Origin of the sequence: Microbacterium sp. CH-015, assembly GCF_049707015.1 — a bacterium.
GTDB lineage: Bacteria > Actinomycetota > Actinomycetes > Actinomycetales > Microbacteriaceae > Microbacterium > Microbacterium aurum.
Genome location: NZ_JBNAFJ010000009.1, coordinates 1 through 56,070, shown reverse-complemented (window position 1 = coordinate 56,070; position 56,070 = coordinate 1). Strand labels below are relative to the sequence as shown.

The following is a 56,070-nucleotide window of genomic DNA, read 5'->3' as shown; positions in this document are numbered from 1 at the left end:
GGAGGTGTCGGAGTTCTCCACGATGTTCTCGGCACTCAGCGGCTTCGTGAAACTCGGCCAGCCGCATCCACTGTCGTACTTCTGGGTGGACGCGAACAGCGGCTCTCCTGACACGATGTCGACGTACAGGCCGGGCTCGTCGTTGTCCCAGAACTCGTTGGCGAATGGCGCCTCGGTGGCGTTGTGCTGTGTCACGGCGAACTGCTCAGGTGTGAGTGCAGCAAGAGTCTCGGCGCTTCTCGAATACTTGACCATGGTTGCTCCTTGTCGCATCGACGATCGTGACAACTCCGATCCTGGTGCCGATGCCGTCGCGTAGCTTCCGACTCCTGATGCAACGTCATGAGAGTGCTGTCGAGAGCCGAGGGGGTGACGCGTGCGTCGATGAGTTGAGGACGGCGCACGCGTCACTCGCCACCGGCCCGGAGGATTCAGCCTTCGAACGTGTCAGGATGAGGCCCGGTGCGCCCCTCCCGGTCCAGTGCATCGATGGCGTGGATTTCGTCGGCGCCGAGGTCGAAATCGAAGACGCCGAGGTTCTCCGCGATGCGTGCCGGAGTGACGGACTTCGGGATCACGACCCTGCCCTGTTGCAGATGCCAGCGCAAGACGACCTGAGCGGGCGTCTTCCCATGGCGGGCGGATGCCTGCAGCACGGGGCTCTCGGCGAGGATGGCGCCCTGCGCGAGCGGACTCCACGCTTCCGTGACGATGCCGAGCCGGGCATTCGCATCCTCGACAGCGCGGTTGCGCAGTGCGGGATGTAGCTCGATCTGGTTGATCGCGGGAGCAATGCTCGCGGCGGCGGTGAGAATGTCGAGGTGGGAGGGTTGGAAGTTCGACACACCGATGGCTCGGACCCGTCCGTCTCGATAGAGGCTCTCTAGAGCCCGCCATGAGTCGACGAACAGCGCTCGGGCCGGCGATGGCCAGTGGATGAGGTAGAGATCGAGATGGTCGACGCCGAGTCGTGCGACCGTCGCGTCGTACGCGCGGAGTGTGCTGTCGTATCCCTGATCGCTATTCCAGAGCTTCGACGTGAGGAAGAGCTCTTCGCGCGCGACGCCCGACTCAGCGACGGCACGGCCGACGCCGGACTCATTGCCGTAGATCGCCGCGGTGTCGATGCTGCGGTATCCGGCGTCGATCGCAGTGCGCACCGCCGCGGTGGTCTGCTCGTCGGGCACCTGGAAGACTCCGAAGCCGAGTTGTGGCATTCGGACGCCGTTGTTGAGGGTGATCGTGGGAATGGTGGACATGATCGGTGGCTCCATCGTTCGGGCGTGGATCAGTTGACGACTGCGGGCATCGCCGGCGCGTCCGTGGGTGTGGTGCGTGCGGCCTGGTGCGCGGCGACCACGACGACGATGAGGGCGAGGGCGGTGATCGCGGCGCCGATCCAGATGGGTGATGTGTAGCCGAGACCCGCGGCTATGCCGATGCCGCCGGCCCAGGCGCCGAGCGCGTTGCCGACGTTGAACGCACCGATGTTCGCGCCGGAAGCGAGAGTGGGGGCGTCGCCGGCGTATAGCATGATGCGGCTCTGCAGGCCGGGGACAGTGCCGAACCCGAACGCCCCCATGAGGATAAGCGCCGCGATGGTGACGATCGAGGAGCCGGCGAACGCCGCGAACAGGGCGAGGACGACCACAAGCGCGGCGATGAAGCCGATGAGCGTGCCGTCGATCGTGCGGTCGGCCAGGCGTCCGCCCCACCAGTTCCCGGCCACGAGGCCGAGACCGAAAAGGACGAGGAGCCAAGGCACCGTCGTGGTCGCGAAGCCGCTGACCTCGGTGAGGGTGTAGGCGATGTAAGTGAAGGCGCCGAACATGCCGCCATACGCGAGCACTGTGGTCAGCAGGGACAGCCAGACCTGTCCGGACCGGAACGCGTGCAGTTCGTCGCGCAGCCGCACCGTCACCTGCGGCCCAGATCCCACCGGAACGAGGGCGGCGATGCCGATGAACGCGATGACGCCGACGGCGGAGATCGCCCAGAATGTGGATCGCCATCCGGCCTGCTGACCGAGGAAGGTGCCGAACGGAACGCCGAACACATTCGCGGCGGTCAAGCCGGTGAACATGATCGCGATGGCGCGAGCCTTCTTGTCCGGTGCGACGAGCCCGGCGGCGACGACGGAGCCGATACCGAAGAAGGCGCCGTGGCACAGGGCAGCGATGATGCGACCCAGCATCGCGATCCCGTACCCGGAGGCGACGGCCGTGAGCACGTTGCCCGCGATGAACAGCACCAACAGGGAGAGCAGCACTGGCTTACGGGGGAGGCGGGTCGTGGCCGCAGTCAGCCCGAGCGCGCCGACGACAACGCTCAGGGCGTACCCGGAGATCAGCCAGCCGGCGGTAGCCTCGTCGACGCCGAAGTCGCCCGCGACTTCGGGTAGCAGCCCCATGATCACGAATTCCGTCAGTCCGATTCCGAAGGCGCCGACGGCGAGCGCGATGAGTCCGAGTGGCACGGGGTTCTCCTGTTACTCTTAGAGGGGATTAGTTGTAATCGCGGGATATTGCGATCGCGGGCATAATACTTGCACACGCAAATACAAAGCGCAAGCAAGTAAGTGGAAAGAGGGCCGTCATGGGCATTGCCGACGATGCCGTCGAGGTGCGTGCGCAAGGGTGGCGCACCTTGGCTGCGCTTCACGGGCTGATCGAGACGGAGCTCGAGCGAGCGCTGACGCGCGCCGTGGACCTTTCGGTGGTCGAGTACACGGTGCTCGACGCGCTCAGCCGCCAAGATGGCTGGCACATGCGGATGCAGCAGCTCGCCCGCGCCACCGCTCTCAGCCCGAGCGCGACCACGCGCCTGGTAACGAGGCTCGAGGACCGCGGCTTGCTGACCAGAATCCTCTGCGCGGACGATCGGCGTGGCATCTATACCGAGCCGACCACCGCTGGCCGCGAGCTCTACCACCGGGCAAAGCCCGTCCACGACGAGGCGCTGCAGGCTGCGCTGGAAGAGGCCCGCACGCGGCCGGAACTCGAGGGCGTCGTCGACGCCCTGGGATATGCAGCACTGCCGGCGGCGCGCGCCAGCAACTGAGTCCTTCTACGTCGCCACGGCCGGACGAGCGTCGAGGTATCTGTGCGGCAGCGCTTTCGCTTCTCGTCGCAACGTCCCTCGTCATGAGTCGAGCAACCCCTGCCACCGACGGCCGTCCTGGTGACGGTGCGGTACGACGTCGCTGCCGAGGACGCCGACATGTTTCTGCGCCTGATGGGCGAGGTCGAGCAGAGCCGCTACCGGACCGGTGCGCGGAAGTGGCGACTTCTGCAGCGAAGCGGTGCGCCGGAGGAGTACATTGAGGTGTTCCGCGTGGGGTCGTGGCGTGAGTATCGCGATCAGCTCCAGTCGCGCAACACCCGTTTCGACGCCGATCTCCTTCAGCGGGCGCGCGCCCTGAGCGCCCATCCGCCGATCGTCGAGCACCTCAGACCGATCGAGGTTCGACCGCCGCACGGTCGGCGACGCGAGCGGTGAGGCCGGGGCTCACGCGGTGTCGGCGCCGCGTCGCATCACGAGCGATGCGGACACTGTTGCGATCAGGGTGAGACTCGCGAACACGAGGAGCACGAGGGTCTGCGGCGCGAAGGTCAGCACCACGCCGATCGCGATGGCAGGCAGCGCGAGTCCGCAGTACGCAACGAGGAAGATCAGTGCGAGGGTCTCGCCGCGGCGGGTCGGTTCGGCGATGCTCGCGGCCGTCGCGATGGCGGACTTGAAGAGCACGCCGACCCCAACCCCGGCGACCACGCCGCCGATGAGGAAGACAGGGAGAACGGCGATGACCGCGCCCACAGCGATGCCCGTCAGCCCCAGCGCACAGCAGATCGTGGCGATCGTCAACTGCGTGCGCCGCGTGCGGCCCGCGAGCACCACTTGGCCGGTAGCCGCCGCGGCAAACACCGCAAAGGTCGTCGTCCCTGCCAGCAGATGATCGGGCGCAGCGAAGGTGCCGACGAGGATGGTCGGAGCCAGCGACGTGAACAGCCCGAAGACGGCGAAACCTGCGAACGCGCCGAAACCCGCGGCGACGAACACCGTGCGTGACGCGGCCGGGGCGGACAGGCGCTGCGGGCGGTAGGTGCGCGCGGCGGCGACGGTGTCGACCGTCTCGGGCACGGCGGTCACGGCGATCGCGCAGACGATGAGGACGACGAGGAAGACGGCGTGGGGGAGGACGAGGGGGTCCGGGAGGAACTCGGCGAACAGTCCGCCGATCAGAGGACCCAGCGCTAGGCCGCCGAGGTTCGCGGCGCCGGCGACGGAGGCGGCGACGATGCCGTCCTCGGTCGGCTTCGCCTTCGCGCGCAACTCCCCGAGGTGCGCGGTCGCGGTCGCGGTGAGGATGCCGACGCTGACGCCGTTGATCAGTCGTGCGGCGAGAAGCCCCGGAACGTCCGTCCACACCAAGAACATCACCGCCGACAGGGCTGAGACGAGCACGGCGATCGTCAGCATTCGGCGGCGTCCGGTCCAGTCGCTGATGTGCCCGACGAAGAAGAGGCTGATGACGACTCCGACCGCATATGCGGCGAAGATCAGGGTGATCATGGTCACGGGGAAGTGATCCAGGTCCTGGTACAGCGGATACAGCGGCGTGGGAACGGTCGAGTACGCCATCACGAGGAGGAACGTGGTCGCCACGATCCAGAACGCGACGCCGTGCGGGATCCGGGCGCGTGCTCCGGTGACGGTGGGACGGACGTCGGTCATCACAACAGCCTCCTGTTCCGGCGCGCGTCGAAGTGAACGCGCATCGCTCCCTGTCTATGCCCACGGCCAGTGCGCGGCGCACGACTCTCATCCAGAGTTCTCCCGACACCCGTCGAAAGCGGGCGTCTACCGTGGTTCGTAGAGTGAGACAGCGGACGCAGGTCGCGACCCGCGTGAAGGGATGATGAGGACGCATGGCACATGGAGCTTCCGAGGCATCCAGCAGGCGGGTGCCGCTGGACGCGCAGGCCATCGACGCGCCGTTGTCGCAGTCGGCGGTGTTCCTGGTGGTCACGGTGCGCGATGCGCCCGAGGCGATCGAGATCGTGCGGGACGTTCTCTCGGACGTGGCGGGCTTGATCAAGACGGTCGGGTTCCGCGACCTCGACGCGGCGCTCTCGTGCATCGTGGGGATCGGCGCCCAAGTGTGGCCGAAGCTCACCGCGCGCCCGTTGCCGCAGGAGCTGCATCCGTTCCGAGAGTTCCGGGGCGCGTCCCACACGGCTCCGAGCACTCCGGGCGATCTGCTGTTCCACATTCGGTCCGGGCGGCGGGACCTGACGTTCGAGTTCGAGCGCCTCCTCATGGATGCCCTCGGCGACGCGGTCTCCATCGAGGACGAGACGGAGGGGTTTCGGTACTTCGATGCCAGGGACCTGCTGGGCTTCGTCGACGGCACGGCGAACCCCGTCGGGCCCGATCTTCCCGCCTCGACGATCGTGGGGGAGGAAGACCCTGCGGGCGCGGGCGGCAGTTACGTCGTGGTGCAGAAGTACGTTCATCCGCTCGCGGCGTGGAACGCCCTCACCACCGAGCAGCAGGAGGCGATCATCGGCCGCCGAAAGGCCGACAACGTCGAGCTCGCCGACGCCGCTAGCGGGCAGAAGGCGCACAAGACCCTCGCCACGATCACCGGCGCTGACGGCGAGGAGCAGGACATCCTGCGTGACAACATGCCTTTCGGAAGTCCGGGCACCCAGATGGGCACCTACTTCATCGGATACGCGCGCTTCCTCGAGGTCATCGAGAAGATGCTCGAGCGCATGTTCATCGGAGATCCGCCGGGCCTGCACGATCGCATCCTCGACTTCTCGACAGCCGTGACGGGATCGACCTTCTTCGCGCCGAGCGCCGACGTCCTGGCAAGCCTCGGCGGGGACGCCGGCTGAGCTTCGCGCAGCGATCACCGAGAAAGCCCACACAACAGTACGGAGTATGAAATGGTCGACGACCACATCGCTGAGCCTCCTGAGCTGACCGGCACCGTCGATGAGCGCGTGCGAGCACTCGCTGCGCTCGAGGCCGCCGCGCCGCTTCCCGCCGATTGGCTGCTCCGCGAACTGAAGTCATCGCTGCGCGCCTGGGCCGAGGCGGCCACACGCGACGACATCGAGATCGAGGCACACGCCGACTATTAGGCCGTGTTGCTGGGCACGTGGCGCGGTCCGCACCGAGCCGACTCCAGTGGACGGAATGCGCGCAAATGCGCGACTTGTCACGGCTCCCTGTGGCTCAGATTGTCGGGACCGTCGTCCGTCGCTCGTTTCGGAGGAGTTCCGGCACATTCCCGGCACAATCGCCTCACGCGACCCGTGGCTGGTATCCGCGAGCGACGTTTCGTCTCGCTACGCTCGCTCAGTGACCGAGCAGAAAAAACCCACGCTGACCAGGTAAAAAGATGAACCCCCTCCGTGTAGAAGCCACCTCGGGGGTTCAGTGGCTCCGACGGGCGTCGATCCCGTGACCTCACGATTTTCAGTTGTATGCGCCGGGTTGGTGGGCGCTCACAAGTGCTCGTTTGCCGCGTGATTCCGCGGAAGTCGTGCTCGTTGGTGGTGGCTGATCGTGGGTGGTTTGATCTGGGTTTCCGGCCCGGGACCGGCCCATCGCTCGTGCACTCGTCGTCGAGTGCAGCATGATCGACCGCGGAGTCAACAGTCGCGGGAAAATCCAGCCGCGACGATTCATGTGAAGTATAGTGTGAAGTGTGATAAGTGAGTCTGATGGCCCGTTCGCCCGGAAGCACCAAGAAGTTCATCTTGAGCGAGCACCGCTTGTGCGAGTGCTATGTCAGGTCCAATGGCCCGAGCACACGCTACTGTCCACGCGCTTTTCGGCGGTCGCCGAAGAAATCGGCACCAGGCTATCGGACGAGTATCCCCTGAGCCCAGTGACACAGGGGATCTCGTTCGAGCTCGATACTCAGACTGGTCAGGTCCGACCCCAAGCGGTTCCGGCCGTGCGGCAGTGGGTATCAGTAGACGACACCTGGTGCGTCTACTTCGCGCCAACTTTTGTCACGCTCGAGAATCGCGGAGCGTACACCTCGCGGCAGGACATGACGCAACGCTTCGCCCGCGTCTTGAGCGTGGTCTCTGAGTTGACCAGCCTTCCGGCCGCCCAGCGGGTCGGCTGGCGATACGTCAACAGGATCCACGATCCCCTCGAGTATGCGGATCTCGGAGAGTTGGTGCATGCCACTGTCCTCGGGGCAGGTGCCGTGCCGGCTCCGTCAAACGTCGAATTAGTTCACTCGTTCACCGAGTCGCTATTTCGTTCTGACCGTGGAAACTTACTGGCGAAGTGGGGATTCATGCCGCCTAACGCGACCCATGATGCCAGCCTCGCCGCGGTTTCCAATCCGAGCTGGATCCTGGACATCGACGCTTTTGACGAGAGTCGAAGTGCTTTCGACCCCGCGCAACTGTTGGAACGGCTGGAGGAACTCACCACTCTCGCCTACGGCTTCTTCCGGTGGTCGGTGAAAGAATCATTCATAGACAGATTTGGGGGATAGGTCGTGCTGGCTACTCTTGACTCTCCGCCGCGCGCGCTGGGTGTGACCAGCGGCGACTACGCCCTCCATTCAGACCTCCCCAAGCACTCCCCAGTTCTCTTCTTCGTCGTGGGGGCTGCGACGGCGACCTCGGTTCTCCTTGGCGCGCCTGCTGCAATGCCTTCGGTGGTGAACGCGACATCGATCGTTCAGCGAACACAGGCGGCGACGACGCCGCGGGTTGTGGAATCGACCGCTGAAACAGTGAGACGCGTACGTGAAAGATCCGGACTGACTTGGGACCAGTTTGCGAAAGCGTTCAATGTCTCGCGTCGCGCGGCTCACCACTGGGCGTCGGGTGGAAATCTCAGTGCCTCGAACTCCGCGCTCCTCGTCGAGTTTGATCGACTGCTGACCGCCGTTGATTCAGCAGACCCGAGCGAAGTTCGGAGCCGTCTGATCAGCGCTGATAGCTCAGGTGAGAGTCCCTTGGAGGCATTCCGGAAGCTTGCGCTGAGCGCATTCGCTGAAGCTCAGCCGCGTGTGGTTGCACTGGAAGCGGCACTGGACCCGAGCTGAGTGTGGACGATGATGAGCGTCTCGACGCGTTTTGCCGCGAGCTGCGTCAGGGAGACGTCCTCGGGTTGCGGCAGATTTACGTGGGATCGGAGCTTGTTGAGTGCCCTGATGACGTGATCATCATTTCGCAGACCTGTGACCTCGTCCGTCCAAAGGACAGGCCGAACATCGTGGTAGCCAAAGCGGTCCGCTTAGATTCTGCAACAGCGAGGGATGCACTCCGCGGTAAGCGGCCGCGGTGGGTGGCTGTCGAGGAGAAGGTTGATGGTCTCTTCGCTGATCTAGAGATGGTGTCGTCGATCTCGAAGTCAGCCGCGATGGAGCTGTCAGTTGAGCGATCTATCCCAGACGAGCAGTGGGCAGCCCAACGGCGCTTTGCGCAGAGGGTCGGTCGCAGGTTCTCACGGCTCGCCTTGCCGGACAACATCGTCCCGTGGTTCGGCGGGCTCAGTGACTTGGTCCTGAGCAAGGCAGGGAAGCCGAACAGTCCGCTCGGTCGCGCGATCGAGATGATCGCCGAAATACGGGTTGCGGCTGATGACTGGACCAGGGACGGCGCGTCGGTAGAGCTGTACATCGTCCTGGAGCCTGGAGAGCTGCCCTTGCTGTCGGAGGAGCCAGCTGACTGGAACCCGTCTGAGGCTGACGAACTGCCCGCCGGAACGATCGCGAGCGTGGCCGAGCGACTGTTTCCCGACAAAGCGCCTCGGCCGACCGGTGAACGGCGCAACGCGCTGTGGTGGCAACTCGCAGACCTTCTCCAAGCCATCGTGGTTCCAACGGGGCCTTTGTCGGAGCTGTCAGCTGTGCGCAATGCGGTCAAGGCGGTGGCTGTTTCGATCGTTGATGAGACCGAATTTACGATGGCGCAGTACCGTCGGTCGGACGAGCTCGACCTGTCTCATCTCTCGCCACCTTTGCCGCGCATCAGCGACGGCGGTGCAGGAGAGCAGGAAGCGTGAGGAGCGCCCGGACCGCAGCGTAGCGAGGACCGGACGCACCGCAGCGCTTCCTGCTCGCCTTGCCGGCCGGAGGCCGGCCTTGAACGAGTAAAGAAAGTTCTCACACACGGCTTGACGGACCGCCGGTGTCTGGCGTCGACAGTAAAGTCGGACTGTGACCGATGAGCCGACCACGCCGCTGAGCGATGCCTATCTCGAAGACTACGTCTCGGGCCTCCAGGTCAGGAACACTCCCGAAGAGCGGGAAGCTGTCCAGCCGTTCTCGCGGCTCCTCGTTGAAGACTACGGCTACCCGAAGTCACGCGTTCAGACTCGTCCTCAGCATCGCGTGAAAGCACGGCCGAGCGACCGCGCGAAGGAGTATCCGGTCGACATCGCGGTCTTCACCTCCGATGCACGGACCGAAGAGAACTGCTACATCATCGTCGAGTGCAAACAGAAGAACCGTAAGGACGGACGTACCCAGCTCGAGGACTATCTGAGGTTCTCGCGGGCGCGCCTCGGGGTGTGGTTCAACGGCGCTCAGACTTTGTTCCTCTTGAAATCTGAGGCTAAGGGTCGGGTGACCTTCGAAGAGGTGCCCAACATCCCCAAGTTCGGCCAGCGAGTCGAGGATGTTGGCCAGTTCCGACGTGAAGACCTCAGACCGGCCTCGAACCTCAAAGCTGTCTTCAAGTCCATTCGCAACTATCTCGCCGCTAATGCCGTAGGCATCACGAGGGATGAAGTGTTCGCACAGCAGATCATCAACTTGATCTTCTGCAAGATTTACGACGAGCGATTCACAAAACCGAACGACATGGTCCAGTTCCGTGCCGGCCTCGACGAGGACACGCGCGAGGTCAAGAAGCGCGTGGAGGGCCTCTTCGACCGAGTGAAGGATCAGTACGAGGATGTGATCGCGAAGAGCGATCGGATCGAGCTAGACAGCAAGTCCTTGATGTACGTCGTCGGCGCTCTACAGCAGTTCTCGCTCAGCGAGAGCGAGCGTGACGCCGTGGGCGAGGCGTTCGAGACCTTCATCGGTCCGTCGCTCAAGGGGCCTCAGGGTCAGTTCTTTACGCCTAGGAACGTCGTGCAGATGGTCGTCGACATGATCGACCCTCGTCCCGGGGAGAAGATCATTGACCCCGCATGTGGCTCGGGTGGATTCCTCGTGGAAGCGCTTCGGCACGTATGGCGACACATCGATCAGCAGGCCGCTGACTACGGGTGGCCAGACAACGAGCTTTTTGCGGAGAAGCAGAAAGCAGCAATAAGCAACTTCCGCGGCATCGATAAGGACGACTTCCTTGCGAAGGTAGCGAAGGCTTACATGGTGCTGCTCGGTGACGGGCGCGGCGGCGTCTTTTGTGAGAACAGCTTGGACGCGCCGAGTTCCTGGTCATCGAAGACTCGCGATGGAATCCAGCTCGGAACGTTCGATGTCGTACTTAGCAACCCGCCCTACGGCAAGAAGCTCTCGATTGATGAAGTTGAGACACTGCAGCGATTTGAGTTAGGTCACCGCTGGACATCCGATCACGGATCGTTCAAGAAGGGCAAGGTCGCCGATAAGCAGGCGCCGCAGATCCTGTTTGTTGAGCGCTGTCTTGACCTGCTCAAAGACGGCGGCCGCCTCGGCATTGTCTTGCTCGAAAGCGTTTTCGGTATGCCCAAGTACCGTTACGTCATTGATTACATGCTCAAGCGCGCGGACATCAAGGCCGTCGTTACGATGCCCGAGGATCTATTCCAGCCCAATACGCACGCTAAGACCGTCGTCGTGATCCTGCAGAAGCGAGGGCCGCACGATACTCCCAGCAGTGCACCCATCTTTATGTGTGACGTCAAGTGGTGCGGGCATGACTCTCGAGGGAACCCCACCTACCGAGTCGAGAATGGCGAGCGCACGTTGCTCGACGATGTGCCACGGGTCGCAGCACTCTACAAGCAAGGTCCAGGCGCCGAGCCGGTGTTAGCGTGATCTCGTTCTGGTTGAGTCCGGCAGAGGTGCGGGACGTAACGTACATACCGAAGTATTACTCGCCTGAGGTCGATGCCCTACTGGACGACCTGGCGCGTGACTATGAAGTCTTCAGCGTCGCGGAGTTGGTTGAAGCTGGCGCGCTCGCACTTGCCACGGGCCACGAGATCGGCAAGCATGCCTACGGCACAGGCGACATCCCGTTCGTTCGCACCAGCGATATCCCGAACTGGGAGATCAAAGTCGCTTCGAAGCAGGGGGTGTCAGAGGACGTCTACCGGGAGTACAGCGCTCGACAGGACGTAAAGCCCGGCGATCTGCTGTTAGTTCGGGATGGCACCTACCTCGTCGGCAACTCGGCCGTGGTTATGCCTGAAGACGGAGACCTGATCTATCAGTCTCATCTCGTTCGTATGCGTGTGCTCCCCAACAGCATTGGACTCGATCCTTACCTACTTTTTGCCTCGATGAACTCTGCGATTACGCAGGCGCGCGTGCGCGCGCTGCAATTCACCGCGGACATCATCGACACGCTCGGCCAGCGCGTGGGGGAGTTGCCTGTACTAGTGCAGCGCGACGAAGCGAAGAGGCTAGAGACGAGTCGGATCGTGCGCCGGCTACTCGAGAGACGCGCTTCGTTCAAGCGGACTATTGCCGGGTTCGGTGCGGCTATGGAGCAAGTTCTGCTTGACGGCGACGACGCGGAGCTGAGCAAGCTGGTGTACGGCGACGACGATTCAAGCAAGAAACATCACAGAGCCCCGGCAGTTTCGTCAGAGATGGGACAGTTCCAGGCCTTCTGGAAGTCGCCGGACGGTATTCGAGGGGGTATCTACCTCCCGACCTATTACGACGTATCCATTGATCGCGAGCTCGATGCGATGAAGGACAACTGTGAGCTCATCACGATAAATGAGCTCGTGGAGCGAGGGGACCTGACTCTGTCTACGGGCCACGAGGTTGGCAAGATGGCTTACGGGACCGGAACCTATCCTTTCCTCCGAACGACCGACTTCTCCAACTGGGAAATCATCCACAATCCGAAGCAGGGTGTCTCAAAGGAGATCTTCGACGACTACCGACGGAAGCAAGACCTTCGTGAACTCGATGTGTTGCTTGTGCGGGATGGCACGTACCTCGTCGGCTCATCCTGCATCGTGCTTCAGGATGACGCGGCGAGCCTCTACTGCGGGGGCCTCATTCGCGTGCGAAGCACGAGCGAGGGTCTCGATCCCTTCCTGTTGTTCGGGCTTCTGAACTCGTACATCGTGAAGCGCCAATTCAGAACGAAGCAGTTCACCCGAGACGTTATCGACACGCTCGGCCAGCGAGTTCTCGAGGTCGTGCTGCCGGTACCGCGTTCGCCAGAGCTTCGCACCCTTATCTCCGGCTTGGTTGAGACCGTCGTGCGGGCGCGGGTTGGAGCGCGCGTCAGCCTTCGCGAAGTCTTCGACTCATACGGGCCAGCGGAGGATCGCACGCTCGCGAGTTGAATCAGCCCGTCGTTCGGGCCGGAGTCGGTCGCTTCCGTGTGACGTAGCCGTCACGTCGTGATCTATTTGGCTCGCGGGCGCCGTACGCGGGTTGTCTTCGCGTTGGAATCAACCGGCTTGATGTCACGCGCTTCGAACCGTCGCTGCCAGTCCTCGAAGACAGGCAAAAGGTCGGGCGCGCGGTTCTCCAGAGTCCGCGTCATGAAGCTGCCGAGATCGGCGATCGGTCGCGTGATCCGGGCATCCGCGGGGTTCCGAGGGAAGCCCAGCCTTCGTGACGCGTCAGACCCAAAGGAGGCGTCGAACTCTTCGGCAGCGAGCTCGCGCATTCGGTGGCGGAGGTTGAGCTGCTCGTCGAGTGCAGGCGTAACTCCGCTGAGGTCGTCGTCGATGACCGACACGAGCGGCTCGATCCGGGCGGAATGGGTTGATCGAGGTTCGGCCATGCAGCGACGCATCCCATGGGCAGCGTCCGTGCTCCGTGCAAGGGTGTGCAGTGGAAGGGAGGCCCATGGAGACTGCGATGGACATCGTTAGACGGGCCCAGCGGGGCGAGATCGATCACGACGAGCTTGTCCGCGTCCTCAAGACCTGGCACTACGAGCCGCAGTACAAGACAACAGGGCTCGCTGATGACTGGGAGTCGGTGCCGAACAGCTTCGACGCGGTCGAGTTCGCATACATCTCCGATCTGCTCACAGACGAGGACTACGCCGCCATCGTGAAGGTAGCGCCGGCTGCAGAATCGAGTGCGAACGGCTGAATGCGCCGATTGCGCCCTGTCCTCCAGGCGCCGCCGATAGCCTTCGGTCGTAGACGTTCAACGAGGTGACGATGATCAGACTGACCGACTTCCTGCCGGTACCCGAGCCCTCTTCGACCAAGCTGAAGTTCAACATGCGAGCAGGCGGCGGTGGCGGCGAAGCGTGGGACCTCCTCATGGACGACCACGAGGAGTGGCTCAACATGAGTCGTTGGCGGACCAAACAGACGAACAACAATCTCGGAAACTCCCGGTACCTCCTCGCTTGGGCGCAGTACTACCCCTACGGCCCGCAGTACTTCATCTTTGGCGGATTCTTCAAGGTCACACCGATCGTTCCGGCGGCGATCAACGCGTACGGGTACGACCTTGAAGCGCTGCCGTTGCATTCGGAGTTCATCAAGCGATTGATCATCAAACTCGAGCGTCCGATCGGCCGAAACGTCTATCTCCGCAAGTACGAGAGTGTTCAGGATCAACTTGGACCGGAGGTGTACGAGCTCGCACCAGATACGAAGCTCGGAACGTTCCCTGGCTACCAGAACGTCAGACTTCGGCATCACGAGCTCCAGCGGATCATCGCCAACGACGAGCCGAGCTGGCGTGACGCGCTCTCGAGCGTCAAGGGCGTGTACGTGATCACCGATCTCAGCGACGGGCGACTGTACGTTGGATCCGCGTCGGGCGAGGCGAACGGTCTGTGGCAGCGGTGGGCGGCTTACGCGCACCTGAAGAACCTCACGGGTGGGAATCGCGAACTCGAGAGGATGCGACACGATCTCGGAGACGGCCACATCGTCGGCAACTTCCAATACTCGATCCTTGAGATCTTCGATCCGAAGACGAAGGACGAGGTCATCCTCAAACGCGAGGCCTTCTGGAAGCAGGCGCTCGACTCACGCGCTCATGGCATGAACTTGAACTGACGTCCGCGAGAGCGGTGTTCGCTGAGACTGTGTCAGCGGGTCTGCTCGGTCAGCTCCTGCCAAGCTCGCTGAAACTCCTCGACGCGATCGAGCCCGCGGGCGGAAGCGGACCTCACTTGACCGACGCGCACCACGACGCCGTTCGTGTGGGCGCGATGCTTGCCAGCCTCCTGCACCTCACTGGCTGTCCACTCGCGTGCAGCGATGACCCCGTCGTTTTCGCCGTCTACGAGCAGGAAGATGCAGACGTCGAAGCCGAAGGAGCGAATCGGCGAGAACACCGCGGACGGGCTGGTGTCTGAACGAATCGCACGGACCTTCACCTGCACTTTTCGTCCATCATCGGCGACAAGGTCGTAGGACTTCTCGGAGTTGGGAGCAAGGAGCCCGTCGTAGACGATCGCGGCGCAGTACTCGGCCAGGTCTCCAATCGGCGCGTTGTTGGTTCGCACGAGCCCGCGGTAGCGAAGCTCCGCGAGGATGCCGGCATAGCGGCGGAGCAACTGACCGACGGTGATCTGGGCGAGCTCATCATCGACGCCCGTCGGAATCGCTATCGGTGACTGATCATCGCTGTGCGCGAAATGCTGGCGAACCAGCTCGGCCTGCTCGTCAGTCATGACCCAAGCCATGCCGGCTTCCGCAGGGTGCCGCCAGCTCTGTCGCCGCATCCACGCGCGAACGGCCTTCGGGTCGACGTCGAGTTCGTCGGCGAGCTGTCGAACAGTAAGCGATGAGGCGTCCATATCTGCACCGTATCTGAGCGCTAACCGGCCCCAGACCGGCCCAAGCCGCCGACGAGGCCAGCGAATCGGCATCCGTCTGAGCCGTTTCGACTCGCTGCGCTCGCTCAACGCCCGGGGGATGGAGCCATATGCGCCAGCGAGAAAACCACCCCTGACCAGGGAAAGCAAAACCCCCGCCATGTAGAAGCTAGGCGAGGGTTTCTGGGACCGTTGTAACGACGGTCCGTGTGGCTCCGACGGGCGTCGATCCCGTGACCTCACGATTTTCAGTCGTGCGCTCTACCAACTGAGCTACAGAGCCGCATGGCGAGAGCCATGTCCTAGACGAAAGGCCCTCTTCAAAGAAAGGGCCCGTCGCTTCAGAGCGACCCTGACGGGACTTGAACCCGCGACCTCCGCCGTGACAGGGCGGCACGCTAACCAACTGCGCTACAGGGCCATGCGTATTCAATTGTGTGTCGGAGAGTGACCCCAACGGGATTCGAACCCGTGCTACCGCCGTGAAAGGGCGGCGTCCTAGGCCGCTAAACGATGGGGCCGAGCGAACCCGGAGGCTCATTCTTACCGACGCTCAAGCATACGAGATAGTCCACTGATTCGGAAATCGAGGGCGTGGGATGCCGCTGGAGAGACAACCGGCGACGAGGATGGCCAGGCGGATGCCTCTCGCCGCCGCCCAAATCGACCCTGGGCGGATGTGACGAATGTTGTTAGTGTGGCGTGTGTTGTCCGTGTGACAAGTGCGACCCGACACCGCGACGAGAGGGAGCGACGACGTGCAGCTCGACGAGCAGATTTCGCCCGACGACTGCGGCTGCGCGCCCACCCCCCGCGAACGGCGCGCCCTCCGCAACCCGATGAGCCGCCGCATGGCGCTCGGCCTGGGTGGCGTCGGCATCCTGAGCCTCGGTGCGCTGGGACTCACCGTCGCGCCCACCGCCTTCGCCGCCGACTACCCCTCGTGGGACGACGTGCAGCGCGCCAAGAACAACGAGGCGGCGAAGGCCAGCGAGGTCTCCCGCATCGAGGGGCTCATCGCCTCGCTGCAGGCCGACGTCGCCGCCAAGCAGGCCGAAGCCGAGCGCCTCGCCGGCGAATACCTCGCCGCTCAGGAGGCGTACGAGACCGCCGCCGCCCAGGCCGAAGAACTCCAGGCCCAGGCCGACGCCGAAGACGCCCGCGCGAAGGAGACCGCCGGTAAGCTCGGCCGCCTCGCCGCGCAGCAGTACCGCTCCGGCGGCGACGACGCCGCCCTTGAGCTCTTCTTCTCCGGTTCCGCGGCGACCGCCGACGACCTCCTCGCCAAGCTCGGCACCATGGACCGCCTCGTCGCCGCCAACCAGGGCGTCTACGCCGACGCCGTCGGAGCCCGCGACAACGCCAAGAACCTCAGCAACCAGGCCCAGGTCGCCCGCGACGAGCGCGACCGGCTGCAGAAGGAAGCCGAGCAGAAGATGCTCGCCGCGCAGGATGCCGCGGTCGCAGCCCAAGCCGCACTTGACGCCCAGAACGCCAATCTCGACACCCTGCAGGCGCAGCTCGCGGCCCTGAAGGACACCACCGCCAAGACGATCGCCGACTACCAGACCGGCGTCGAGGTGCGTCGTCGCGAGGAAGAGGCGCGCAAGGCAGCCGCCGCAGCGGCCGCCAAGAAGGCCGCCGAAGAGGCCGCTGCCGCAGCCGCCGCGGCTGCCGCAGCCGGTGGTGGTGGCGGCGGAAGCAGCGGCGGTTCGGGCGGCCAGGCCGGCACCAGCGGCTGGGTCCGCCCGGCATCCGGGTACATCAGCTCCTGGTACGGCAACCGCGGCACCATCTGCGGCAACGGCTACTGCACCACCGGTCACCGCGGCATAGACTTCGCGACCAGCTGCTGGTCGCCGATCTATGCGGCCGCCTCGGGCCGGGTCATCGTGGCGCAGAAGCTCAGTTCGTGGGGCAACTACGTCAAGATCCAGCACGGCGACGGCACCGTCACCGCCTACGCGCACATCGCCGACGGCGGCTACAACGTCGGCGTCGGCCAGTCGGTCGGCGCGGGCCAGGTCATCGCCTACGTCGGCAACACCGGCGCCTCCAGCGGCTGCCACCTGCACTTCGAGGTGTGGATCGGCGCGGACCGCATCGACCCGGCGCCGTTCCTGCGCGCCCGCGGCATCTCCGTCTAGGCCTTGCGCCTGGGCGCATCCCCGCATCCCGCCCGAGAAACGACGAAGGGCGGATGCCGCGGCATCCGCCCTTCGCGTCGACGTGACGTCAGATGGTCTTCGGTGCGTGGCCCTCACCCTGCGTGGCGGTCTGCGCGCCCTCGGCCTGGAAGCGCTCGAACGCTTCCGACACGAGACGCTCCGCCTCGGCGGCGCCGGCCCACTGGTCGACCTTGACCCACTTGCCCGGCTCGAGGTCCTTGTAGTGCTCGAAGAAGTGGTTGATCTCGCCCTTCGTCCACTCGTCGAGGTCGTCGACGTCCTGGATGTGCGCCCACCGCGGGTCCTTCGCCAGCACCGCGACGACCTTGTCGTCGCCGCCGGCCTCATCGAGCATCTTCAGCACGGCGACTGGACGGACCTTCGCCATGACGCCCGGGTACAGGTCGCGGTCGAGCAGCAGCAGCACATCGAGCGGGTCGCCGTCCTCGCCCAGGGTGTCCTCGAAGAAGCCGTAGTTGGCGGGGTAGCCCATCGGCGTGAAGAGCACACGGTCCAGGAACACCCGTCCGGTGCCGTGGTCGACCTCGTACTTGACGCGGCTGCCGCGCGGAATCTCGATGACGGCGTCGTATGCGCCCATGCTGGTGCTCCTTAGGAAGAACGGGTGGATGCCGGGAATAGCCTAGTCGCGGCGCCCGCCCGGGCCGTATTCAGTCTGGCCGCGTGCGGGGGCGCGCGCCGGCCGCGTGGTTCCGGGGTCGCCGCGCCGCCGGGCCCGCGTCCAGACTGAGTTACGCCCGCCCGCCCCGCGGCACCCGCCGGTAGCCCACCCGCCGCCGGTACCGTGGAGGTGTGGACCATCGCCCGAGCCTCGATCCCGCCGTCGCTGCGATCCGCCGGGCGGTGCGCGCGGCTCTCGCCACCGTCGAGGGACCGGTCCTCGTGGGGCTGTCGGGGGGAGCGGACTCGCTCGCGCTCGCGGCGGCCGTCGCCTTCGAAGCGCCGAAGGTGGGGCTCCCGGCATCCGCCGCGGTTATCGACCACGCCCTGCAACCCGGGTCGCACCGTGTCGCCGAGCGGGCCGCCGAGGCGGCGGAGTCGCTGGGGCTTCCCGCCCGCATCATCCGCGTCGACGTCGGCACGGAGGGCGGACCCGAGGCCGCCGCCCGCGCCGCCCGCCGGGCCGCGCTTCTCGATGCGGCCCGTGACGCCGGCGCCGAGGCGGTGCTCCTCGCGCACACGCTCGACGACCAGGCCGAGACCGTCCTCATCGGCCTCGCGCGCGGATCCGGCGCCGCGAGCCTCGGCGGCATGGCCCCCGACCGCACCGAGGACGGCATCCGCATCCTCCGTCCCCTCCTCGACGTGCGTCGCGCCGCGACCCGCGCGGCCTGCCTCGCCCAGGGTCTGCCGCCGTGGAGCGATCCCCACAACCTCGACCGGCGGTTCCTCAGGGTGCGCGTCCGTCAGGACGTGCTGCCGGTCCTCGAGGCCGAGCTCGGCCCCGGCGTGGCGGAGGCGCTCGCGCGCACCGCGGACCAGCTGCGGGAGGATGCCGAGGCCTTCGCCGACATGATCGACGAGACCATCGAGGACATCGTCGAGCACGCCGAGGCCGGCATCGCCGTCTCCGTGCCCGCCCTCGCCGCCAACCCGCCGGCGCTGCGGCACCGCATCATCCGCCACGTCGTCGCCAGCGAGTTCGGCGAGAGTCTGAGCCGCGCGCAGACCCTCGAGGTCGCGCGCCTCGTGACCGACTGGCACGGCCAGGGACCGATCGACCTGCCCGGATGCCGCGCGCACCGTGCCGGCGCTCGCATCGTCTTCGCGGCTCGCTGACGGCGTCGGGCAGGCGACGCGCTCGCCTAGACTCGACCCATGCGCGCCGCCGAGATCTCGGACCAGCTGACCACCGTCCTCGTCACCGAGGAGCAGATCCACGCGAAGCTCGAGGCGCTCGCCCGCCAGGTCGAGAGCGACTACGACGGCAAGGAGCTGCTGCTGGTCGGGGTGCTCAAGGGGGCGGTCATGGTCATGGCCGACTTCGCCCGGCAGCTCAAGCGCGAGGTCACCATGGACTGGATGGCTGTCTCGTCCTACGGCGCCGGCACGAAGTCGAGCGGCGTCGTGCAGATCCGCAAGGACCTCGACACCGACCTCACCGGCAAGCACGTCCTGATCGTCGAGGACATCATCGACTCCGGCCTCACGCTCTCGTGGCTGCTCGAGAACTTCGCCTCCCGCGGTGCGGAGTCGATCGAGATCCTGGCGCTGCTGCGCAAGCCCGAGGCCGCCAAGGTCGAGATCGACTGCCGCTACGTCGGCTTCGACATCCCCACCGACTTCGTCGTCGGCTACGGGCTCGACTACAACGAGCGCTACCGCAACCTGCGCGATGTCGCGGTGCTCGCCCCGCACATTTACAGCTGACGCGGGGCGGTCCCTGAGCTTGTCGAAGGGCGGTCCCTGAGCCTGTCGAAGGGTTCGCCTGTGGCGAATGCACAGACCCCACATAGTCGCGCCGCGATAGCCTGAGCGGATCATGGACTTCAAGAAGCTCACGCGCAACCCGTTCCTGTACGTGTTGCTCATCGGCGCCCTCCTGCTGATCGGCATGTCGCTGATCTCGACGCTCACCGGCGCGAAGCAGATCACGACGCAGGAGGGTCTCACGCTCCTCAAGGGCGGGACCGTCACCGAGGTCACCAACACCGACGGCGATCAGCGCGTGGACATGACGCTCTCCGACGCGTACGAGGGCGCGACGCAGGTGCAGTTCTACTACGTCGGCGCCCGCGCCGACGAGGTGCTCACCGCGATCGACGCGGCGGCGCCCAAGGATGGCTTCAACGACGTCGTGCCGCGCACGACGTTCTTCGAGAGCCTGCTGTCGCTGCTCATCCCGATCCTGCTGCTGGGCGTGCTGTTCTGGTTCTTCTTCTCCGCCGCGCAGGGCGGCAACAGCAAGGTCATGCAGTTCGGCAAGTCGCGCGCGAAACTCGTCACGAAGGAGACCCCGACGGTCACCTTCGGCGACGTGGCCGGTGCCGACGAGGCCATCGAGGAGATGCAGGAGATCAAGGACTTCCTGAAGGATCCCGCGAAGTTCCAGGCCGTCGGCGCCCGCATCCCGAAGGGCGTTCTGCTGTACGGCCCTCCCGGAACCGGCAAGACCCTGCTCGCCCGCGCCGTCGCCGGCGAAGCAGGCGTGCCGTTCTACTCGATCTCAGGCTCCGACTTCGTCGAGATGTTCGTCGGCGTCGGCGCCAGCCGCGTGCGTGACCTCTTCAATCAGGCCAAGGAGAACGCCCCGGCGATCATCTTCATCGACGAGATCGACGCCGTCGGCCGCCACCGCGGCGCCGGCATGGGCGGCGGCCACGACGAGCGGGAGCAGACGCTCAACCAGATGCTCGTCGAGATGGACGGCTTCGACCCCAAGGCATCCGTCCTCGTCATCGCGGCGACGAACCGTCCCGACATCCTCGACCCGGCGCTGCTGCGCCCCGGCCGTTTCGACCGCCAGATCGGCGTCGACGCGCCGGATCTGAAGGGCCGCCAGAAGATCCTCGAGGTGCACGGCCGCGGTAAGCCGCTCTCGCCCTCGGTCGATCTCTCGGTCATCGCCCGCAAGACCCCGGGCTTCACCGGAGCCGACCTCGCCAACGTCCTCAACGAGGCGGCGCTGCTGACGGCCCGCTCCAATGCGCAGCTGATCGACATGCGCGCGCTCGACGAGGCCATCGACCGCGTCATCGCCGGTCCGCAGCGCCGGACCCGCGTGATGAAGGACAAGGAGAAGCTCATCACCGCCTACCACGAGGGCGGCCACGCCCTCGTCGCGGCGGCGATGAACCACTCCGACCCGGTCACCAAGATCACGATCCTGCCGCGCGGCAAGGCTCTCGGCTACACGATGGTCATGCCGCTGGAGGACAAGTACTCCGTCACCCGCAACGAGCTGCAGGACCAGCTCGCGTGGGCGATGGGTGGCCGCGTCGCCGAGGAGATCGTCTTCCACGACCCCACCACCGGTGCCAGCAACGACATCGAGAAGGCCACCGGCATCGCCCGCAAGATGGTCACCGAGTACGGCATGACCACCGAGGTCGGGCCCGTCAAGCTCGGCCAGTCCTCCGGCGAGGTGTTCATGGGCCGCGACATGGGTCATGGCCGTGACTTCAGCGAGCGCATCGCCGAGCGCGTCGACCAGCAGGTGCGCGACCTCATCGAACAGGCGCACAACGAGGCGTACGAGGTGCTCAACGCCAACCGCGACATCCTCGACAAGCTCGCCCTCGCGCTGCTCGAGAAGGAGACGCTCGACCACCTCGAGATCGCCGAGATCTTCACCGACGTCACGAAGCTGCCGCCACGCCCGCAGTGGCTCTCGAGCCAGGAGCGCCCGGTGTCGATGCTGCCCCCGGTCGACGTGCCGCGTCGCCACGAAGCGGGGCTGGCCGCCGCATCCGTCGCCGATCCGGCTCCGCAGCCGGAATCCGCGCCGCAGCGGCGCCCGAGCGGGCAGGCGCGACCCGCGACCGCCTAGGCTCGAGACGTGGCCGTCGATCGAGACCGCGTCGCCGCAGCCGTGCGCGACATCCTCGCGGCGATCGGGGAGGACCCCGATCGTCCGGGGCTGAAGGCGACCCCGCAGCGCGTCGCGGACGCGTACGCGGAGTTCTTCGCGGGGGTGGGGGAGGATGCCGCGGCCCCACTCGCGCACACGATCTCCGTCTCCCGCGGGCCGGCGCCGGACACGCTGCCCTCCGGCGCGGTGCTGCTGCGCGACATCCGCTTCCGCTCGGTGTGCGAGCACCACCTGCTGCCGTTCGCGGGCCGGGCGCACATCGCGTACCTCCCGGGTGAACAGGTCGTCGGGCTCGGCGCGCTGCCGAAGGTGGTCGACACCCTCGCATCCCGCCCGCAGGTGCAGGAGCGCCTCGGCGAGCAGGTCGCCGACACGATCGCCGGTGCCCTCGACGCGCGCGGGGTGCTCGTGGTGCTCAGCGCCCACCACGAGTGCGTCACGATGCGAGGCGGACGTCAGCCGGATGCCGCGACCGTCACGATCGCCGCACGCGGCGACCTGGCCGAACCCGCCGCCCGCGCCGAGATCATGATGCTCCTGACCGGAGCCGGGTCGTGACGGCGGTGCGACCGTGACGCTCATCATGGGCATCGTCAACGTCACCCCCGACTCGTTCAGCGACGGCGGACGCTACCTCGACGCGGATGCCGCCGTCGCCCACGGCCGCGCGCTGCGCGCCGCGGGGGCCGACCTCCTCGACGTCGGCGGGGAGTCCACGCGCCCGGGCGCGGCGCGCGTCGACCCCGACATCGAGCGCGCGCGGGTGCTCCCGGTGGTCGCCGCGCTCGCCGCCGACGGCGCCGTGGTCAGCATCGACACGATGAACGCCGCCACCGCCCGCGCGGCGGTCGACGCGGGCGCACGCATCGTCAACGACGTGTCAGGCGGACTCGCCGACGCCGACATGCTGCCGGTGGTCGCGGCATCCGGTGCCGACGTCGTGCTGCAGCACTGGCGCGGGCACTCCGCCGACATGTACGCCGATGCCGACTACGGCGACGTCGCGCGAGATCTCACCGTCGAGCTCGGCGATCGGATCCGCGCGGCGGCCGCCGCCGGGATCTCACCCGACCGGGTGATCCTCGATCCGGGCATCGGCTTCGGCAAACGCAGCCCCCAGAACTGGCAGGCGCTGCGCGGCCTCGACCGCATCGTCGCGCTCGGGCCGCGGGTGCTCGTCGGCACGAGCCGCAAGCGCTTCCTCGCGGAGGCTCTCGACTCCGACCCCGCCGCGGTGCCGCGCGAGCGGCGCGACCTCGCGACCGCCGTGACGAGCGTGCTCGCGGCGCAGGCCGGGGCGTGGGCGGTGCGCGTGCACGATGTCGCCGCGACCCGCGACGCGCTGCGGATCGCCCGCGCCTGGCGAGAGGGAGGGGAGTGAGCGATGGATGCCGCCGATGAGATCACGCTGACGGGGGTGCGGGCCTTCGGGTACCACGGCGTCTACGACGAGGAGCGTCGGCAGGGGCAGGAGTTCACCGTCGACGCGACGCTGCACCTCAGCACGACGCGCGCTGCCGAGACCGACGACGTGGCCGACACGATCCACTACGGCGAGGCGGCCGAGCGGATCGCGGCCATCGTCTCGGGCGCGCCCGTCAACCTCCTCGAGACCCTCGCCCAGCGCATCGCCGACGAGCTGCTGAGCCGCGACATCGTGCGCATGGTCACCGTCACCGTCCACAAGCCCCAGGCGCCCATCCCGGTGCCGTTCGGCGACGTGTCCGTCACGATCCGCCGCGCGCGGCCCGCGGCGCCGTCCGCTCCGATCGGGGCTGCCCGGTGAGCCGCCGCCTCGCGCAGGGTTACCACGGCGTCGCCCCGGCATCCGCCCCCGTCGAGACCGTCGCCGTCGTCGCGCTGGGCGCGAACCTCGGCGACCGGGCCGCCACGCTCGACGCCGCCGTCGCCGACCTCGCGCGGATGCCGCTGACCACCGGCATCCGCGTCGCCGAGCCGATCGAGACGGTCGCCCTCACGCCGTCGGGGCCGGATGCCGCCGCGCCCGCCTACCTCAACACCGTCGCTCTCGTCACGACGCGGCTCGCGCCGTCGGTGCTCCTGTCGTTCCTCCACGCGATCGAGGAGCGCCACGGCCGTCCGCCGCGCCGCGCCGGCGATGCGCGCTGGCAGGACCGCACCCTCGACCTCGACCTCATCGCCTACGGCGACGTCCGCTCCGACGATCCCGCGCTGACCCTGCCGCACCCCCGCGCGGCGGAGCGCGACTTCGTGCTGGAGCCGTGGCTGCGGGTCGACCCCGACGCGGTGCTCCCCGGCGCCGGACGGGTCGCCGACCTGCGCGCGCGCCTGGCCGGTCACGACGAACCGAGGTCCTCGTGAAGCGCACGGGTGCGGGGGTCCTGATCGCCGCCGTCGCGATCGGGGTCATCGTCGGCTTCGGCATCGACCAGCTGCTCACCGCGGTCGGCCGGCCGACGTTCACGCCGTCGCTGCTGCTGCCGGTGCTCCTCGTGCTGCTCGGCGTCGCCCTCGTGCTGTTCGCCCTGCCGATCCGCCGCGCCATCGTCGGCACCCACACGCGACCGCTCGACCCGTTCCGCGCCGTGCGCGTCGCGATGCTCGCGAAGGCCTCGAGCATCGTCGGCGGCATCGTCGCGGGTGTCGCCGGCGGGCTGCTGGCGTTCCTGCTGACGCGGCCGGTCGCCCCCTCGTTAGGCTCGACGGGTGCCGTGATCGCGGCGATCGTCGGCGGCCTCGTGCTCGTGGCCGCCGGGCTCTATGCCGAGCACCTGTGCACCATTCGGAAGGACGACGATGACGACCAGCCCGGACCTCCCTCACCCCCCGAGCCCGGACTCGGCCTCTCCCACCACGACTGACGCGCCGGAGACGGCGCCCGACGCCGCGGGCGCCGCGACGGCGCTGGATGCCGGGACGTACGACACGATCCTCGAGCCGCGCGGTGCGGGACGTCTGCCGCTCGGCGACGGGGTCTGGCACCAGATCTCGCGCAACTACGTCATCGTCCAGCTCATCTCGACGGTCGCCTTCCTCGCGCTGATCGTCGCCGTTGCGCTCGTCGTCGGCCTCGTGCTGCATCAGCCGTGGGTGTGGATCCCCGCCGGCGTCGTCGCCGTCATCACGCTGTGGACGCTCGCGATCCTGCCGCGTCAGGCGCGCTCGATCGGCTACCAGCTGCGCGAGGACGACCTGGTCTTCCGCCGCGGCATCCTCTGGCAGCGCATGGTCGCCGTCCCGTACGGCCGCATGCAGCTGGTCGACATCACGCACGGCCCGCTGGATCGCGGGTTCGGGATCGCGCAGCTCAAGCTCGTCACCGCCGCCGCCGCGACCGGCGTCACCATCCCGGGCCTCACCCAGGCCGCGGCCGAACAGCTGCGCGACACGCTCATCGCGGTGGCCGAGACCCGACGGACCGGGCTGTGACCGACCCGTCGGCCGTCGCCGACGTCCGCTCGCCGCTCAGCGACGGCGAATGGCATCGCCTGCACCCGCTCACCCCGGTGCTGCGCGGGGGACTGTTCCTCGTCGTCGTGATCGGCATCGTCATCGCGAACCTGCGCGACCGGGTGATCGGGTGGGTCATCCCCGGCTTCAGCGACTTCGAGCAGTACGAGGGCGATCCGGTGGACTACGTCGTGTCCAACAACCTGATCGTCGTGGCGGGGCTCGTGATCCTCGCGGTGCTCGCGCTGCTGCTCGGCTGGTTCTACGTCTCGTGGCGATTCCACACGTTCCGCATCACCGGTGACGACGTGGAGGTGCGCACCGGCATCCTGTTCCGCACGTATCGCCGGGCTCCGCTGGATCGTGTGCAGGGCGTCAACCTCACCCGCCCGATGATCGCGCGACTGCTCGGCGCGGCCAAGCTCGAGGTCGTCGGGGCGGGCCTCGACGCGAACGTCAAGCTCGAGTACCTCTCCACGCCCAACGCCGAGGCGGTGCGCGCCGACATCCTGCGCCTCGCCTCGGGCCGCCAGCTCGCCCAGGCCCAGGCCGCGCACGAGTCCGGCGCGCTGCCGCGCACGCGTGCCGCCGCTGCGGCCGTGACCGCGGGCCTCACCGGGCTGATCGACGGCGCCGAGCAGCCGGTCGAAGAGCCGGCATCCGTCGTGCACATCCCGCCGGGGCGGCTGATCGCCTCGCACCTGCTGTCGGGCGCCACGATCGGACTGCTCGTGTTGATCACGATCGTCATCGTCGGCGCGGTCGTCGGAACGCCCTGGGTGCTCTTCACCATCGTCCCGACCATCATCGGTTTCGGTGCGTACTGGTTCCGCTCGATCACGCGGTCGCTGCGGTACTCGATCGCCCCGACCTCGTCGGGCGTGCGCATCACGTTCGGCCTGTTCACGACGATCACCGAGACGTTGCCGCCGGGCCGTGTGCACGCGTTCGAGATCCGTCAGCCGGTGATGTGGCGCGGCTTCGGATGGTGGTCGATCCGCGTCAACCGGCTGTCGGGACGGTCGGCGACCGACACGCAGTCGCAGCAGTTCGCCGAGGTGCTGCCCGTCGGCACGCAGGCCGATGTGGAGCGGGTGCTGCGTCTGTTCCTGCCGGGGATCTCGCCCGAGCAGTGGCAGGAGCTCGTGACCAACGGACTGCTGGGGCCGGCGGCGGGCGACCCGTACACCACGACGCCGCGACGCGCGCGCTGGCTGCGGCCGCTGTCGTGGCGGCGCAACGGGTTCCTGCTCACCCCCGACGCGCTGCTGCTGCGTCACGGCGTGTTCTGGCGGTCGCTGGTCATCCTGCCGCTCGCGCGACTGCAGTCGGTGCGGATCTCGCAGGGGCCGGTCGATCGCGCGCTGCGGGTCGCGAACCTCACCGGCCACACGGTGCTGGGCCAGGTCTCGGGCACGCTCGGGATCGTCGACCGCGACGACGCGTACGCGGTGTGGCAGCAGGTGGCGAAGGATGCCGTGGCCGCCGCGGCCGGCGACCGCTCGCACCGCTGGGACGCGGAGGTGGAGGTCGGCGCGGATGCGGCGGCTGCGGGGGTTGCGGGGGTTGCGGGTGGAGCGGATGCCGTGGACTCCGGAGCGGGCGCATGAGCGGGGCGAGCCGGCTCGGGGTCGGGGTCATCGGCGCGGGACGCGTGGGACCCGTGATCGGTGCGGCGCTCGCGGGCGCGGGCCACGCCCTGCTGGGCATCACGGCCGGATCCGACCCGGAGCGGGTCGCGGCGATCCTGCCCGGGGTGCCGGTGCTCGACGCGGACGAGATCGTCCGGCGCAGCGAGCTGGTCGTCATCGCGGTGCCGCATGACGAGCTGCCGGGGCTCGTGGCGGGCCTCGCCGAACTCGACCAGTGGCAGACCGGTCAGCTGGTGCTGCACACCGACCCGTCGTGGGGGACGGACGTCCTCGCGCCGGCGGCGCGGCGAGGGGCGATTCCGCTGGCGGTGCACCCCGCGGTGACCTTCACGGGAACGAGCATCGATCTGCGTCAGCTGCACGACGCCTTCGCCGCGGTCACCGCGCCGCCAGCCGTGCTGCCGATCGCCCAGGCGCTCGCCGTCGAACTCGGATGCGAGCCCGTCGTGATCGCCGAGGCCGACCGCCCCGCCTACGGCGAAGCCATCGCCACGGCGGCCGAGTTCTCGGCATCCATCGTCCGCCAGTCCACCGCGCTACTGCGTCAGGCCGGAGTAGAGGAGCCGGGGCGATACCTCTCCGCGCTCATCCACTCCGCCGTGGACCGCGCGCTGCAGGACGGCGCCCCGCCCGTCCCCGACGTCTAACTCGGCGGAGCGTGAGGGGCGTGCAGGCCCGCTCGGTAGAATCGAACGTCGATTCCGAGGAGCCCCCGTCACCATGAGCGAGACCACGTCAGCAGTGTCCAGCGAACAGGCGGGCGACCTCGCCGTCGAGGACGTGCACGAGCAGAAGGCCGTGCGGCTGGCCAAGCGCGAACGGCTGTTGGCCGAGAGGGCGGATGCCGCCGGTGGCGCCTATCCCGTCGCGGTCCCCGTGACCGACACGATCGCCGAACTGCGCACCCGCTACGCGGAGCTGGAACCGGGCGCCGAGACGGGTGTCACCGCCTCCGTCGCGGGACGCGTCGTCTTCAGCCGCAACACCGGCAAGCTCTGCTTCGCATCGCTGCAGGCGGGCGACGGCAACCGCATCCAGGCCATGGTGTCCCTCGCCGAGGTCGGTGAGGAGTCGCTGCAGGCGTGGAAGGACCTCGTGGACCTCGGCGACCACGTCTCGATCACCGGCCAGGTCATCTCCAGCCGCCGCGGCGAGCTGTCGATCATGGTCACCGACTGGGCCATCGCGTCGAAGGCGCTGCTGCCGCTGCCGAACCTCTACACCGAGCTCAGCGAGGAGAGCCGGGTCCGCTCGCGCTTCCTCGACCTCATCGCCCGCGACCAGGCTCGCGACACCGTGATCGCCCGCGCCAAGGTCAACGCGAGCCTCCGGCAGACCTTCGCCGCGCACGGCTTCCTCGAGGTCGAGACGCCCATGCTGCAGGTGCAGCACGGCGGCGCGGCGGCGCGGCCGTTCGTGACGCACTCCAACGCCTTCGACGCCGACCTCTACCTCCGTATCGCGCCCGAGCTGTTCCTCAAGCGCGCCGTCGTGGGCGGCATCGACCGGGTCTTCGAGATCAACCGCAACTTCCGCAACGAGGGCGCCGACTCCACCCACAGCCCCGAGTTCGCGATGCTGGAGGCCTACCAGGCGTACTCCGACTACAACGGCATCGCCGACCTCACGCAGGAACTCATCCAGCAGGCCGCCGTCGCCGTCGCCGGGTCGACCACCGTCACATGGGCCGACGGCGCCGAGTTCGACCTCGGCGGCGAGTGGGACCGCATCTCGATGTACGACTCGCTGTCCGCGGCATCCGGTCGCACCATCACGCCGGAGACGTCGATCGACGAGCTGCGCGCGCTCGCCGCCGAGGTCGGCGTAGAGGTCCCCGAGAAGGTCGCGACGCACGGCAAATACGTCGAAGAGCTGTGGGAGCACTTCGTCAAGGACGGGCTCGAGCGCCCTACGTTCGTCATGGACTTCCCCGTCGACACCAGCCCGCTCGTCCGTGAGCACCGCTCGATCCCGGGCGTCGTGGAGAAGTGGGACCTCTACGTCCGCGGCTTCGAGCTCGCCACCGGCTACTCCGAACTCGTCGACCCGGTGATCCAGCGGGAGCGGTTCGTCGAGCAGGCGAAGCTCGCCGCGCGCGGCGACGACGAGGCCATGCGCGTGGACGAGGAGTTCCTGCGCGCGCTCGAGCACGGCATGCCGCCCACGGGTGGCATGGGGATGGGCATCGACCGGCTGCTCATGGCGATCACGGGCCTCGGCATTCGGGAGACCATCCTCTTCCCCCTCGTGAAATAGCCGCGGGTGGCGTTCTCGCTCTGGCTCACGCTGGTGCTGGCGTGCGTCGTCATCAGCTTCACGCCGGGCGCCGGTGCCATCAACACGATGGGCAACGCCCTGACGCACGGGTTCCGCCGCGCGATCTGGGGGATTCTGGGGCAGCAGGCCGCGCTCGTCGTGCTGATCGCCGTCGTCGCGCTCGGCGTCGGCGTGCTCGTGGCCTCATCGCCGCTGCTGTTCGCCATCATCCGGTACGCCGGCGCGGCGTATCTGGCCTACCTCGGTCTGCGCCTGTTGCTGCGCCGTCCCGTCGTGGCGGTGGCGGATGCCGGCGACGCACCCGCCCCGGCCGAGTCGCGCTGGTCGATGTTCCGGCGCGGATTCTGGGTCAACCTCCTCAACCCGAAGGCGATCGTCTTCTTCCTCGCGTTCCTCCCGCAGTTCATCCGCCCGGGTCAGCCGCTGCTGCCCCAGTACGCGACCGTCGTCGTCACCGTCGTGGCCGTCGACATCGCCGTCATGTGGGGCTTCTTCGCCGTCGCGGCGCATGGATTCCGTCGCTTCACGCGCACGCCGCGCGGGCAGCGCGTGGTCGATCGCGTGTTCGGGAGTCTGTTCGTCGGGGTCGCGCTCCTCCTCGCCTTCATCCACTGACGGCGGTCGCCGCTCGGTCTCACTCGGGCCGGAATGCCCAGTCCGGCAGGTGCCCGGCCGCGACGAACGACCGCACGATCTCGGCGAGTCCGTGGCGGCGCTCGATGCGCAGCGCCTGCGCCGCATAGCGGTCGGCGTGGGTGGAGCGACCGAGCGCCCACGCCAGCCAGCCGCACACCGCCAGCGCGCCGGCGCGCCGGGCCTTGGGCAGCAGCGCCGCGACCACGCGGGCGAGCTCCAGCGCCCCCTCCAGGCGCTGCGGGTCAGGACGCCGCCCCTCACCCCACATCACCGAGGCGAGATCCGACGGATACTCCGCGCCGTCCTCCCACTTGCGCTGCGCGTCCATCGCGACATCGCCGCCCGCCTGGTCGCTCGCCCACTGCACCAGCGCGACATCCCGCAGGGCGGGCCGGCCCAGGCACCAGCCGATCATCGCGGCGCGCATCGGCGCGAGCGACACCGGGTTCCACTCCAGCGCCTGCTCGAACAGCGAGGGCAGGTCGTCCAGCTCGCACGCCGCCTCCAGCGCCGCCGGGTCGATGCGCGGCGACGCGGATCGACTCGCCGCCGCGGACGGCGCGATCCCGCAGATCGCCGTCAGCGCCGCGTCGAGAGCGCGCGCCGCCTGCGCGACCGCCGCACGTGCGGCGCCGTCCGGCTTCGGCAGCGCCGCGCCGCTCGCCTGATCACCGACCGGTGCGGCGGTGCCGCCCGGTCCGTCGTGCGTGACGAGCTCCGTCAGCGGGCGGCCGCCGGGTGCGAGGTGCCGGTCGAGGTAGGACCCCCACCCGTCCGCCGCGACGACGAGGGCATCGGCGATCGGCAGCCCGCAGGCGTCGGCGCGGTCGCACAGCGACTGAACGAGCGCGCGATGGGGCAGGATGCCGGTGACCGCGGCATCCGTGTACACCACCACCATCGCGCCGTCGGCATCCGCGATGCGGCACGCCATCCCGACGACGGTCGCGGCGACCGCGTCGGAGGCTGCGCCGGCCGGGTCGGCGGGGAGATCGACGCGCATCGCGCCGAGGCTGCGTCCGCGGCACATCGGCACGACGACAAGGCTGCGTGACGGGACGAACCCGAGCAGGTGCGGGACGAGGGACAGGAACTGGGCCGCGTCGGCGGCTCTCACGATGGTCGGCATGGCGAGATCCTGCTCGCGTCGGCCGGGCGATGGGGGCCGGGAAGGCCGAACGGTGTACAAGTCGTCGAACCGGCCGCCTGGGGAGAGGGCGATGAACCGCGCGTACCATGGAGGCATGGATGCGTTCTGGACCGCTGCCGCGTGGTCGCTCTTGCCGACCGTCGTCGTGCTGGGTCTGTTCGTGTTCGTGTTGCGCTCGATCCTGCGCATGGACCGCACCGAGCGCCGCGTGTACGCGCGGATCGAGGCCGAGGAGCGCGCCAAGCGCCGTCCGGCGTCAGCGGCGGGCACCGACACCACAGTCTGAGGTCGCCGCGTCGGCGGCACTGGGTACGCTGAACCCGGGGCGACGTGCGCGCCCGGGCTGAGGAGTGCGGGTGCTGAACATCACCGTCGACTGGACGTGGACCTGGTGGGTCGTCCTCGTCATGATCGTCGACATCACGATCCGCGTCCTCGCGGTCATCGTCATCCCCCGCAATCGGCGCCCCACGGCGGCGATGGCCTGGTTGCTTGCGATCTACTTCATCCCCATCATCGGCGTCCTCCTGTTCGTGATGATCGGCAACCCGCGCCTGCCGCGGGTGCGCCGCAAGAAGCAGCAGCAGCTGAACGACTACATCCGCCGCACCAGCCACGGACTCGACCTCGGCACGCTGCGACCGAACCCGCCCGTGTGGTTCGTGCAGCTCGTGCGCCTGAACCGCAACCTCGGCGCCATGCCGCTGTCGGGCGAGAACGACGCGAAGCTCATCGCCGACTACGAGGGCAGCCTCGCCGCCATGGCGCACGCCATCCGACAGGCCCAGCGCTACGTCCACGTCGAGTTCTACATCCTGCAGGCCGACGCGACCACCGACGACTTCTTCCGTGCGCTCGAGGAGGTCGCCGCCCGTGGGGTCACGGTGCGCGTGCTGCTGGACCACTGGGCCAACCGCAGCAAGCCGTTCTACAAGCACACCTGCCGGCGCCTCGACGCGATGGGCGCCCAGTGGCACCTGATGCTGCCGGTGCAGCCGCTCAAGGGCAAGTACCAGCGCCCCGACCTGCGCAACCACCGCAAGCTCCTCGTGGTCGACGGCCACGTCGCGTTCACCGGGTCGCAGAACGTCACCGATTCGACGTACAACCTGCGCAAGAACATCAAGCGGGGACTGCACTGGGTGGACATGATGGCGCGCCTGGACGGCCCCGTCGTGGCATCCGTCAACGCGGTGTTCCTCAGCGACTGGTACAGCGAGACCGACGAGGTGATCGAGGGCATCGAGCTGTTCGACGTGCGCACCGGCACGGGCGACCTCGACTGCCAGGTCATCCCGTCCGGCCCCGGGTTCGAGTTCCAGAACAACCTGAAGCTGTTCATGACGCTGCTGTTCGCCGCGCGCGAGAAGATCATCATCGTCTCGCCGTACTTCGTGCCCGACGAGGGGCTGCTGCTGGCGATCCAGACGGCGTGTCAGCGTGGCGTGCACGTCGAGCTGTTCGTCTCGGAAGAGGGCGATCAGGCGATGGTCTACCACGCGCAGCGCAGCTATTACGAGGCTCTGCTGCGCTCGGGCGTGAAGATCTGGATGTACAAGCGGCCGTTCATCCTGCACTCCAAGTCGATGTCGATCGATGACGAGGTCGCCGTCATCGGTTCGAGCAACATGGACATGCGCAGCTTCGGTCTCAACCTCGAGATCTCGCTGCTCGTGCGCGGCGAGGAGTTCGTCTCGCAGCTGCGCTCCGTCGAGGATCACTACCGCGCGCTCAGCCGTGAACTGACCCTCGAGGAATGGATGCAGCAGCCGCTGCGCTCGACGGTGCTCGACAACCTGGCGCGGCTCACCTCTGCGCTGCAGTGACTGGTCCGCAGCAGCGATTCGCTATCGGCGCGTGATCGGTTCCGCGGGACCTTTCCAGGGCATCGGGGCAGGATGGGCATCATGAGCACCCGTCGCACCCTCGCCCTGTTCGCCCTCATCGGTGCCGGAGCGCTCGCGCTCGCCGGCTGTGCGTCGTCGCCGGCCACGCCCTCCTCGTCGGGATCCGGTGCGCCGGTGGTCGGTGGTGAGCTCGAGGTGGATGCCGGGTGGCTCGACGGCGGTCGCATGGTCGCCCTCGTGACCCAGGGATCGTCGACCTGCGTCCCGACCGCGACGGACGTCACCCTGCAGGCCGACGGGTCGGTCGCGGTGACGCTCGAGGACCCGGCCGGCAACGTCGCGTGCACGCGCGACTACGTGCCGCGCGCGTCGCTGGTGGCGCTCCCCGACGGGGTGAACGCCGGTGCCGAGCTCGACCTCGTCGTGACCTACGGCGAGGCCCGCGGCGACACCGACCTCGACGCCTACTCCGGTGCCGCAGTGGCGGAGTTCTCGCCGTCGGCAGGCTGGATCGACGACGAGCAGTTCGCGATCCTCACCTGGGGTTCGTCCTCGTGCCTGCCGGTCGTGGAGTCGGTCGCGGCAGACACGGCGTCGAGCGCAACGGTGGTCTTCGCCGAGCCGGCCGCCGACCAGGTCTGCACGATGGACATGGCCCCGCGCGTGACCCTCGCGCAGGTCGACGGGGTCGACGACGACAACGCGACGGTGACCCTCACCGGTGGCGGTGCCGAGTTCGCGACCCCCGTCACCATCCCCATCGCCGGGGACTGACCCGCGGCATCCTTCGGGTGCAGGCGGTCCTGCTGGCGACTGCCTGACGCGGCTGCCTCACGCAACTGCAAGGGATTCGCGCCAACACGCCGCATCAGGGCGGTGATCAGCGGCGTGTCGCCCGCGATCCCTCGCAGGTGGATCCCGCCGGCCCACCCGTCGTCAGTCGGCCCGCACGAGCAGCTCGCCGACCTCGCAGTCGAGCACCCGGCAGATCGCCGACAACGTCGAGTAGCGGATCGCCCGCGCCCGGTCGTTCTTGAGGATCGAGAGGTTCACGACCGAGACCCCGACGAGCTCCGACAGCCGTGCGAGCGTCATCCCGCGTTCGGCGAGCAGTTCATCGAGCCGACAGTGGATGCCGGTGGCTTCGTCCTCTTCGGCAGGCGTCACACGAGCCCCTCGGTCTCGCGCTGCAGCGCCTCGGTCTGGTGTTGCAGGGCAGAGCCGTAGCGGAACACGACAGCGAGGGCTGCGAGGGCGAGCGCGACCGCGGCCGGCCACAGCGGAACGGTCAGATAGAAGATGCCCTGTGTCGTCAGTTTGCCACCCTCTTCGGGAGCAGGAAGCACCTCGAACGCCGCGAGGGTGCGCCCGATGCCGACGACGAGGTCAGTGACCGTCCCGAGCACGAGGATGCCGACCGCCGCCCACGCGAACGACCGTGCGGCGACGCGGCTGAACGGCGAGCCCTTCCGCGCCTGCCCCACCAGCACCACGATCAGGACGGCGGGAAGCGCCATCAGCAAGACCCCGAGCAGCTGCCCGAGCGCCATCACGACGCGCGTGCCGAGCGTCAGGTGCGCGACCGTCGCGTCGACCGAGTCGGCCGTGGCGCACAGGAGGACGGGTGTGTCGCCGCCGGGGTCGTCGCATCCGGGGGTGCCGATGCCCGGCCAGTTCGCAAGCGCCACGGGCATCCCCGAGACCGAGATCTCGGTCTGTGTGAACCACTGCCAGATCGTGAGCCCGAGGCCGAGCGCCATGAGGAAGAGCCATCCCTGTGCGACCGAACTCGCGGCATCCAGCGCCACTGTCGTGCTGCCGCGGCGGCGTGCGATCCATACGGTCACGGCGCACAGCACGGCGACCACGGCGACAAAGACGCCGATCCACAGCAGGCCCTCGCCGAGGTTCTGGGTTCCGATGCTCACGACATCCTCCATATCGAGAATCGTTGTTATCGACAAACGATATGTATTCCGCCGGCTGGTTGTCAACGTTGGCGCCGGCGCGCGTTCCGAAAGCAGGCTCGATCGCCCGTTTCGGGTCCGTTGGAGCGCGAACGTATCGATCCAGCCTGCTTTCGGACGAGGAATGACGGTGTCCGCGGCGGGGAGGGGCGCTGCGCGCCGACGCCACCCCATCCATCACGCCGACGGCGAACACGGGCATACCGGCATCCGCGGCTCGTTAGCCTCTACGTAGGCGCCAGAAGACTCGGCGCCGTGAGGAGCTGACGATGTTCGAGAGATTCACGGACCGTGCCCGTCGCGTGGTTGTGCTCGCCCAAGAAGAGGCGAAGATGCTCAACCACAACTACATCGGCACCGAGCACATCCTGCTCGGTCTCATCCACGAGGGCGAGGGTGTCGCCGCCAAGGCGCTGGAGTCGCTCGGCATCTCGCTCGATGCCGTCCGCGAGCAGGTCCAGGACATCATCGGTCAGGGCCAGCAGCAGCCGACCGGGCACATCCCCTTCACGCCGCGCGCCAAGAAGGTGCTCGAGCTGTCGCTGCGCGAAGCGCTGCAGCTCGGCCACAACTACATCGGCACCGAGCACATCCTGCTCGGCCTGATCCGCGAGGGCGAGGGTGTCGCCGCCCAGGTGCTCGTCAAGCTCGGCGCCGACCTCAACAAGGTCCGCCAGCAGGTCATCCAGCTCCTGTCGGGCTACCAGGGCAAAGAGCCCGCGGGGGTCGCCACCGGAGCCGGCGAGCAGAACGCGCAGTCCGCCCAGGGTGGCTCCGCCGTGCTCGACCAGTTCGGCCGCAACCTCACCCAGGCCGCGCGCGAAAACAAGCTCGACCCCGTCATCGGGCGCGAGAAGGAGATCGAGCGCGTCATGCAGATCCTGTCGCGCCGCTCCAAGAACAACCCCGTCCTCATCGGCGAGCCCGGCGTCGGCAAGACCGCTGTCGTCGAGGGCCTCGCGCAGGCGATCGTCAAGAACGACGTCCCCGAGACACTGAAGGACAAGCAGGTCTACTCGCTCGACCTCGGCTCGCTCATCGCCGGGTCCCGCTACCGCGGTGACTTCGAGGAGCGCCTGAAGAAGGTCACCAAGGAGATCCGCACCCGAGGTGACATCATCGTCTTCATCGACGAGATCCACACGCTCGTGGGCGCCGGTGCCGCCGAGGGCGCGATCGACGCGGCATCCATTCTGAAGCCCCTCCTCGCGCGTGGCGAGCTGCAGACGATCGGCGCCACGACCCTCGACGAGTACCGCAAGCACTTCGAGAAGGATGCTGCGCTGGAGCGCCGCTTCCAGCCGATCCAGGTCGCCGAGCCGAGCCTGCCCCACGCGATCAACATCCTGAAGGGGCTGCGCGACCGCTACGAGGCGCACCACAAGGTGCAGATCACCGACGGTGCGATCGTCGCGGCGGCGAACCTCGCCGACCGCTACATCAGCGACCGGTTCCTGCCCGACAAGGCGATCGACCTGATCGACGAGGCCGGCGCTCGCCTGCGCCTGTCGATCCTCTCGAGCCCGCCGGAGCTGCGCGAGTTCGACGAGAAGATCGCCAAGGTCCGCGAGGACAAGGAGCTCGCCAGCGAGGAGCAGGACTTCGAGAAGGCCGCGTCGCTGCGCGACGAGGAGAAGTCACTGCTCGCCGAGCGCCTGCGCCTCGAGAAGCAGTGGCGCTCGGGTGACGTCGCGAGCCACGCGGTCGTCGACGAGGGCCTGATCGCCGAGGTGCTCGCCCAGGCCACCGGCATCCCCGTCTTCAAGCTCACCGAGGAGGAGACCAGTCGTCTCGTCTTCATGGAGAAGGCGCTGCACCAGCGCGTCATCGGGCAGGAGGAGGCCATCGCGGCCCTGTCCCGCACGATCCGCCGCCAGCGTGCGGGCCTGAAGGACCCGAAGCGTCCCAGCGGTTCGTTCATCTTCGCCGGCCCCACGGGCGTCGGAAAGACCGAGCTGGCCAAGGCGCTCGCCGAGTTCCTGTTCGACGACGAGTCGGCGCTGATCTCGCTCGACATGAGCGAGTTCGGTGAGAAGCACACCGTCTCGCGCCTGTTCGGTGCCCCTCCCGGGTTCGTCGGCTTCGAAGAGGGCGGCCAGCTCACCGAGAAGGTGCGCCGCAAGCCGTTCTCGGTCGTGCTGTTCGACGAGATCGAGAAGGCCCACCCCGACATCTTCAACTCGCTGCTGCAGATCCTCGAAGAGGGTCGTCTGACCGACGGTCAGGGCCGCGTCGTCGACTTCAAGAACACCGTCATCATCATGACGACCAACCTCGGTTCGCAGGCGATCGCCGGTGGCCCGGTCGGGTTCCAGGTCGAGGGCAACGCGCAGACGACGTACGAGCGGATGAAGGGCAAGGTCGACGAGGAGCTCAAGCGTCACTTCAAGCCCGAGTTCCTCAACCGCGTCGACGACGTCATCGTCTTCCCGCAGCTGAACAAGGACGAGCTCCGTCAGATCGTGGGCCTGTTCACCAAGCGCCTCAGCGAGCGCCTGCTCGACCGCGACATGACGGTGGAGCTGACGGATGCCGCGAAGGACAAGCTCATCGAGATCGGCTTCGACCCGACGCTCGGTGCCCGCCCCCTGCGCCGCGCCATGCAGCGCGAGGTCGAGGACCAGCTGTCGGAGCGCATCCTGCACGGCGAGCTGAACAGCGGCGACCACGTCAAGGTCGACGCCGAGAACGGCAAGTTCGTGTTCGAGCACGGGCCGCGCGGCGAGAAGGTCGCGGTCGGCGTCGGCGCCGCCGGGGCGATCGAGGCCACGCCGGACATCGTCGCGGGGAGCTGACCCGGTCGGAGAACCACACCGAAGGGCGGATGCTGCGGCATCCGCCCTTCGGTCGTCTGCCCGGCTGGCGCCCGGCTGGGCGTCCTGCTGGCCGTCGTGCGGCCGGATGCCAACGCCGGGTGTCGGCCGATTCTTGTTGTGAAAGCAGGCTGGATCGCGCGGTCCGGGCCCGCTCGGGCCCGAGAAGGCGGATTGAGCCTGCTTTCAGAACGCCGAACGCCCGGCGGCAGTCAGGGGATCTGGTAGATCCGCACGGTCGAGTTCTGGTGCTCGACGTACAGCGCGTTCGTCAGCTCCCGGTACTCGCCGTCATAGTTGTGGCTGATGAAGTACACCTTCGGCGGGCCGCCCGGCACATATTCGACCTTCGACACGGTCATGGTGTGGTCCATGCCGGCCTGCGTCTCACCCCAGCTGAACACGCCGACGTCGCCGACGCGCACGCGGTCGAGGTCAGCCTCGGTCGCGTAGGTGAAGCCGAGCTTGTCGAAGTAGGCGGCCATGGGGGCCGTGGCGATCCACGGCTTGGATGCCGTCCACATCGCGCCCTCGGAGTACCACGTGCGGTCGGTGTGCCAGCCGCGCGCGATCAGCCCCTGGCTCGCGAAGTTGGTGCAGTCGCCGCCGTACGGGTTGTAGTCGCCCCACTCCGCGCTGTTGTAGTCGAAGACGTACTGGTGCAGGTAGGCCATCTGGGCGCCGACATCGCCGCCGGTCGGCTGCGTGTTGGTGCCCGCGGATGCCGCGATCAGCCCGGCCCGGTACGCCTCGGCATCCGCCTTCACCGCCTCCACGGCCTGCTGGGTCGCGACCATCGCCGCGTCGGCCTCGGTGGCGGTGGTCGCTTCCCGCAGCGTGACGGTCGCCTGGTACAGCGCGTCCTCGGCGGGGCGTCCCGCGTCGCTGTAGTCGCCGAGCACCGCGAGCGCCTGATCGGCCGCGGCGGCCGTGTCGAACGTCGGCGCATCGACGGCCGGGGTGACCTGCGGCGCCGACAGGGCGGCATCCGCCTCGGGTGACGCGGACGTCGTCGGATGCGGCCGCTCGCCCAGCGACCGGACGAACCCGAACACGCCCACCGTCAGCGCCGCGATGATGACCACCGAGATCAGCACAGCCGCGCTGCGGCGCCGTCGCATCATCCTGCGGCGGCGCGCTGCTCGGGTGATCGGCGCGGTGGGCACGGCCCCGACACTAGCAAGATCGCTGGGAAGCAGCCTGACGCCCGGCCGCCAGGCGGTGCCGCGGCGCGTCAGACCGGCGCGACGTCGACCGAGACTCGCAGGGTCGAGCGCTTCGCCTTCGTGAAGATGATGCCCTTGACCGGCGACACGTCGCCGTAGTCGCGTCCCCACGCGACGGTGACGTAGCGGTCGTCCGCCCACTGGTCGTTCGTCGGGTCGATCGCGAGCCACTGGTCGGTGCCGGGCAGCCACACCGCGAGCCACGCGTGGGAGGCATCGGCGCCGAAGACGCGCTCCTTGCCGGGCGGGGGCTGCGTCGCGAGGTAGCCCGAGACGTAGCGGGCCGCGACCCCGTGGGAGCGCAGGCACGCGAGGGCCACGTGGGCGAAGTCCTGGCAGACCCCGGCGCGGGCGGCCATCGCGTCGGCGACCGAGCTCGTCACGGTCGTCGCGGTCTTGTCGTAGTCGAAGTCGCGGAAGATCCGCTGCATGAGGTCCGTCGCCGCCTCACCGATCGGCCGGCCCGGGGTGAGCGAGACCGCGCCGTACTCGGCCGCCGCCGGCACGTGCCGCACGCGGGGCGACTCCAGTGCGTATTCGACCGCCCGCCACGCCCCCGACGTCTCGGGGTGGAGGATCGGCCGGGCATCTTCCCACGGCCGCGCCAGCGCGTCGGGGTCGTAGGCCGGGTCCTCGACCGTGACATCGCTCGTCGCGGTGATGGTCAGCGCGTCGTGCGGCTCGGTCAGGTGGAAGAACGTCGCCGCGTTGCCGAACGCGTCGACGTCGGGTGCGATGTCGCCGGGAACGGGGTCGAGCTCGACGGCGGATGCCGACACGCGCTGCCATGGCAGATCCCGGGCGACCAGGTGGAACTGACCGACGCTGTCCTGCACCGGCTTGCTGTAGGTGTAGGCCGTGCGGTGCCACACGCGGTACGACCTCATGCCCGGCTCTCCATCAGCTCGATGAGCGACAGCTCCGACATCGGGACGGCGGGCGGCCCGCTCTCGAAGTGCAGGTGCGTCACCGCGACCGACAGCTGTTCGAGTTGCGCGGTCACCCCGCCCAGGAACTCCACGAGCGCATCGCGTCGGCCGTCGGAGACCGCCCCGAGGGCGCCGATGTCGGCCGCCGCCAGCTCGGTCTCGAGGTGGTCGAGCAGCCGCTCGGCGCGCGTGGATCCGGTGGAAGCGGGCATGGCCGCCAGGTGATCGCGCAGCGCCGCTAGCGCGAACGCCAGCGAACGCGGGTTGCTGGGGTCAACCAGCAGCAGGTCGAGCACGTCGGCGGCGCGCACCGAGCCCCGGTACCGGCGCCGATGCGTGACGACGCTCTCCGATGCCACCAGCAGGCCTTCCAGCACGCTGCGGGTGGCCCGGGCATCCTGCCGGTGCGCGAGGCCCGTCGACAGCAGCACGCTCAGCTGCAGCCCGCGCTCGAGGAAGCGCCCCGCCTCGATCATGTGCCAGCCGGAATCGCGGATCATGTTCGCCGTCACGCCGTACAGCGACAGCATGGCCGCGAGCATGCGGCCGGCCGACTCGGACGTGCGGTGCGGGTGCGCGGAGGTGCGCAGCGCCCGCAGGGCGCGGTCGATCGTGGCGAACACCCGCCATGTGTCTCCGGACAGCTGGTCGCGCACACCCTCCATCGCGTCGCGCAGGCGCGCGATGGAGTGGGCCGCCGATCCGGGGCGGCTGCCGTCCAGCAGCAGCGAGCGGAACTCCGCCTCGGGGTCGAGTGAGCGCATGCCCGCCAGGCGCCCCAGCACGTCAAGGAGCACGCGAGGGCTCGCCGCGACGACGCCGGCGGGGCCGTAGGCGCCGGGCTGGTCGAGCTCGGCCTGCGCGGTCAGCAGCAGGCGCAGCAGGTCTTCGGTGCGCTCGGCGTAGCGCCCGGTCCAGAACATGTCGGCGTGGGCGCGCGGGGAGAGCGGGGGGATGCTGCGCGCCGCGGGCAGCGGCGCGATCTCGCTGAGGTTCTGATCGGCGTCGTCGGATGCCGCCTTCAGCACCCACACGTCCTTCGTGCGCGGCAGGGCGTCGGTGCTCTCGCGCACGGTCGCCAGACCCCCGACGAGCGGCCGGTAGGCCGAGCCGTAGCGCAGCGTGAAGCCGCGCAGGGTGAGCGGCATGGCCGCCGCGCGGGCGCCCGGTCCGCTCCCGCCCGCCGTCGCGTTCCACACCGGGGTCTGCGACAGCGGCAGCTGCGTCTGGCCGACGAACCGATGCGGCGCCGCCGCGATGCGGGCCGCGAGCTCGACCCGGTCGAGGTCGGCGAACGCCTTGCGCGGCTCGTCGATCGTGCGCACCAGCAGCGTGTCGTCGCCGGCGCGCAGCCGTGCCTGCACCTCGCGGAGCGCCTCGGGGTCGCCGCACCACAGCGTCGGCACCGAGGGGATTCGCAGCTGTTCGCCGAGCAGTCGCTCGCACGCCGCCGGCAGGTAGGGGAGGAGCCCCGGGTTCTCGAGCACACCGGCGCCGAGCCCGTTCACGAGGCGCACGTTGCCCCGCCGCACGGCCTCCGCGAGGCCCGCGACGCCGAGCCGCGAATCGCCGCGCAGCTCCAGAGGGTCGCACCACGCGGCATCCACTCGTCGGATGATGACGTCGATGCGGTCCGCGGGCCGGGTGCGCGGCCAGCCCGCCGGCTTCATCCACACGAGCCCGTCGCGGACCACGAGGTCGCTGCCCTGCACGAGCGGGAAGCCGAGCGCGTTCGCGAGGAAGGCCTGATCGAAGGCGGTTTCGCTGAGGGTGCCGGGCGTGAGGATGACCACCCGGGGGTCGTCGATCGCCTCGTCGACCGAGGAGAGCAGCGCCGCCCGCAGCGCCGAGAAGTACGGGTCGATGCGGTGGAGGTCTCCCTCCTGGAACAGGTCAGGCAGCACCTGCGAGATCACCCGCCGGTTCTCCGCGGCGAAGCCGAGACCCGACGGCGCCTGCACCCGGTCGGCCAGCACGTGCCAGTCGCCCGCGGCGTCGCGGCCAAGGTCGGCCGCCGACAGCAGCAGCGGGTGCGGATCGACCGCGCTCGCGCGCGCGAGCGGGCGGGTGAAACCGGAATGTCCGAACACGACGGCCGCCGGCACGATGCCTTCGCTCAGCAGCGACTGCGTGCCGTACAGGTCGACGAGGAGGGCGTTCAGCAGCTCGGCGCGCTGCGCGAGACCGACCTCCAGCGGCGCCCAGGCCGCCGGATCGAGCACGAACGGCACGGGATCGAGCTGCCAGGGCTGTGCCCCCGACTCGCCGCGCACGTACGAGACGCCGTCGTCGGCGAGGAAGCGCGCGATCTCGCCGTCCACGCGGTGCAGGTCGTCGGACGTCAACGACAGCGCGTGCGCGGCGAGGGCCTTCCAGCCCGGACGCAGCGCGCCGTCGGCATCCACGAACTCATCGAACCGGGACACGTCGCCGGCGGCGGCGAACGGCAGCGTCGGCTGCGACATCGTCGCGGCGTAGTCACGCAACACACTCACGCTGGCGTCCCCTCCCGGGTCCAGCGTAGGGGGCAATACAGTGGGTCGGTGACCTACAACGTGCGCGCTGCGCGGACCTCGGACGTGCGCGGCATCCTCGCCCTGCTCGACCCGTGGGTGCAGCGGCGCGTGCTGCTGGGCAAAGAGGTCGTGACGCTCTTCGAAGCGGTGCAGGAGTTCGTGGTCGCCGAGAGCGACGGCGAGCTGATCGGATGCGGTGCCCTCCACGTCATGTGGGAGGACCTCGGCGAGATCCGCACCCTCATCGTCGCCGACGGCTGGCTGCACCACGGCGTGGGGGGAGCGATCGTCGCGAGCCTCGAGGCCCGGGCGCGCGAGCTCGGCCTCGCGCGCCTGTTCTGCCTGACCTTCGAGGTCGACTTCTTCGCCCGGCGCGGGTTCTCCCCCATCGGTGAGCAGATCGTCGACCCCGACGTGTACTCGCAGCTGCTGCGCAGCCCCGACGAGGGCGTCGCGGAGTTCCTCGATCTGGCGCACGTGAAGCCGAACACCCTCGGCAACACGCGGATGCTCAAGCACCTGTAGCGGCCGGTCCGCGCGTCTCGGGCGGGGCGGACGGCACCGCGGCCTAGCCTGGAGGGGTGAGCACCCCGACGCGACGCCCCTCGCCCGCCGTTTACCGGCGCCGGCGGCTGGTGGCGCTGCTCATCGTGCTCGCGGTCGTCGCGGCCGTCGTGCTGGCCGTCTGGCAGCCCTGGAACGGAACGGCGGTGCCCGCGGCATCCCGCACCCCCGGCACCACGCTGTCGACGACGGCTCCGCCGGTGACGACGGATGCCGCGGCCACCCCGGAGCCGACCGCACCCGTCGAGACCTCGCCCGCGCCGGATCCGTCGGAGGCGACCGAACCGGCCATCGCGGCCTGCTCGACGGCGGACATCTCCGTGCAGGCCGTCACCGACAAGGACGCATACGGGTCGGGGGAGCTGCCGCAGCTGTCGATCACGCTGTCCAACGAGGCCGCCGTGCCGTGCCTGATCAACGTCGGCACCGCGACGCAGTCGTTCGTCATCACGAGCGGGAGCGACACGTGGTGGCGGTCCACCGACTGCCAGAGCGAGTCGAGCGACCAGGTCGTGCAGCTCGCCCCGGGACAGACCGTGTCCAGCGTGACGCCGCTGACCTGGGACCGGACGCGCTCGTCCGTGGACACGTGCGGCGCTGCGCGGCCGCAGGCGCCCGCGGGGTACTTCCACCTGTCGGTGTCGATCGGGGGGATTGAGGCGGCGGACACGAAGGTGTTCCAGCTGCGGTGAGCTTCGCGGGATTCGCCCGGCCGCGGTGAGCTGCGCGGTGCGGGGGCGGTAATATACCCGTTTCTGAGAGGATTCTCACGGTTTTTCCACGGAGGAGGGGGCACAGATCGACAAGATCGTGCGTAACCTTGTACTCAGCTCCTGAATGAGAGTCCCCGTCGTCCCCAGCGGCGGTCGCCGGCGCCAACCCCAGTGGCACGGTTTTCGGACATTCCGCTCGGTGAGTTTTGGCCCTCTCGATCCTCCCAGTCCCCAATGTGGGGATCGAGAGGGCCCCCCTTTTGGGACGGGGCTTTCGTGAGGCGCGGCTCTCGCGGCGGGCGGTGCTTCGGGCCGGGTTCTAAGCTGGAGCGATGGCCGGTAAGAAGCGTTCGAGGTCGTCGGAGCCCCTGGAGTTCCGCAACACCCAGCTGGCCGATGCGCTGCAGACTCAGGACATGGCGGCGCTGGCGTTCGCACTGCGGCACGGACCCACGGTGGTCCCGCTCCTGCGTCCCGGTCAGCGCGACGATCCCCGCGACAGCGGCGAGGTGTGGACCTATCGCGACCCGAAGACCGGCGATGTGGCGCTGCTGCTGTTCAGCGACGCGGTGCACAAGCCGGCGGCGCTCCCGCCCGCCGTGGCGCTGCAGTCGCCCGCGTGGCTGCGCGCATTCCTCAGCGCGCACGAGGCGGAGATCACCACGGTCTTCTTCGACATCGCAGGGCCCCACCCCATGCAGGCGACGCCCGCGGACCTCATCGCCGCGCTCGACCTCGACGCCTGACCCGCGCCGCGTTGAGCACGCGGTTCCTGTCGACGCCGCCGGTTGATCCCGGCTCGTCCGACGCATCGTGTCGATACCGGGCTGGGTAATCGCCATTCGCGTCGGATGAACGCGCTCGCCCGCGGCGCCCGCGGTCTCGGCTGCTCCTCCGCCGCGGTGCGGCGTCAGAAGGTGGGGTCGTCGCCCGGGTCGGCGGGATGCCGGTGCGCCAGGTCGCGTAGCGCACCGCTCAGAGTGCGGGATGCCGTGTCGATGACGTTCCGGTATCCCAGTCGCGCGGCCTCGGCCTTGCGCTGGTCGTGCTGCGTCACCGCTCGCACCTCACCGGCCAGACTCAGCTCGCCGATCGCCACGAGCTTCGCCGGAGTGGCCCGGTTCGTCACGGCGCTCGCGACCGCGAGAGCGATGGCGAGGTCGGCCGCGGGCTCCACCAGGCGCACCCCGCCGACGGTGGAGACGTAGACGTCCTGGTTCGACACCGTGATCTTCGCGCGCTTCTCGAGCACCGCGAGCACCATCGCGACGCGGGCGGCGTCGACGCCGCTGACGATGCGCCGCGGGTTGGGGCCCGAGGGCGCGAGGGTCAGCGCCTGCACCTCCACCGGCAGCGCACGTCGCCCTTCCAAGGCGATCGTCACGCACGTGCCCGGCTCGCGGGAGCCGTGACCGAGGAACAGTGCGCTGGGGTCGGGCACCTCGACGATGCCGCGGCTGGTCTGCTCGAAGCATCCCACTTCATCGGTCGCACCGAACCGGTTCTTCAGTGCCCGGACGAACCGCAGCGCCGTCTGCCGGTCGCCCTCGAAATGGCACACAACGTCGACGAGGTGCTCCAGCACGCGGGGGCCGGCCACCTGGCCGTCTTTCGTGACGTGGCCGACGATGATGACGGGGAGGTTCCGCTCCTTCGCGACGCGGATGAGGGTCGAAGCGACCTCGCGCACCTGGCTGGGGTGCCCGGGCGCCCCGTCGACGAGGCTCGAGGCGACCGTTTGCACCGAGTCGACGACGAGCAGCTCGGGCTGCGTCTCGTCGACGTGACCCAGGATGGTCGCGAGGTCGGTCTCGCTCGCGAGGTACAGCTCGTCGTGCAGGGCGCCGGTGCGCTCGGCGCGCAGCCGCACCTGGCCGAGCGACTCCTCGGCGCTGACGTACAGCACGCGTCGGCCGGCGCGGGCGCTCTGCGCCGCGACCTCGAGCAGCAGGGTCGACTTGCCGACGCCCGGCTCACCCGACAGCAGGATCGCGGCCCCCGGCACGATGCCGCCGCCCAGCACCCGGTCGAACTCGCCGACGCCGGTAGTGCGACGCGGCGTCTCGCGGGTGTCGATCGTCGTGATCGGGCGGGCCGAGCGGGTAGGGGCCAGCGGCGCGACGGCGTGCACCGGGGTGGTGGCGGTCGCCTCGACGACGGTGCCCCACTGCTGGCATTCGCCGCAGCGTCCCACCCACTTGGCGCTCGTCCAGCCGCACTCGGTGCACCGGTACGCACTCGTGGTCGCCGCGCGCTTGGATGCCATGGAGCAAGGCTAGCCGCGGCATCCGACACCACGCGCCGCCAAGCCGACCCGCCCGCGCGGCGTGTCAGCGCAGCGAGTCGGCGATCTCGCGCAGCGCGTCGGCGGAGTGGCGGAACAGGCCCAGCTCCTTCTCGTCGAACGAGGTCTGGCGGATCGGCTCCGCACCGGCGGCCGACACCACCGACGGCACCGACAGCGCGACGCCGCTCACGCCCTGAAAGTCGTCGAGCACGGTCGAGACCGGCATGACGGCATGCTCGTCGTCGAGGATCGCCTCGACGATGCGCGCGCTCGACAGGCCGATCGCGTAGTTGGTCGCGCCCTTGCCCTGGATGACCTTGTACGCGGCATCGCGCACATCCACCGCGATCTGGTCGAGCTCTTCGACGGTGAACTTCGGCTGGCCGTCCAGCGGCTGCCAGTCGAGGATGGGCACCGTGCCGATCGTCGCGTGCGACCATAGCGGAAACTCGGTGTCACCGTGCTCGCCGACGATATAGGCGTGCACGCTCGAGATCGACACGCCCGCGCGCTGTGCGATCTTCCACCGCAGGCGCGACGTGTCGAGCACCGTGCCGGAGGCGAAGATGCGCTGGTAGGGCAGGTCGGTGGTCTCCTGCGCGAGCACCGTCAGCACGTCGCACGGGTTGGTCACGATGACGAAGACCGCGTCGGGGGAGGCCTCGAGCAGCTGGGGCATCATCGACTTCAGGATGTTCGCGTTGACGCCCGCGAGCTCGATGCGGGTCTGGCCGGGCTTCTGCTTCGCGCCGGCGGTGATGACGACGACGTGCGAACCGGCGGTGACCGAGATGTCCGCGCCGCCGACGATGTCGCTCGATCCGGTGAACTGGGCGCCGTGGGCGAGGTCGAGCACCTCGGCCTCGGTCTTTTCGGCGGCGATGTCGTAGAGGGCGACGTGGCGGGCGGATTCCCGGATGAGGGCGGCGTACGCGACGGACGACCCGACCGCTCCGGCACCGACGACAGTGAGTTTCGAGTTCTCGATAACGCTCATGGGTTCAGTCTGGCAGTGACCGGATGCCGGGGCTACCGTGGCGGGGAGATCTGGTGCTCGCGCGGATTGCGGATGCCGACGAGCGACACCACGCCGCCGATCGCGAGGAGCACGGCGGTCACGATCGCCGCGCGATGGAAACCGGCGAGGTCGAGCGCACCGCCGGTGATCGCCGCGAGCGCCGCGATCGGCAGCAGCCCGGCGACGCGGGCGACGGCGTTGTTGACGGCCGAGGCGATGCCTGAGCGCGCCGGGTCGGCGGCACCGAGGATCGCGGCTGTGAGCGGCGACACGGTGACCGCGAGGCCCAGGCCGAAGACGATCATCGCGGGCAGCACCTGCCACCAGTAGTCGAAGTCGTCCCCGACGAGCAGGAGCAGGAGGGCGCCGACGGCCATGACGATGGGACCGACCGCCATGAACAGGCGCGGCCCGAACCGGCCGGCGAGGGCGCCGCTGCGCGAGCTGAGTGCGATCATGAGGAGCGTCGTCGGCAGGCTCGCGAGGCCCGCGAGGGTCGCGCTGAGCCCGGCGCCCTGCTGCAGATAGACCGCGAGGACGAAGCCGTTCAGCGACAGGGCCGCGTAGACGAAGAGGGTCGCGAGGTTGCCGGCCGAGAAGTTGCGGCTGCGGAAGAGGTCGAGTGGCAGGATCGGGTGCGCGACGCGGCGCTGTCGCCACACGAAGCCTGCGAGGAGCAGGATGCCGGCGAGTCCCGGCATCCAGATCCACGGCGCTGTCCAGCCGGCGCTCGGCTGCTCGATGAGCGCGAAGACGGCGGCGCCCAGGCCGAGCGTGCACATGAGGGCGCCGAGGATGTCGATGCGGGCGCCGGGCGCACGCTCGTCACGATGCGCGAGGCGGGGCAGCAGCCACAGCGCGAGCGCGATGGGAACGACGTTGATGACGAACGCCCAGCGCCACGACAGGTAATCGACGATGAGCCCGCCGACGAGCGGCCCGACGATCATGGCGCCGGTCGTGGCGGCGGTCCAGATGCCGATCGCGCGCGAGCGCACCGGGTCGCGCATCGTCGCGGTGATGAGGGCGAGGGAGCTCGGCACCAGGAAGGCGCCGGCCGCGCCTTGGACGGCACGCGCGATGACGAGCAGCAGCGGATCGGGCGCGAGCGCGACGGCGACCGAGGCGATGCCGAACCCGATGAGGCCGATGCGCAGCACGAGGATGCGGCCGAAGGCGTCGCTGACGGCGCCCGCGACGAGGATGAGCGCGCCGAGAGTGACGAGGTAGGCGTCGACGGTCCACTGCTGGGTGGAGAGGCCCCCGCCGAGATCGCGGGCGATGGCCGGCAGGGCGACGTTGACGATCGTGGAGTCGAGGAACGCGACGAACGAGCCCAAGATCGCGACCGTCAGCACGAGGCGCTGCGGCGGCGTCATCCGGTCGGTCATCCACCCACGCTACGCGCAGGGTCGGACCCGCGGGCCGTCGGATTCCGAGGAGAAAGCACGATGACGACGACGGGATGCCGGAGCTCGCTCCTCGGCATCCGCCATCTCCTCGGGATCGTGCGCGTGTCGCGGCCGACGGCGATGGTTCGCGGCATCGGTCGGCGTGTCGTAAACTGGACGACGGTGACGTGTCCGAGCGGCCGAAGGTGCAACTCTCGAAAAGTTGTGTAGGGTAACCCCCTACCGTGGGTTCAAATCCCACCGTCACCGCCAGAAAAACACCATATCAGCGCTCCTTTCGAGGGGCGCTGATTGGCGTTTGGGTAAAGAATGGGTATGAATTCTTTACCCATTCCCGCTCGCAGAGGCCCGAGATCGCCGCCGAGGCTTCGCGTATTCCCGCCTGTCACCAGGACTTTCCTACGGCTGGCAACCCTCACTTACGGTGGGAATCTCGCCCACGGTAGGTGACGTGCATTCGATCGGCGTGCGCCGGTGTGTTTGTTGGCCTCTCGACAGGCCACCGGCGGTCGCAGGCGTAGTCAGAATTGGCCACGCGATTGACGTACCTCGATCGGGCATCATTCCGGGCGGCTCAATCGAGCGGCCGCTCCTTTCGCCCTTGAAGATGTGACAGTCGCTCTCGCGGATGTACGGTTCACCACCGGCTTGCGTGCCGGGTGAGTAGCCCGTCGCGCCTGCGAATCACGGGATACCGCGGACGCCGCGTCGGGCGAGGTGCGTACGCTTCCTCTATGAGCCGACACCCCGACAATCCCTACTGGTGCGCGGTTCACGACAACCCAAAGTCCATCGCCCGACATGAGTGGGATGACGCAGTGGCGGCGGGATTCGTCACTCCCGAGCATCTCGCGGCCCGCGTCCGTGGAATGCTCTCGCACGCGATGGACATAGCGGGAGCCGCCGGCTACGACGCCGACGGTTTCATGATCTCGCTAACCGCCGCAGGTTTTCGTATGTCCGACCGCATCCGGATTGACGTGCGAAGTCATGATCACGATCCTCCGCACGCGCACATAGTTGTAAAGGGCGAACCCGGGCTAGACGTGCGGGTGAATCTTGAGACGGCAACGCTGCTGGACCCAATGCCAGCCGGGATGGCAAAGTTGGGCCGACGAATCGAGGCCTTCGTCGCTGAGAATCGGGTCACGATGCTCGGAACCTGGGCAACCTACCGCGCAAGCGATCTTGAACCGTGAGGGACCTGTCCTCCAGCCGCGTTGACGCAGTTCTCGCCCGCCCAAGCACCAGAGCGATCCTCTCCACATCTACGAGCCTGTTTCGGCCTCCTCAGCCGTCGAGAACACAGCCTTTCCACGCTCGTTGAACGTCAGGTGATAGAGGTCGCTCCATTGTTGGATCTTCCACATAGCGCCGTCTTCACGGTGGTCCTTGAGCAGCGTCCCGCTCCCGTCAATGATGTGGAGTGCGAGCAACCGAACAATCATCCGCGTGATGATGCTGATGAGATGCGACACCGGTGCGTCGGGGAACTCGCCACGGTCGAAGTGCTTGATGTCGTTGTAGGTGTTGACGACCGCCTTCGCGAGAGACGCGTAGTCAGCGGCAATCGTTCCCCACTTCACCTCAAGGAGGTGGAGGCAGCGGTACACGTTCGTGGCGGTCGTTGTCGCGCCGTATTGGTTGCATGTCGCCTCTTCACCGTCCCGCCTGCCGATGAGCTGCCCTGCGGCTTCAATGCTCATCGAGGTGGAGATAATCACGTCCTCCGTGAACGCATCTCGCCTACCAAGCACCCCCACCGCTGGGAGGATGAAGCGTCTCCACGGCTCGTATTGCTCAGCCCAAGTGGTCAGCCCTGCCTCCCCGATCTCAGGCAGACGGGCGAGCAGCTCGTCAAAGTCATTTCGTTTGGGTCGGGGCTGCTCATACTCGCGCACTGTGTGCCTACTGATGAGGTCCTCCCGCGGCCGCGACAGGATGGTGTTCCCCAACGAGCGCATCACGATCATCTCGTCAGCCACCTGATGACGCCGGAAGTGAACAGGACGACCCGAGAGAAGAGTGACGAGGCTCACGATCTTGCGTTGCTCGGCTAGGACGTGTCTCCCAATGACGGCGTCAAGTTGTGGAGACTTGTGATGTGAACCGGTCAGGCAACGGAGGCAGCAGCATCGACCACGTATGGGCAATACGGGATGCTGTTGCGGCGGACGTGATGCGGATATGTGAGTTCGGAGATGCCCACATACGGCGGCACTATGCGCCTCTGATTGGAGACGACGCCGCGGATCGGCAGGTCGTGGACTGGTGGAACGAGGTGCAGATCCAGTCGGCTGTAGCCCGTGGTCTGGTAGTCGTTGCAGAAGCCGCGGGTGACCTCGTCGGCGTAGCGCAACGCGGGTGGAACGGGTCTGATCACGTGCTCTACAAGCTCTACCTTGATCCTGACCATCAAGGGCGTGGGCTCGGGCCCGCGCTTATCGACGCTGTCATCCGACGGCTCCCCTCGGACACGGCGAGGCTGTGCGTCGAGCACTTCGCGGGTAACGTGCGCGCCGCGGCCTTCTACGAGCGCGAGCACTTCATCGTCGAACGGATTGCGCGAAGCGATACAAGCTCGGCGCTCGATGTCGTGTGGCGCGCGCGGGCTCCCTGATCACTGCCCGACAACCGCGCTGCGCAACTGGTCCGTCAGCTCGCGGCTCATAGCAATCTTGTCCATGTGAGGATGGCGCAGAGGGCGAGACCGGCGCGGTAGGTGATGGCGAGCTTGTCGAACCGGGTGGCGATGCCACGCCACTGCTTGGCAAGGGCGAAGAACCGCTCGATCACATTGCGGCCGCGGTAAGCATCAGCGTCGAGCCCAGGTGGGCGTCCGCCTCGGCTACCGCGTCGCTTTCGTGCGGCGATCTGGTCTCGCTTGTCCGGGATCACGGCCTTGACCTTGCGGCGGCGAAGCTCGCTGCGGAGGACACCGGTCGCGTACGCGCGGTCGGCAATCACGGCGTCAGGTCGGGTCCGCGGGCGACCCGGTCCGAGTCGAGGGACGTGGATCTCGCTGAGCACGGCAGCGAGCATCGCGCCGTCGTTGCGCTGCCCGCCGGTGACGATCGTCGCGAGCGGCCGGCCGTGCCCGTCGACGGCTTGGTGGATCTTCGTGGTCAGCCCGCCGCGAGAGCGGCCGATGCCATGACCAGGGGGCTCAACCTCGTGCCAGGGCAGATTCTTGTGATTCGATCCCGCCCCCTGTGTCCTGCTCGGGGCGGGTGGTGTTCGTCGCGTGCTGATGCGCACGCGCGATCGTGGCATCGATCGACACGGCCCAGTCGATCTTTCCGGCGGCATCGGCTTCGGCGAGAATCTGCGTCAGCACCCGGTCCCACGTGCCGTCGCCGGCATACCGGCGGTGCCGCTTCCACACCGTCTGCCACGGACCGAACGGCTCACGAGGCAGGTCCCGCCACGGGATCCCCGTGCGGAACCGGTACGCGATGCCCTCGACAACCCGCCGGTTGTCGCCGAACGGGTGACCGCGGAGTCCCGCGTTCGACGGCAGCAGCGGCTCGATCCGCTCCCACTGCTCATCCGTGAACACCCGATACCGCGAGCCCGTCGACCTCATCCAGCCAGCGTCCCGCAATCCCCACCGAACATATGGGAGACACGCCCTAGGTGATCAGTGAACGGTCGCGGGGTTGGAAACGAGGAAGTCAGCACAACGCTTTCAGCGATGTTCAGACCACCATGCGGATCTTCCTCCGGGTGGTCGGTCTTCCACTGCGTGACGAGCTTCATCGTGGCTTCGCCCTGCCGCCAAGTCGCCTCACCACCTGACCGCACCCGGACAACGAGACCTTGCGTCAGTCCTTCCTCATCCCTCTCGGATTCGGTGTCGATGCCGTAGAACCGAGTCCACTCACGCAGGCCATCAATCTCGCTCCGGGCTTCACGAACCTTGAACTTCTCGTCAAGTGGGGCTTCGCACTGACCTAAGAGCGTCTCGGACGGGCGCAACTGCCCCAACGAGACCCCCGACCTGACCGAAGTTCCCTGCCAACGGATGCCGTAGAGACCCACCACGCCACTTGGTGTTTCGAGGATGAGGTTCTCCGGCGGCGTCTGCTTCTGAAACCACTCATCAATGTGGTTAAACTGCCCGGTTTGGTCGTAATGAATGTAGGGCACCTCAACCACGACACCCCTGCCGTGCTCCATCTGCAACGTCGCGCCTGTATAGGGGGTGCCGTCGACTCCGTCGACCAACAACCCCGCGACTGATTGACCGAAACTGAGCGCGATAGACATACCCGCAGTGTACGAGCGCACTCAGGCGGGGCTTTAGGTCTACCGTTTCCCGTCCGTGTCCGCAGACTTGACCGCCGTGGGGAACTGATCCTTGAACGCTTCCGCGAACGGCACCCACCCCTCACCAAGCTCCTGATCCATCTCAGGCGGTTCAGGTATCTTGCCGTCCTCGCCGTACTCCGCGACGAACACCTGCGTCTTCACGGCAATCTCAGTCTCGGTGACCACGACATCCTCCTCGAAGACATCGCCAAGGTCAGGGAGCATGCCGTCAGCATTCAAGCGTTCGGTGATGGTCAGTGTCACCATCGCTAGCATCATCAGCCGGACAACAACGGGCACAGCAGCTCGGTAGCGTTCCTCGACCCCGAACACCTGCCCTTCTTCTCGGCGCTCCGTGTCTGCGTGAACGACATCGCCGTAGATCCACGAGAACGCCAACGCGTTGTCGCTGATGCGCGTCTCAGGCTCACCGTTCATCTGCACCCGTACTTCGTAGAAGCCGAGGCTCTTCCCCTTCGGATTGGTCTTCGCCCACTGTCGCTTCATCTCCCTTATTGACTCAAGCCCGGTCGCAGAGAGACCTGCCTTCTGAGCGAAGTAGAGGAGAGCGTTCATCACCTTCGCGTGATAGGTGTCCTCCGTGTTGAGGATCAGTGGACGAACCCGAGCAGCAGCGCTCTCGACCTGCTCTTCAGGAGGAACCTTCATCGTCACTCGCATGTCCCCTGTCTCAGGGGTGTAGTGGATGGTCATCTTCGGGTTCTGAAGCTCCATGAGCAACTTGGCGTCTTGAGCAAGGGAGTGCGCTCTGATGCGCCGCGCACGAAGAACGAACGACTTGAGAGCTTTCAGGTGCCGCTCTTCGTGGTTAGCCATGCGGACGATCTTATGGACCGTAGGGACAGAGAACGAAGTCGAGAGAAGAGAGAGCCACAGCGGTGGATCGCACGCAAAAGGGGCGCGGCTCGACCAATGGATCGCTACTGCGCGGCCTCGCTACTCTCCGCTCAGAGATCGCCGTAAGCAATGGGAGCAAGAGCGAGCAGCGACCGAAAGCGGTCGGCACCTCCAGACTTCTGTGCGAGAGTCAACGCTCCGACGGAGGCAAAGGCGTCCGCTACGTCGAGAGCGTCCGTGATGACGGCGGGATCGGGGGCGACAATCGTCGTTCCATCGGGTCGCGAGTACGGCTTCATCAGTTCATTAGCCGGCCAGCGCTTGCCGTGTGCAGCCCCGGCGCACGTTCGCCACACTCTCTCGATATGCGGGCGATCATCCAGACGTTCGTCGTCTGCGACCAATGCTGCCCACTTCGCGGCGCCCCGGATTACTTCGAGGTATGAGGGGGCCTTGAACATCTGCTCGTCAATGCCGAGGAACGCCAGGGACGCAGAGCGCCCATCGCGGATCGCCTGCTTCCACTCCGCGGTGGTTGCGGCCTTCTGCTGCTCATCCAAGTCCCATAGAAACAGCCGGACATGCCTCTCGGCCATCTCCCGCGCGGTAGTGGCAGAAAGCACCCAAACCGCTTGAGCGGCGCTCTCCATCGCGGCGCGTGCGATCGTAAGCGCGGGCCGAAGTCGGATCACGATCTGCACGTCCGGCGTGGGCCGGAGGGGCGTGGCGTAGTCGGCCCAGAGCAAGAGATTGTCGTATGCGGCGGCAAGGAACGAGCGACACCAGTCGTCGACCGGGTAACCCGGCACGAAGCGCGACGCCTGCGCGATCTGCGAGGCAGGGTCCGGCGGATCCAGACGGGCGACCGCGTACTCGAACACGCGCGCGCCGTAGGCGATCTCTTTCCATCGGTCAACCTGCGCATCGGTGAAGAATCGCGTCTGTTCCGTGGTCACGCGGCGAGACTATCCGTCTGGAGCACCCGCCCGGGATGCGCACGTAGCCGATACTCCTCGCGGCGGGCTGCTCCTCGTGCCAGCCCGGACTCATTCACCCCGAGAGATCATCGTCGCTAGGGTTATGCCCCATGAGCGATCCGCAACGACTGACGGGGAGGACGGCAGTACCGTGATGGGATGCGGGGTTATGTGGTCGATGAACGTGACTCGGCTTGGGAGAGAGATGACGCTCGTTACCGGGTCTACGTTTTCGAGGGCGCCGGCAACGCGGTAACGACATTTGATCTTGAGGGCGCGACCGTCGAAGAGGCGTTGGAGACGGCGGCGGCGATGTCGGGTGATGACGAGCGGCTGTGGTCGTTGGCGCTGGTCGAGGATGACGCGCGTGGTCTTCGGGGGCTGATCTGGCTGTCGGGTATGGACTACAACGACCCGCCGGGTTCGGCGCGGGAGTGGCAGCGCCGTCGACAGATGCAGGATCGGTATCTGTTGGCTCGCAGTCGTCGCGGCGAGACGAATGTGCTCCCGAACGGCTTGCGACTCATTCGAATGTTCCCCGAGTGGGTCACTGGCTGGCCACTGTGGGAGAGCTTCTCCGACGAGTACCACCTGACGGGTTCTGATCTAGGCCTCTCGCCGGAGCTAAGTGCGGCTCTCTGCGCGTGGAATGAGGCCTGGCAGTCTCGGGACGTGGACGACCCTTTGCCTGAGGGTTGGGAGGACCGCGGACGAGTGCTCGTCGCTCGGCTCCGATCAGAGCTTGAGGGAGTCGCAGAGGTACGACCCGAGTTTCTCCAGGATTGAAGGATTGCGGCGCACCGAGGCTCCGTGGGCGATCGTTGCGCGTGGCGGGGTTGAGGTGATGTTCCCAGCCAGGGTCAGGTGGTTTCCCCCGTAGGAACCGAGCGGCGACCGATTGCCAGCCATGCGACCGAACCGACGAGTGGTACGAGGAGGACGATGACCGTCCAGATCAAAACTTGGGTCGCAGTGAGACGTCGGGCCGAACGGGCGAGCGTCACGAGGGCGACAACTGCGAGCGCGATGACAAGCGCGGCAACGACCGACCAGACGATGTCATAGCCAGCGGGGATCAACGGATTGTGTTCGTCGCTCACCCCGCCACCCTACGGGGGATCGCTCGCGAGCCGGTTGAACTCGGCCCGAGGACGCACTGTGACGCTCCACCAACGCGCAGTGCCCGTTTAGGGATCGCGATCGCTCAGTGCAGGTCGATGACGATGCGTCCGTTGTCGAGCCCTTTGTCGCCGGGGCTCGGCGCGTGAGCTGGCACCTCGACTTGAGCTTCCCATTGCGCGTGGGCGTCTTCCGCTGACGGCCGCCATACGGCATCGAGCGCGGAACCGAGACCGCCGCCGCCGATGCCCTTCTCCCACCTTCTACGCGTATCGCGATGGATGAGCGGTGCGAGCGCGAGGAGACTCGCCGTCGCAACCACGATGACGGCGACCGCAATCACCGAGCTAGCATCCACCCGGAGATTCTCCCACCGGCACCTCCTCCTGGTCAGGGTGCCCGCGGCCCCACCTCACCCGTGCAGTGCCCGCTTGAGGATCCCGCGTACCGGGTGCGGTTCTGAGCTATCTCGTTAGGATCGCGCGCGTGCTTACCTCGGGGTCGAGGTCCAGCCGGCGCAGGAGTTGGGCGTTGAGGGCGACGACGAGGGTGGACAGGGACATAAGGATCGCGCCGACTGCCATCGGCAGCACGAATCCGATGGGGGCGAGGATGCCGGCGGCGAGCGGTACAGAGATCAGGTTGTAGCCTGCGGCCCACCAGAGGTTCTGCTTCATCTTGCG

Annotated in this window: 57 protein-coding genes, 4 tRNA genes and 1 pseudogene (1 of these 62 only partly in view); 35 read left to right on the top strand and 27 right to left on the bottom strand. The window is 67.8% G+C overall.

The genetic code is table 11. The annotated features are described in order from the left end of the window. From msrB to ACPYN4_RS12815, 3 genes are all read right to left on the bottom strand, one after another. Positions 1-255, bottom strand: partial view of a peptide-methionine (R)-S-oxide reductase MsrB gene (gene msrB / locus ACPYN4_RS12825; RefSeq protein ID WP_239281095.1) — the 5' portion only. It extends 192 nt beyond the left edge of the window; only the first 255 of its 447 coding nucleotides appear in the window; it begins with the start codon at positions 253-255; the stop codon falls past the left edge of the window. A gap of 176 nt (positions 256-431) precedes the next feature. Further along, entirely contained in the window at positions 432-1,259 is an 828-nt protein-coding gene (locus tag ACPYN4_RS12820) for an aldo/keto reductase (RefSeq protein ID WP_239281097.1), read from the bottom strand. A 29-nt stretch (positions 1,260-1,288) separates the two neighbouring features. Next, on the bottom strand, positions 1,289-2,476 hold the full coding sequence (locus ACPYN4_RS12815) for an MFS transporter (RefSeq protein WP_239281099.1): 1,188 nt from the start codon (positions 2,474-2,476) through the stop codon (positions 1,289-1,291). A 119-nt stretch (positions 2,477-2,595) separates the two neighbouring features. Here ACPYN4_RS12815 and ACPYN4_RS12810 point away from each other — a divergent pair, with 119 nt between their 5' ends. Together ACPYN4_RS12810 and ACPYN4_RS12805 are read left to right on the top strand one after the other, a co-directional pair. After that, positions 2,596-3,060, top strand: coding sequence for a MarR family winged helix-turn-helix transcriptional regulator (locus ACPYN4_RS12810; protein ID WP_239281101.1), 465 nt, complete (start codon positions 2,596-2,598; stop codon positions 3,058-3,060). A gap of 159 nt (positions 3,061-3,219) precedes the next feature. Then, positions 3,220-3,498, top strand: coding sequence for an MFS transporter (locus ACPYN4_RS12805; protein ID WP_424446581.1), 279 nt, complete (start codon positions 3,220-3,222; stop codon positions 3,496-3,498). Positions 3,499-3,507: 9 nt separating this feature from the next. On the opposite strand, the gene ACPYN4_RS12800 is transcribed toward ACPYN4_RS12805, so the two are convergent. Continuing rightward, entirely contained in the window at positions 3,508-4,734 is a 1,227-nt protein-coding gene (locus tag ACPYN4_RS12800) for an MFS transporter (RefSeq protein ID WP_424446564.1), read from the bottom strand. A gap of 194 nt (positions 4,735-4,928) precedes the next feature. Here ACPYN4_RS12800 and ACPYN4_RS12795 point away from each other — a divergent pair, with 194 nt between their 5' ends. The 6 genes from ACPYN4_RS12795 to ACPYN4_RS12770 all read left to right on the top strand — a co-directional run bounded on the left by ACPYN4_RS12795 (position 4,929) and on the right by ACPYN4_RS12770 (position 12,510). Next, positions 4,929-5,903 (top strand): Dyp-type peroxidase, encoded by a 975-nt coding sequence (locus ACPYN4_RS12795; protein WP_239281108.1) that lies wholly within the window; start codon positions 4,929-4,931, stop codon positions 5,901-5,903. Positions 5,904-5,954: 51 nt separating this feature from the next. Beyond that, positions 5,955-6,152: a hypothetical protein gene (locus ACPYN4_RS12790; protein WP_239281110.1), complete on the top strand. Its 198-nt coding sequence runs from the start codon at positions 5,955-5,957 to the stop codon at positions 6,150-6,152. Between the two features lie 569 nt (positions 6,153-6,721). Beyond that, entirely contained in the window at positions 6,722-7,531 is an 810-nt protein-coding gene (locus ACPYN4_RS12785) for a TIGR04255 family protein (RefSeq protein ID WP_343224536.1), read from the top strand. A 560-nt stretch (positions 7,532-8,091) separates the two neighbouring features. Continuing rightward, positions 8,092-9,051, top strand: coding sequence for a hypothetical protein (locus ACPYN4_RS12780; RefSeq protein ID WP_239281111.1), 960 nt, complete (start codon positions 8,092-8,094; stop codon positions 9,049-9,051). 154 nt (positions 9,052-9,205) lie between these two features. Beyond that, positions 9,206-11,017 (top strand): restriction endonuclease subunit M, encoded by a 1,812-nt coding sequence (locus ACPYN4_RS12775; RefSeq protein ID WP_239281112.1) that lies wholly within the window; start codon positions 9,206-9,208, stop codon positions 11,015-11,017. Further along, entirely contained in the window at positions 11,014-12,510 is a 1,497-nt protein-coding gene (locus tag ACPYN4_RS12770; protein ID WP_239281113.1) for a hypothetical protein, read from the top strand. The genes ACPYN4_RS12775 and ACPYN4_RS12770 overlap by 4 nt, the downstream gene beginning before the upstream one ends. A 62-nt stretch (positions 12,511-12,572) precedes the next feature. On the opposite strand, the gene ACPYN4_RS12765 is transcribed toward ACPYN4_RS12770, so the two are convergent. After that, a complete protein-coding gene (locus ACPYN4_RS12765) occupies positions 12,573-12,956 on the bottom strand; it encodes a hypothetical protein (RefSeq protein WP_239281114.1) in 384 nt (127 codons plus the stop codon). A 65-nt stretch (positions 12,957-13,021) separates the two neighbouring features. Here ACPYN4_RS12765 and ACPYN4_RS12760 point away from each other — a divergent pair, with 65 nt between their 5' ends. Next, positions 13,022-13,273, top strand: a complete 252-nt coding sequence (locus ACPYN4_RS12760) for a hypothetical protein (protein ID WP_239281115.1) — start codon at positions 13,022-13,024, stop codon at positions 13,271-13,273. 71 nt (positions 13,274-13,344) lie between these two features. Beyond that, positions 13,345-14,199, top strand: coding sequence for a GIY-YIG nuclease family protein (locus tag ACPYN4_RS12755; RefSeq protein WP_239281116.1), 855 nt, complete (start codon positions 13,345-13,347; stop codon positions 14,197-14,199). A gap of 32 nt (positions 14,200-14,231) precedes the next feature. On the opposite strand, the gene ACPYN4_RS12750 is transcribed toward ACPYN4_RS12755, so the two are convergent. The 4 genes from ACPYN4_RS12750 to ACPYN4_RS12735 form a co-directional block, all read right to left on the bottom strand. Next, positions 14,232-14,945 carry a DUF6998 domain-containing protein gene (locus ACPYN4_RS12750; RefSeq protein ID WP_239281117.1) on the bottom strand — a complete coding sequence of 238 codons (714 nt, stop codon included), beginning with the start codon at positions 14,943-14,945 and terminating at the stop codon, positions 14,232-14,234. 228 nt (positions 14,946-15,173) lie between these two features. Then, positions 15,174-15,246 (bottom strand) — tRNA-Phe (locus ACPYN4_RS12745). A gap of 64 nt (positions 15,247-15,310) precedes the next feature. Beyond that, a tRNA-Asp gene (locus tag ACPYN4_RS12740) sits at positions 15,311-15,384 on the bottom strand. Between the two features lie 27 nt (positions 15,385-15,411). Further along, positions 15,412-15,484: transfer RNA gene (locus ACPYN4_RS12735), tRNA-Glu, on the bottom strand. Between the two features lie 201 nt (positions 15,485-15,685). Here ACPYN4_RS12735 and ACPYN4_RS12730 point away from each other — a divergent pair. Then, complete coding sequence (locus ACPYN4_RS12730) at positions 15,686-17,110, top strand: peptidoglycan DD-metalloendopeptidase family protein (RefSeq protein WP_424446563.1); 1,425 nt, start codon at positions 15,686-15,688, stop codon at positions 17,108-17,110. A gap of 88 nt (positions 17,111-17,198) precedes the next feature. Here ACPYN4_RS12730 and ACPYN4_RS12725 read toward each other — a convergent pair whose 3' ends face one another. Next, positions 17,199-17,732 carry an inorganic diphosphatase gene (locus tag ACPYN4_RS12725; protein WP_076691811.1) on the bottom strand — a complete coding sequence of 178 codons (534 nt, stop codon included), beginning with the start codon at positions 17,730-17,732 and terminating at the stop codon, positions 17,199-17,201. Between the two features lie 212 nt (positions 17,733-17,944). On the opposite strand from ACPYN4_RS12725, the gene tilS reads away from it, so the two are divergent. From tilS to ACPYN4_RS12660, 13 genes are all read left to right on the top strand, one after another. Then, positions 17,945-18,931 carry a tRNA lysidine(34) synthetase TilS gene (tilS, locus tag ACPYN4_RS12720; RefSeq protein WP_424446562.1) on the top strand — a complete coding sequence of 329 codons (987 nt, stop codon included), beginning with the start codon at positions 17,945-17,947 and terminating at the stop codon, positions 18,929-18,931. Between the two features lie 39 nt (positions 18,932-18,970). Next, positions 18,971-19,522: a hypoxanthine phosphoribosyltransferase gene (gene hpt, locus ACPYN4_RS12715; protein WP_076691809.1), complete on the top strand. Its 552-nt coding sequence runs from the start codon at positions 18,971-18,973 to the stop codon at positions 19,520-19,522. A 112-nt stretch (positions 19,523-19,634) separates the two neighbouring features. Continuing rightward, positions 19,635-21,641, top strand: a complete 2,007-nt coding sequence (ftsH, locus tag ACPYN4_RS12710) for an ATP-dependent zinc metalloprotease FtsH (RefSeq protein ID WP_281653514.1) — start codon at positions 19,635-19,637, stop codon at positions 21,639-21,641. Between the two features lie 9 nt (positions 21,642-21,650). Further along, complete coding sequence (gene folE / locus ACPYN4_RS12705; protein ID WP_076691807.1) at positions 21,651-22,241, top strand: GTP cyclohydrolase I; 591 nt, start codon at positions 21,651-21,653, stop codon at positions 22,239-22,241. A 13-nt stretch (positions 22,242-22,254) separates the two neighbouring features. Then, positions 22,255-23,064 carry a dihydropteroate synthase gene (folP, locus tag ACPYN4_RS12700; RefSeq protein WP_315550687.1) on the top strand — a complete coding sequence of 270 codons (810 nt, stop codon included), beginning with the start codon at positions 22,255-22,257 and terminating at the stop codon, positions 23,062-23,064. Positions 23,065-23,067: 3 nt separating this feature from the next. After that, on the top strand, positions 23,068-23,469 hold the full coding sequence (folB, locus tag ACPYN4_RS12695) for a dihydroneopterin aldolase (protein WP_076691805.1): 402 nt from the start codon (positions 23,068-23,070) through the stop codon (positions 23,467-23,469). Next, positions 23,466-24,026: a 2-amino-4-hydroxy-6-hydroxymethyldihydropteridine diphosphokinase gene (gene folK, locus ACPYN4_RS12690; protein WP_239281126.1), complete on the top strand. Its 561-nt coding sequence runs from the start codon at positions 23,466-23,468 to the stop codon at positions 24,024-24,026. Before folB ends, folK begins: the two co-directional genes overlap by 4 nt. Then, positions 24,023-24,526: a DUF3180 domain-containing protein gene (locus ACPYN4_RS12685; protein ID WP_076691803.1), complete on the top strand. Its 504-nt coding sequence runs from the start codon at positions 24,023-24,025 to the stop codon at positions 24,524-24,526. The genes folK and ACPYN4_RS12685 overlap by 4 nt, the downstream gene beginning before the upstream one ends. After that, positions 24,462-25,094 (top strand): PH domain-containing protein, encoded by a 633-nt coding sequence (locus tag ACPYN4_RS12680; protein WP_312677502.1) that lies wholly within the window; start codon positions 24,462-24,464, stop codon positions 25,092-25,094. The genes ACPYN4_RS12685 and ACPYN4_RS12680 overlap by 65 nt, the downstream gene beginning before the upstream one ends. After that, positions 25,091-26,725, top strand: a complete 1,635-nt coding sequence (locus ACPYN4_RS12675; RefSeq protein WP_424446561.1) for a PH domain-containing protein — start codon at positions 25,091-25,093, stop codon at positions 26,723-26,725. The genes ACPYN4_RS12680 and ACPYN4_RS12675 overlap by 4 nt, the downstream gene beginning before the upstream one ends. Next, positions 26,722-27,414 (top strand): DUF2520 domain-containing protein, encoded by a 693-nt coding sequence (locus ACPYN4_RS12670; protein WP_424446560.1) that lies wholly within the window; start codon positions 26,722-26,724, stop codon positions 27,412-27,414. Before ACPYN4_RS12675 ends, ACPYN4_RS12670 begins: the two co-directional genes overlap by 4 nt. 73 nt (positions 27,415-27,487) lie before the next feature. After that, a complete protein-coding gene (lysS, locus tag ACPYN4_RS12665) occupies positions 27,488-29,023 on the top strand; it encodes a lysine--tRNA ligase (protein ID WP_315550671.1) in 1,536 nt (511 codons plus the stop codon). A 6-nt stretch (positions 29,024-29,029) separates the two neighbouring features. Next, positions 29,030-29,659 carry a LysE family transporter gene (locus ACPYN4_RS12660; RefSeq protein ID WP_076691799.1) on the top strand — a complete coding sequence of 210 codons (630 nt, stop codon included), beginning with the start codon at positions 29,030-29,032 and terminating at the stop codon, positions 29,657-29,659. A 19-nt stretch (positions 29,660-29,678) separates the two neighbouring features. Here ACPYN4_RS12660 and ACPYN4_RS12655 read toward each other — a convergent pair whose 3' ends face one another. Continuing rightward, the gene (locus ACPYN4_RS12655) at positions 29,679-30,809 is read right to left on the bottom strand and encodes a DUF4192 family protein (RefSeq protein ID WP_239281132.1); all 1,131 of its coding nucleotides are present in this window, start codon (positions 30,807-30,809) and stop codon (positions 29,679-29,681) included. A gap of 115 nt (positions 30,810-30,924) precedes the next feature. Here ACPYN4_RS12655 and ACPYN4_RS12650 point away from each other — a divergent pair, with 115 nt between their 5' ends. From ACPYN4_RS12650 to ACPYN4_RS12640, 3 genes are all read left to right on the top strand, one after another. Beyond that, on the top strand, positions 30,925-31,116 hold the full coding sequence (locus tag ACPYN4_RS12650; protein ID WP_239281133.1) for a hypothetical protein: 192 nt from the start codon (positions 30,925-30,927) through the stop codon (positions 31,114-31,116). 121 nt (positions 31,117-31,237) lie between these two features. Beyond that, on the top strand, positions 31,238-32,656 hold the full coding sequence (gene cls, locus ACPYN4_RS12645; protein WP_239281149.1) for a cardiolipin synthase: 1,419 nt from the start codon (positions 31,238-31,240) through the stop codon (positions 32,654-32,656). An 81-nt stretch (positions 32,657-32,737) separates the two neighbouring features. After that, positions 32,738-33,451: a hypothetical protein gene (locus tag ACPYN4_RS12640; protein WP_287271847.1), complete on the top strand. Its 714-nt coding sequence runs from the start codon at positions 32,738-32,740 to the stop codon at positions 33,449-33,451. Between the two features lie 162 nt (positions 33,452-33,613). On the opposite strand, the gene ACPYN4_RS12635 is transcribed toward ACPYN4_RS12640, so the two are convergent. Together ACPYN4_RS12635 and ACPYN4_RS12630 are read right to left on the bottom strand one after the other, a co-directional pair. Further along, on the bottom strand, positions 33,614-33,844 hold the full coding sequence (locus tag ACPYN4_RS12635) for a helix-turn-helix domain-containing protein (RefSeq protein WP_076691795.1): 231 nt from the start codon (positions 33,842-33,844) through the stop codon (positions 33,614-33,616). After that, positions 33,841-34,605 carry a hypothetical protein gene (locus tag ACPYN4_RS12630; RefSeq protein WP_239281135.1) on the bottom strand — a complete coding sequence of 255 codons (765 nt, stop codon included), beginning with the start codon at positions 34,603-34,605 and terminating at the stop codon, positions 33,841-33,843. The genes ACPYN4_RS12635 and ACPYN4_RS12630 overlap by 4 nt, the downstream gene beginning before the upstream one ends. Before the next feature lie 308 nt (positions 34,606-34,913). Here ACPYN4_RS12630 and ACPYN4_RS12625 point away from each other — a divergent pair, with 308 nt between their 5' ends. Continuing rightward, entirely contained in the window at positions 34,914-37,439 is a 2,526-nt protein-coding gene (locus tag ACPYN4_RS12625) for an ATP-dependent Clp protease ATP-binding subunit (RefSeq protein WP_424446559.1), read from the top strand. A 230-nt stretch (positions 37,440-37,669) separates the two neighbouring features. Here ACPYN4_RS12625 and ACPYN4_RS12620 read toward each other — a convergent pair whose 3' ends face one another. The 3 genes from ACPYN4_RS12620 to ACPYN4_RS12610 form a co-directional block, all read right to left on the bottom strand. After that, positions 37,670-38,623: an amidase domain-containing protein gene (locus ACPYN4_RS12620; RefSeq protein ID WP_424446558.1), complete on the bottom strand. Its 954-nt coding sequence runs from the start codon at positions 38,621-38,623 to the stop codon at positions 37,670-37,672. Between the two features lie 68 nt (positions 38,624-38,691). Further along, positions 38,692-39,570: a transglutaminase family protein gene (locus ACPYN4_RS12615; protein ID WP_424446557.1), complete on the bottom strand. Its 879-nt coding sequence runs from the start codon at positions 39,568-39,570 to the stop codon at positions 38,692-38,694. Next, on the bottom strand, positions 39,567-42,107 hold the full coding sequence (locus ACPYN4_RS12610) for a circularly permuted type 2 ATP-grasp protein (protein ID WP_424446556.1): 2,541 nt from the start codon (positions 42,105-42,107) through the stop codon (positions 39,567-39,569). Before ACPYN4_RS12610 ends, ACPYN4_RS12615 begins: the two co-directional genes overlap by 4 nt. Before the next feature lie 48 nt (positions 42,108-42,155). Here ACPYN4_RS12610 and ACPYN4_RS12605 point away from each other — a divergent pair, with 48 nt between their 5' ends. The 3 genes from ACPYN4_RS12605 to ACPYN4_RS12595 all read left to right on the top strand — a co-directional run bounded on the left by ACPYN4_RS12605 (position 42,156) and on the right by ACPYN4_RS12595 (position 44,151). Beyond that, on the top strand, positions 42,156-42,653 hold the full coding sequence (locus tag ACPYN4_RS12605) for an amino-acid N-acetyltransferase (protein WP_239281141.1): 498 nt from the start codon (positions 42,156-42,158) through the stop codon (positions 42,651-42,653). A gap of 56 nt (positions 42,654-42,709) precedes the next feature. Further along, positions 42,710-43,384, top strand: coding sequence for a hypothetical protein (locus ACPYN4_RS12600; protein ID WP_239281143.1), 675 nt, complete (start codon positions 42,710-42,712; stop codon positions 43,382-43,384). Positions 43,385-43,737: 353 nt separating this feature from the next. Then, complete coding sequence (locus ACPYN4_RS12595) at positions 43,738-44,151, top strand: dehydrogenase (protein WP_076691788.1); 414 nt, start codon at positions 43,738-43,740, stop codon at positions 44,149-44,151. A gap of 164 nt (positions 44,152-44,315) precedes the next feature. On the opposite strand, the gene radA is transcribed toward ACPYN4_RS12595, so the two are convergent. The 3 genes from radA to ACPYN4_RS12580 form a co-directional block, all read right to left on the bottom strand. Beyond that, a complete protein-coding gene (radA, locus tag ACPYN4_RS12590; protein WP_239281145.1) occupies positions 44,316-45,671 on the bottom strand; it encodes a DNA repair protein RadA in 1,356 nt (451 codons plus the stop codon). Between the two features lie 64 nt (positions 45,672-45,735). Continuing rightward, entirely contained in the window at positions 45,736-46,689 is a 954-nt protein-coding gene (locus ACPYN4_RS12585) for an L-lactate dehydrogenase (protein ID WP_239282163.1), read from the bottom strand. A 32-nt stretch (positions 46,690-46,721) separates the two neighbouring features. Continuing rightward, positions 46,722-48,101, bottom strand: a complete 1,380-nt coding sequence (locus ACPYN4_RS12580) for an MFS transporter (RefSeq protein WP_424446555.1) — start codon at positions 48,099-48,101, stop codon at positions 46,722-46,724. 182 nt (positions 48,102-48,283) lie between these two features. Between ACPYN4_RS12580 and ACPYN4_RS12575 the strand changes: the two genes are divergently transcribed. After that, positions 48,284-48,374 (top strand) — tRNA-Ser (locus tag ACPYN4_RS12575). Between the two features lie 482 nt (positions 48,375-48,856). Beyond that, complete coding sequence (locus ACPYN4_RS12570) at positions 48,857-49,321, top strand: hypothetical protein (RefSeq protein WP_239282162.1); 465 nt, start codon at positions 48,857-48,859, stop codon at positions 49,319-49,321. Positions 49,322-49,390: 69 nt separating this feature from the next. Here the strand turns inward: ACPYN4_RS12570 and ACPYN4_RS12565 are convergent, their stop codons facing one another. Beyond that, on the bottom strand, positions 49,391-50,107 hold the full coding sequence (locus tag ACPYN4_RS12565; protein ID WP_424446553.1) for a hypothetical protein: 717 nt from the start codon (positions 50,105-50,107) through the stop codon (positions 49,391-49,393). A 119-nt stretch (positions 50,108-50,226) separates the two neighbouring features. Between ACPYN4_RS12565 and ACPYN4_RS12560 the strand changes: the two genes are divergently transcribed. Then, entirely contained in the window at positions 50,227-50,742 is a 516-nt protein-coding gene (locus ACPYN4_RS12560; protein ID WP_239282160.1) for a GNAT family N-acetyltransferase, read from the top strand. Positions 50,743-50,789: 47 nt separating this feature from the next. On the opposite strand, the gene ACPYN4_RS12555 is transcribed toward ACPYN4_RS12560, so the two are convergent. The 4 genes from ACPYN4_RS12555 to ACPYN4_RS12540 form a co-directional block, all read right to left on the bottom strand. Next, positions 50,790-51,708 (bottom strand): IS5 family transposase gene (locus ACPYN4_RS12555; protein ID WP_239282159.1). Its coding sequence is split into 2 segments (ribosomal slippage): positions 50,790-51,332 and positions 51,334-51,708, totalling 918 coding nucleotides; the frame shifts between segments, so codons are not numbered across the junction. Then, positions 51,705-52,391 carry a hypothetical protein gene (locus ACPYN4_RS12550; RefSeq protein ID WP_239282158.1) on the bottom strand — a complete coding sequence of 229 codons (687 nt, stop codon included), beginning with the start codon at positions 52,389-52,391 and terminating at the stop codon, positions 51,705-51,707. The genes ACPYN4_RS12555 and ACPYN4_RS12550 overlap by 4 nt, the downstream gene beginning before the upstream one ends. A 39-nt stretch (positions 52,392-52,430) precedes the next feature. Next, positions 52,431-53,270 (bottom strand): hypothetical protein, encoded by an 840-nt coding sequence (locus ACPYN4_RS12545; protein ID WP_239282157.1) that lies wholly within the window; start codon positions 53,268-53,270, stop codon positions 52,431-52,433. A 131-nt stretch (positions 53,271-53,401) separates the two neighbouring features. Then, positions 53,402-54,247 (bottom strand): hypothetical protein, encoded by an 846-nt coding sequence (locus ACPYN4_RS12540; RefSeq protein ID WP_239282156.1) that lies wholly within the window; start codon positions 54,245-54,247, stop codon positions 53,402-53,404. 192 nt (positions 54,248-54,439) lie between these two features. Here ACPYN4_RS12540 and ACPYN4_RS12535 point away from each other — a divergent pair, with 192 nt between their 5' ends. Further along, positions 54,440-55,054 carry a hypothetical protein gene (locus ACPYN4_RS12535; RefSeq protein ID WP_424446552.1) on the top strand — a complete coding sequence of 205 codons (615 nt, stop codon included), beginning with the start codon at positions 54,440-54,442 and terminating at the stop codon, positions 55,052-55,054. Between the two features lie 74 nt (positions 55,055-55,128). Here ACPYN4_RS12535 and ACPYN4_RS12530 read toward each other — a convergent pair whose 3' ends face one another. The 3 genes and pseudogenes from ACPYN4_RS12530 to ACPYN4_RS12520 all read right to left on the bottom strand — a co-directional run. Beyond that, positions 55,129-55,368: a PLD nuclease N-terminal domain-containing protein gene (locus tag ACPYN4_RS12530; protein WP_239282154.1), complete on the bottom strand. Its 240-nt coding sequence runs from the start codon at positions 55,366-55,368 to the stop codon at positions 55,129-55,131. 104 nt (positions 55,369-55,472) lie between these two features. Further along, positions 55,473-55,745 carry a hypothetical protein gene (locus ACPYN4_RS12525; RefSeq protein WP_239282153.1) on the bottom strand — a complete coding sequence of 91 codons (273 nt, stop codon included), beginning with the start codon at positions 55,743-55,745 and terminating at the stop codon, positions 55,473-55,475. 106 nt (positions 55,746-55,851) lie between these two features. After that, a pseudogene (locus tag ACPYN4_RS12520) lies at positions 55,852-56,070 on the bottom strand (heavy metal translocating P-type ATPase); the annotation flags it as partial.

What these genes read in the sequence shown, in the direction of transcription:
- ACPYN4_RS12550 (WP_239282158.1), bottom strand. Translation starts at nt 52,391, where the DNA reads ATGTCTATCGCGCTCAGTTTCGGTCAATCAGTCGCGGGGTTGTTGGTC.
- ACPYN4_RS12625 (WP_424446559.1), top strand. Translation starts at nt 34,914, where the DNA reads ATGTTCGAGAGATTCACGGACCGTGCCCGTCGCGTGGTTGTGCTCGCC.
- ACPYN4_RS12585 (WP_239282163.1), bottom strand. Translation starts at nt 46,689, where the DNA reads ATGAGCGTTATCGAGAACTCGAAACTCACTGTCGTCGGTGCCGGAGCG.
- ACPYN4_RS12640 (WP_287271847.1), top strand. Translation starts at nt 32,738, where the DNA reads ATGAGCACCCGTCGCACCCTCGCCCTGTTCGCCCTCATCGGTGCCGGA.
- ACPYN4_RS12795 (WP_239281108.1), top strand. Translation starts at nt 4,929, where the DNA reads ATGGCACATGGAGCTTCCGAGGCATCCAGCAGGCGGGTGCCGCTGGAC.
- hpt (WP_076691809.1), top strand. Translation starts at nt 18,971, where the DNA reads ATGCGCGCCGCCGAGATCTCGGACCAGCTGACCACCGTCCTCGTCACC.
- ACPYN4_RS12595 (WP_076691788.1), top strand. Translation starts at nt 43,738, where the DNA reads ATGGCCGGTAAGAAGCGTTCGAGGTCGTCGGAGCCCCTGGAGTTCCGC.
- ACPYN4_RS12615 (WP_424446557.1), bottom strand. Translation starts at nt 39,570, where the DNA reads ATGAGGTCGTACCGCGTGTGGCACCGCACGGCCTACACCTACAGCAAG.
- ACPYN4_RS12655 (WP_239281132.1), bottom strand. Translation starts at nt 30,809, where the DNA reads ATGCCGACCATCGTGAGAGCCGCCGACGCGGCCCAGTTCCTGTCCCTC.
- ACPYN4_RS12765 (WP_239281114.1), bottom strand. Translation starts at nt 12,956, where the DNA reads ATGGCCGAACCTCGATCAACCCATTCCGCCCGGATCGAGCCGCTCGTG.
- ACPYN4_RS12805 (WP_424446581.1), top strand. Translation starts at nt 3,220, where the DNA reads ATGTTTCTGCGCCTGATGGGCGAGGTCGAGCAGAGCCGCTACCGGACC.
- lysS (WP_315550671.1), top strand. Translation starts at nt 27,488, where the DNA reads ATGAGCGAGACCACGTCAGCAGTGTCCAGCGAACAGGCGGGCGACCTC.
- ACPYN4_RS12820 (WP_239281097.1), bottom strand. Translation starts at nt 1,259, where the DNA reads ATGTCCACCATTCCCACGATCACCCTCAACAACGGCGTCCGAATGCCA.
- folB (WP_076691805.1), top strand. Translation starts at nt 23,068, where the DNA reads ATGGATGCCGCCGATGAGATCACGCTGACGGGGGTGCGGGCCTTCGGG.
- ACPYN4_RS12760 (WP_239281115.1), top strand. Translation starts at nt 13,022, where the DNA reads ATGGAGACTGCGATGGACATCGTTAGACGGGCCCAGCGGGGCGAGATC.
- ACPYN4_RS12680 (WP_312677502.1), top strand. Translation starts at nt 24,462, where the DNA reads ATGACGACCAGCCCGGACCTCCCTCACCCCCCGAGCCCGGACTCGGCC.
- ACPYN4_RS12810 (WP_239281101.1), top strand. Translation starts at nt 2,596, where the DNA reads ATGGGCATTGCCGACGATGCCGTCGAGGTGCGTGCGCAAGGGTGGCGC.
- ACPYN4_RS12725 (WP_076691811.1), bottom strand. Translation starts at nt 17,732, where the DNA reads ATGGGCGCATACGACGCCGTCATCGAGATTCCGCGCGGCAGCCGCGTC.
- ACPYN4_RS12790 (WP_239281110.1), top strand. Translation starts at nt 5,955, where the DNA reads ATGGTCGACGACCACATCGCTGAGCCTCCTGAGCTGACCGGCACCGTC.
- ACPYN4_RS12650 (WP_239281133.1), top strand. Translation starts at nt 30,925, where the DNA reads ATGGATGCGTTCTGGACCGCTGCCGCGTGGTCGCTCTTGCCGACCGTC.
- radA (WP_239281145.1), bottom strand. Translation starts at nt 45,671, where the DNA reads ATGGCATCCAAGCGCGCGGCGACCACGAGTGCGTACCGGTGCACCGAG.
- ACPYN4_RS12755 (WP_239281116.1), top strand. Translation starts at nt 13,345, where the DNA reads ATGATCAGACTGACCGACTTCCTGCCGGTACCCGAGCCCTCTTCGACC.
- ACPYN4_RS12545 (WP_239282157.1), bottom strand. Translation starts at nt 53,270, where the DNA reads ATGGCTAACCACGAAGAGCGGCACCTGAAAGCTCTCAAGTCGTTCGTT.
- ACPYN4_RS12580 (WP_424446555.1), bottom strand. Translation starts at nt 48,101, where the DNA reads ATGACCGACCGGATGACGCCGCCGCAGCGCCTCGTGCTGACGGTCGCG.
- ftsH (WP_281653514.1), top strand. Translation starts at nt 19,635, where the DNA reads ATGGACTTCAAGAAGCTCACGCGCAACCCGTTCCTGTACGTGTTGCTC.
- ACPYN4_RS12750 (WP_239281117.1), bottom strand. Translation starts at nt 14,945, where the DNA reads ATGGACGCCTCATCGCTTACTGTTCGACAGCTCGCCGACGAACTCGAC.
- ACPYN4_RS12800 (WP_424446564.1), bottom strand. Translation starts at nt 4,734, where the DNA reads ATGACCGACGTCCGTCCCACCGTCACCGGAGCACGCGCCCGGATCCCG.
- ACPYN4_RS12670 (WP_424446560.1), top strand. Translation starts at nt 26,722, where the DNA reads ATGAGCGGGGCGAGCCGGCTCGGGGTCGGGGTCATCGGCGCGGGACGC.
- ACPYN4_RS12570 (WP_239282162.1), top strand. Translation starts at nt 48,857, where the DNA reads ATGAGCCGACACCCCGACAATCCCTACTGGTGCGCGGTTCACGACAAC.
- cls (WP_239281149.1), top strand. Translation starts at nt 31,238, where the DNA reads ATGATCGTCGACATCACGATCCGCGTCCTCGCGGTCATCGTCATCCCC.